The following is a 52,343-nucleotide window of genomic DNA, read 5'->3' on the forward strand; positions in this document are numbered from 1 at the left end:
GTGGAAAACGCCCTTCAGATGGAAATCCCCCTTAACGCTCAATATGTGCGGAACATCATTCTCTGCGCCCACGCCCTCCACGACCACATCGTGCACTTCTATCACCTTTCGGCCCTGGACTGGGTGGATGTGGTCTCGGCGCTCAAGGCCGACCCGGTAAAGACCGCCCGCCTGGCCCAGAGCCTCTCGGACTGGCCCGGAAACAGCGTGACCCTATTCCGGGAGGTCAAAAAGAGACTCGAGAAGTTCGTGGCCAGCGGGCAGCTCGGCCCCTTCAGCACCGGCTACTGGGGGCACCCGGCCATGAAGCTCCCGCCGGAGGTGAACCTCCTCGCCGTGGCGCACTATCTACAGGCCCTGGATTATCAGTACAAGGCCAACCAAGTGGTGGCCATTTTCGGGGGCAAGACCCCGCACATCCAGACGGTAATCGTGGGAGGAGTGGCTCTGGCCATCAATCCGGAAAACGAGGCCACCCTCAACATGGAACGCCTGGCCTGGGCCCGGGAACTCCTTCTCCGGGTCCGGGACTTCGTGCACCGGGTCTACTTTGTGGATGCGGTGGCCCTTGCGGCTCTTTATTCCGAATGGTTCAAGATCGGAGCGGGGGTGACCAATTATTTGGCCGTGCCCGACCTCCCCTTAGATACCCGGGGCACCAGGTTTGATCTGCCGGGGGGAACGATCTTTAACGGGGATCTCAACTCGGTTAAACCCATCGGTAGCTTCAACGACCCCTACTTCCGGGACAATGTGGCCGAGAGCATTACCCATTCCTGGTACGACGGGGACTGGACCCGCCACCCCTGGCAGGAGGACACCGTCCCCCGGTATACCGGCTTTGAGGAAAAGGGCAAGTACTCCTGGGCCAAGGCCCCGCGTTTTACCGGAGAGCCCATGCAGGTGGGGCCCCTGGCGCAGGTGCTGGTGGGCTACGCCCTGGGGCACAAGGAGATCAAAAAGTGGACCGACGAGGCCCTGAAGAGGATCTCGTCCATCTCCGGGAAAAGGATCACCATCAAAGATTTTCATTCCACCATGGGACGGCAGGTGGCCCGGGCCATCCGGGCCGCGGTGCTGGCGGACCTGGCCCTCAAACACCTGGACCTCCTCATGCAGAACATCGCCCACGGAAACCTCGAGATCTATCCCTACCGCAAACCCCCGACCTTCCCCAAAGGAGAGATTATGGGGTTCGGGTTTCACGAAGCCCCCCGGGGAGCGCTTTCGCACTGGGTGGTCATAGATAACGGGAAGATCAGGAACTACCAGGCGGTGGTGCCCTCCACCTGGAATGTGAGCCCCAGGTGTCAGCTGGGCAAACGCGGCCCCTACGAGGCCAGCCTCTTAGGCAATCCGGTGGCCGTGCCGGAAAAACCGCTGGAGGTCCTGCGGACCATCCACTCCTTCGATCCCTGCATCGCCTGTGCGGTGCATGTACTGGACCCGGCCCGCAGGGAGATCGTAAGGGTAAAGGCCCTTTAAAGGGGGGATAACCATGAAAAGGGAGAAGAGGCTTTACCGTCGGGTTTTCGTCTGGAGCTGGGCCCTGCGGCTTTTCCACTGGGCTTTTGCCTTATCGTGTGCGGTCCTCCTTCTCACCGGAATCTACATCCACTATCCACCCATCACCACCAAGTGGGCGGAATTCAAACCCCAGCATCTCATGGCCACGCTGCGTTACTATCACTTCGCCGCGGCCTATGTCTTTATGGCCGCTCTTGCGGTGAGGATTTACCTCCTCTTTTTCGGAAACCGCTACGAGCGGGCTACCGACTTTCTGCCCGTCAATCGCCGCAATCTGCGTTCCTTCTGGCAGTCCCTCAAGTTCTACCTGTACCTCACCGACGAACACGAATGGCGCATGGGACACACGGTGCTGGCCGGAACCATTTACTTCCTGCTGTTTCTCGCGGCCATAACGATGTCCCTTACGGGACTTTACATGCTCTATCCGGATGTCTCCTGGATCGACCGGATGGGAGTGGCCCTTTTCGGTTCCATGCAGATGGCCCGTTTTATCCACTACATCCTTCACTGGTGCTTCATCTTCTTCGTGATCGTGCACCTCTACATCGCCATCTGGAACGACTTCAAGGCGCCCGAGGCCATCATTTCCGGGGCCTTTTCCGGCTCCAAGTTCATGCCGGCCGATGTAGAGGAGGACTAGACTTTAATGAAGGGAAAGGCCCTGGTGGTAGGGGTGGGCAACCTCCTGCTGAAGGACGAGGGATTCGGGGTACATGTGGTGCGGGAGCTGGAGAACCGCTACGCCCTTCCTCCGGAGCTCGAAGTGGTGGACGGAGGCTGTCTGGGGCTTTCCCTTATAGATTACCTGCGAGACAAGGATCTGGCCGTGGTGGTGGATGTGGTGGCGGAATCGGCTCCGGCGGGGACCCTCCTCGTCTTTGACGAGGAGGGGCTGAGTCGCTTTGAGGTGCTCAGGCCGCGTTCCATGCACGATTTCGGCCTGGTGGAGGCCCTCAGGTTTGCGGAGTTTGCCGGTGTTTTTCCGCGCAAGTTGCGGGTGCTGGCGGCCGTGCCCCGGGATCTATCCCCCGGTCTGGGGCTATCCCCTCCGTTGAGGGAAGCCCTGGATCGGGCCCTGGAGTGGCTCGAAGCGGAGCTGAACCGGGAGGGAATTCCTTTGCGGAGGCGGGAGGCGTGTGCGTAGGGGTGCCCATGCGCCTTAAGGAAATCGATTATCCGGTGGGGGTGGCCGAGGCCGAGGGAGTGGAAATGCCCGTGTACCTCCACCTGATTCCCGAGGAGGAGCTGGCCCCCGGCGACTGGGTGATCGTCCATGTGGGATTCGCCATCCAGAAGATCCGTCCGGAGGAGGCCCGGGAGACCTGGAGACTCCTGCGGGAGATAGAGGAAACCGTAGGCCATGCATGAGGCCGGTCTTGCGGCGGCGCTTGCGGAGGAGCTCCTGGAAATCGCACGGCGGGAGGGGGGACGGATCCTGAGATTTTCGGTGGAAATAGGGGCCCTTTCCGGGGTGGACCCCGAGGCCTTTCGGCTGGCCTACGAGGCCCTGCGGGAGACGGTGGAGGAGTTGAGGGAGACCGAGATGCAGCTGGTGTTGGTGCCGGGACGCTTCCGGTGTCAGCGATGTGGAAGGGAGTTCGAGGGGGATTACTTTGCCGTGTGTCCGGGATGCGGAGACCCGGGCAAGAGCGTTCTTTCCGGTGAGGAATTGCTGTTGAGGGAGGTGGAACTGGATGTGTGAGACCTGCGGCTGCGGGGAGCGTACCCTGCGCCTCGAGGTTTCCCGGGAGCTACTTGCCGGGAACGAGGAAGCAGCCCGGCGTAACCGGGAGTGGTTTGAGCGTCTGGGGGTACGGGTGATCAATCTGGTGGGGTCTCCCGGTGCCGGCAAGACCTCCCTCATCGAGGCCACGGTGCACGCCCTTTCGGGCCGGAGGATGGCCGTCATCGAGGGTGATCCGGAGACGCGGCGCGACGCCGAAAGGCTTTCCAGGCTGGGATTGCCGGTGGCGGCGGTGACCACGGGGGGAATATGCCACCTCGACGCCCGAATGGTGCACCGGGCCTTTCACGATCTCGTGGAGCACTCCCCGGAGCTGGTCTTCATCGAAAATGTGGGCAACCTCCTGTGTCCCGCCGACTTTCATCTGGGCGAACACCTCACCGTGGTGGTGCTCTCGGTCACCGAGGGAGAGGACAAACCGGAAAAGTATCCTCAGGCCTTCCGGCGGGCCCGGGCCCTGGTCCTTACCAAGATAGATCTCCTGCCCTATCTGGATGTGGATCCGGACCGAATCGTCGAACTCGCCCGAAGGATAAACCCGACCCTGGAGGTCTTCCCCCTTTCGGCCAGAACGGGTGAGGGGCTTGCGGCCTGGGTGAGGTTTGTCTCTTCCCTCCTATGAAGACCCTTCGCCTCCTGGTGCGAGGCCGGGTCCAGGGAGTGGGGTTTCGTCCCTTTCTGGTCCGGCTCGCGGAGGAAAGCGGCGTTTCCGGCCAGGCCCGGAATGTGCCCGAAGGGGTGGAGATCCTGGTTTCCGGGCCTCCCGGGGCGCTTTCGGATTTCCTGCGGGAGCTGCTGGCCCGAAGGCCTCCCCTCTCCCGCATCCGGGCCCTATCGGTACGGGCCCTTCCCCCGCAATCCTTCTCCGGGTTTGCCATTGCGGATAGTACCTCCGGCCCCCCCAGCACCCTCGTCCCCCCGGATGTGGCCACCTGTGCGGCGTGTCTTTCCGAGGTGCGCGATCCCTCCGACCGTCGCTTCGGCTACCCCTTCACCAACTGCACCGATTGCGGCCCCCGTTACACCGTGATCGAGGCCCTCCCCTACGACCGGGCCAGAACCTCCATGCGGGAATTCCCCATGTGCCCGGACTGCCTGCGGGAATATCGCAACCCCCGTTCCCGCCGTTTCCATGCCGAACCGAACGCCTGTCCGCGTTGCGGTCCGGGGCTCTGGATCTGTGATCGGCGGGGAACCCGGATTCCGGTGAGAAACCTGTGGGAATTCGTGGTCCGGACCCTGAGGGAGGGAGCGATCTGGGCGATAAAAGGCCTCGGTGGATTTCACCTGGTCTGTGACGCCGAGAACGAACGGGTGGTAAGGCTTCTCCGCAGGCGCAAGCGGCGGCCGACGAAACCCTTTGCGGTTATGGTGCGGGATCTCGAGACGGCCGGAGGGATTGCCGAGCTTTCTCCGGCGGAGACGGAGGTCCTGAGTTCCCCCGAGGCCCCCATCGTGCTGGCCCGAAAGGCCCGGCCTTTTCCCCTGGCCGAGGCCGTGGCTCCGGGACTTGAGTGGGTGGGGATCATGCTTCCTTACACTCCCCTCCATCACCTCCTCCTTTCCGCCTGGCCCGGGAAGGCCCTGGTCATGACCAGCGGCAATCTTTCCGAGGAACCCCTCTGTTTCGAAAACGATGAGGCTCTGCGAAGGCTATCGGAACTGGCGGACTTCTTTCTTTTTCACGACCGCCGGATCGTCAATCCGGTGGACGACTCGGTGGTGCGCTTCTGCGATTCAAGACGCATCCTTATTCGCCGGGCCCGGGGTTTTGTCCCGGAACCCCTGGAACTCCCCCGGGAAAGAACCGGCCTCCTGGGGGTGGGGGCCCTTCTCAAGAACACCTTTACCCTTACCCGGGGTGGTGAAGCCTTCCCCGGTCCGCATCTGGGAGACCTGGAAGCGCTGGCCACCCTGGAACTCTTACGGCGCACGCTCAGTCGTTATCAGGCCCTTCTTTCCGTGGAACCGGAGGTTCTGATCTCCGATCTCCATCCCGACTATCTCTCGTCGCGGTTTGCCGAGGACACGGCGTCCCGAAAAGGCCTGGCTCTCCTGAAGCTTCAGCACCACGCCGCCCACGCCTACGCCGCCCTGGGAGGCCGGGCCGGGGGGAAGGCTCTGGCCCTGGTGCTTGACGGCGCGGGGCTGGGGGCGGATGGGACCATCTGGGGCGGGGAGATCCTTTTCCTGGAAGGGCAGAGGTACCGCCGGGTGGGGGGTATCTCCCCCTTCCCCCTTCCCGGAGGGGAGGCCGCCGAGAGGGAACCCTGGCGGGTGGCCCTGGCCCTCCTTTCCGGAATTTTCGGCCCCGGGGAGGCCGTAAGAAGACTCCGGGCCCTGGCTCCGGATCTTCCGATGGAGGCCGTGGAATTGGTGGCCCTCCAGACGGAAAGGGGCCTTAACACCCCCCTCACCTCCAGCGCCGGAAGGCTCTTTGAGGCCGCGGCCGTGCTCCTGGGGCTCGGTCTGCGAAACGGCTACGAGGGAGAACTGGCCTTAAGGCTCGAAGGGCTGGCCTCGGAGATACCGGAGGAAGAATCCGGAGGTTCCGTGTCGCCGGATACCGAAAATGGCCGCATCCGGGGAACAGCCCTTATCGAGGCGGTGCTCAGGGACCTCGAGGCCGGAGTCCCCCGGAACCTGATAGCCTTCCGCTTTCACCGGAGGCTTGCCGCGGCCCTGCTGGAGACGGTGAACACCTGGGTCGAAAGGCTGGGGGTGAGGGAAGTGGCCCTTTCCGGAGGATGTTTTCAGAACGCCCTTCTCCTTAAGATGGTCGCGGAGGGACTTGAGGCCCGGGGGCTCGAGCCGATCTTTTCCGAATCGGTACCCCCGAACGACGGAGGGATCTCCTACGGTCAGGTGGTCTGGGCCAGTCTAGTCCAGGCGTTCCAGGGCCTCGGCCCATAGGTCGTAGGTAAAAGCACGGATAAAACGCACCCGTACCAGATCGCCGGGTTCCACCGGGATTCCCTTTACCACCACGGTGTGCCCGTCCACCTCCGGGGCCTGGAAACCGGCGTGGCCCACGGGCCGCCCCCGCGCGTCGTATCCGGTAACCAGCACTACATCCTCGCTTCCCACCCGCCTTTGGAGGTTTTCGCGGGAGATCTCCCGCTGGAGGGCCATAACCCGGTGCCGCCGCCTTGCCGCCTCGCGGTAGGGCACCCGGGGCTTAAACCGTGCGGCCGGGGTACCCTCCTCGGGGTAAAAGACGAAGGCTCCCAGGTGGTCGAACCGGGCCTCGGAAAGGAAGCGAAGCAGGGCCTCGAACTCCTCCTCGCCCTCCCCCGGGAAACCCACGATGACCGAAGTGCGTAGGCCGATTTCCGGACGGGCCTTACGGAACCGTCTCATAAGCTCGAGGAGCTCCTCGGATCGGTAAGGTCGACGCATTCTTTTTAAGATCTCGGGGTGGGCGTGCTGCACGGGGAGGTCCGCGTAGGGGGCCAGGCGGGACTCCTCCGCAAAGAGCTCAAGAAGTTCCGGGGTTATCCCTTCGGGATATAGATAGAGGAGGCGTAGCCTAAAGGAACCGGGCACTTCCGAAAGAAGGCGCTTTATGAGCCCTGGAAGCGTTCTTTCTCTCCGGTCAAGGCCGTAGGCGGAGACATCCTGTCCCACCAGGACGATCTCGCGCACCCCTTGAGAGACGAGCCGCCGGGCCTCCGCAAGTATGTCTTTCTCGGGGCGGCTTCGCAGGGGACCTCTTATGCGCGGTATGGAACAAAAAGAGCAGGCGTGTCGGCAACCCTCGGTGACCTTGAGGTAGGCGTAGAAGGGGCTTTCCGTTAGCACCCGTTCGATGGTCTCGGGGCCTCGAGGTTTGAGCACCAATGGCCGGGAGTCCTCCAGGAACACCTCCGGTTGTCTGAAGGCCTCGATTCCGCAGAGGATGTCCGCTTCGGGAAGGGCCTCCCGCACCTTCTCCCGGTAGCGGGCCACCAGACAGCCCACCACGGCGAGCCTTTGCCCCGGTCTTTTCCCCTCGGCGAGTTCCAGCACGGTGTCAATGGATTCCCGCACCGCGGGCCGGATGAAGGCGCAGGTGTTCACCAGAAGGAGGTCCGCCTCCTCCGGGGAAAGGACCGGCTCGGCTCCGAGTTCCACAAGCCGGGCCAGGAGTTTTTCGGTGTCGGTGCGGTTTTTGGGGCAGCCCAGACTTACGGCGTAGACCTTCAAGCCGGACTCCCGTTAACCGGAGACCCCGGGCCGGGCCTCCCGGACCTCCCGCACGCGGTTATTCTCGTCCACATGTACCAGGCGCACCCGAAAGTTCGGAAGGTCCTCCTCCGGGACCCAGGCGTAGGCCACGATAATGATCTCGTCGCCTATCTCGCCCTGCCGGGCCGCGGCGCCGTTGAGCACCACCTCCCCGGAACCCCGTTCCCCCTCGATCACATAGGTCTCGAACCGGGCCCCGTTGGCCAGGTTGTAGACCCAGACCGCCTCGAAGGGAGAAAACCCCGCGGCCTCGAGAAGCTCGGGATCCAGCGTGAGACTTCCCTCGTAGTAAAGTTCCTTTCCGGTAACCCGAACCCGATGGATCTTCCCTTTAAGAAACCGACGCAGCACGGCCTTCCCCCCATCAGGATTCCAGAACGATGTTGTCTATGAGTCGGGCCTTTCCCACAAAGACCGCAAGGGCGAGAAGCGTTCTTCCCTCGAGCCGGGACTTTTCCTCCAGGGTTTCCGGATCACGAAACTCGATGTAATCAATCCGGGTATAAGGGTGCCGGCTGATGAATTCCTCGAGTTCTTTTCTTAAGCGAGCGGCCTCTCTTTCCCCCTCCGCCACGCGTCGCCGGGCCAGCTCCAGGGCCCGGAAAAGAGACCGGGCCGATTCCCTCTCTTCCGGGCGGAGATACACATTCCGGGAACTCATGGCCAGGCCATCCGGCTCGCGCACCGTGGGATGCGGTACGATCTCCACCTCCAGGTTCAGATCCCGCACCATGCGTTGGATGACCCTGAGTTGCTGGTAGTCCTTCTCCCCGAAAACGGCCAGGTGAGGCTTCACGATGTTGAAGAGCTTGAGCACCACCGTGGTCACCCCGCGAAAGTGCCCGGGACGCCGGGCACCGCAGAGGGGTTTACTGAGCTCGGTGACCTCCACATAGGTCTGAAACCCCGGGGGATACATCTCCTCCACCGAGGGTGCGAAGAGGATGTCCACCCCCTCGGCCTCCGCCAGGCGCCGATCCCGCTCCGGATCCCGCGGATAGCGTCCGTAGTCCTCCTGGGGACCGAACTGGATGGGATTCACGAACACGGAGACCACCACCACATCGGCCAGCTCCCGGGCCTTCCGCATGAGGGCCAGGTGCCCCTCATGGAAGTATCCCATGGTGGGCACGAACCCCAGCCGTTTTCCGGCCCGGCGAAGTTCCTCGGACCGGCTCTGCATCTCCTTTACGCGCCGGATGACCTCCATTCACCATTCTCCAGCCCCGACGGTTTTCCTGAACCAAGTTTAATACCTTTCGGGGAAGCTCATCAAGGATGAAGCGTTGCAGAGCGGGGTATCCTCCGGGGAAACCCTGCAGGTCCGAATAGAGCGTATCCAGGGGATCCAGTCGCCCGTTTCCGTTGAGGTCGCGGACATAGAAAAGCGGGCGTCCGTCGGAGAGGTTCGTGCCCGCTATTTCCAGGGTCCGCAAACCGTCCCTCCGGCCGGTAACGAGAATATCCAGGGAGAGGTTCATCTCCGGAAAGGAAAGGGATAGACGCCCCTGCCAGCCCTCCGGCGAGAAGACGAGCGGCACCACCTCGGCCAGGGTCTCCACCAGCGGGCGCTTCCGGTTGTAAATAAGAATGGGGGTACCCTTCCTCACGAAACGATATAGGCGTTGCATATCCGCGTTGCGGAGAGCGATGCAGCCGTGAGTCCAGTCCCGCAGGATCTTATTTCCCTCCCTCCGGACGAGCCCACCGCCGTGAAGCCCCACCGCATAACCCAGCGGCCCCCTGATGATTCGCCCGTCGCTCCAGGCCCGCAGGTACTGCGAAAAAAGGGGATCGGAAAGACGCCCCTCCCAGTGAGCCCGCAGGATGTCCTTGAGAGCGGGATAATCCAGCTCCACAAAAAGATAGTATTTGCGGGAAGGATGCTTCTCCCGAACAAAGTAAAGCCCTTCCGGGGTGGCGAAATCCCCCCGGGAGCGCTTGGGACTTTCCGCTCCCAGCCCCAGCGAACAGGGGAAAACCCCTACCATCCGTCCGTCCTCGTAAAGCCTAACCTCCCGCCGGCTTTTTTCCACCACCACATATCGACCATAGTCATTTCCAAAACAGACCACATTAAAACAGAAAAATAAAACAATAATCATGATGAAAAATAAGTTAAACGAGTATATTATGGAATAAATTGCACCAATTTCTGATTTTACGATATTAAGGTATTTGAACTTCCCTTTCATGGAACTTATATTGTAAACTACCAGTAAAAAATTACAGGGGAGGTGTCACCATGAAGAGGAAAATTATGGCTTTAGCGATGGCGATGGTCTTTGCGGCTCCCATGGGTGCTCTGGCCAAGTCCTGCAAGGGGACCATCAAGGAGTTCGACGGCAGCACCATGGTAATTGCGATCAAGGGGAAGTGTAAGGCCAAGGCCGGCCAGGAGGTGAAGGTCAAAATCAAAAAGAAGGTGGCCGTGGAGGGTTGCTAAAGGAAAGTTGAGGGGGAGCGATGCGCCGCTCCCCCTTCTCCTTCAGGAAGTGGCCATCAGTTTCTCAAACAGGCCGTAGGCCTTTCGCAGGAAGGGGTCTTCAGCGGACAGTTCCCAGAGCGGTTTCTGATTTATTTCCAGTTCGAAGACCCTTTCGCTTTCCGGAAGGTATCCCAGAAGTTTGAGGTCTTCCCGGGCGCATACCTCGCGGACATGTTTGTCCAGGGCCTCGGGAATTTCCTCGGGGGCCCGGTTCACCAGGAGCCACTTGTGGCTCACCTGGAGCTGAAGGGGTTTCACCAGGGCGGCGATACGGGCGGCGGTGAGCACCCCCCGGGAAGAGGCGTCCGAGACCACCAGGAGGTGGTCGATTTCGGTCATGTTGAGGCGGGAGAGGTGTTCCATGCCGGCCTCGTTGTCCACCACCATGTAGGCGTAACTGCGCTCCAGTTTCTGCAGGGCCTGAGAAAGAAAGGAATGGGCGGCGCAGTAGCATCCCGGCCCCTCGGGTTGTCCCATCACCAGGAGATCGTACCCCTCGGCCTCCACCAGGGCCTCGTGGACCCGCATTTCCATGAAGTCCCCCCGGGCCATGCTCTCGGGCACGCTGGTGCGCAGTTCGTTTTTGATCTCCCCCAGGGTGGTTTCCACCTCAAGCCCCAGGAGTTCGTTCAGGTTGGCGTTGGGATCCGCATCCACGGCCAGAACCGGAGTGCGTCCGGACTCCACCAGAAACCGCACCAGAAGCGCGGCGGTGGTGGTCTTTCCCGTGCCTCCCTTTCCGGCAAGAGCCACGCGGACGGCCATCATTCCCCTCCTCGGCGTTTTCGATCCAGAAAGAGTTTGTAGGTGTAGCTTTCCACCAGGGCCTGGCAGCTGGCCTCGAGGATGTCCTCCGACACCCCCACGGTGCTCCACTGATGTTCGGAATCCCGGGAGGTAATGAGGACCCGCACCCGGGCCCCGGTCCCCGGAATGCCGGGAAGGACCCGGACCTTGTAGTCCTCGAGCTTCATCTCCCGGAGCTGGGGATAGAAACGCTCCAGGGCCTTGCGGATGGCGTGATCCAGGGCGTTCACCGGGCCGTTGCCCACCGCGGCGGTGTGTTCCACCTCGCCCACCCCCGGCGGAACCCGCACCACCACGGTGGCCTCCACCAGGGGTGAGACCTCGCGCGAGGGACGGAGGTCGAGCACCCGATAACCCAGCAGTTCGAAGTATTCCCGGGGTTCTCCCAGCAGGCGATACATGAGAAGCTCCAGCGAGGCCTCCGCCGCCTCAAACTCGTATCCCTCGGCCTCGCGTTTTTTGACCTCCTCCACGATCTTCGCCACCACCGGATCCTCGGCGGAGAGCTCCAGTCCGAACTGGCGGGCCTTGTACACGATGTTACTGCGCCCGGAAAGGTCCGACACCAGGACCCGTCGGATGTTACCCACGAGCTCGGGATTGATGTGTTCGTAGGTGCGCGGGTGGCGCAGTATGGCCGAGACATGCACCCCGCCCTTGTGGGCGAAGGCACTGCGCCCCACATAGGGGAGGTGTCTGGGGTGGGGCAGGTTGGCCACCTCGAAGACGAAACGGGAGACCTCCGTGAGCCGGGAGAGGTTTTCGCCGGCGGTGCAGGTGTAGCCCATCTTGAGCACCAGGTTGGGGATGATGGAACACAGGTTGGCGTTCCCGCAGCGTTCCCCCACGCCGTTTACGGTGCCCTGCACCTGCGAGGCCCCTTCGAGCACGGCCACCAGGCTGTTCGCCACCGCGCATTCCGAATCGTTGTGGGCGTGGATGCCGAAGGAGAGGTTGCGACCCAGCCGTTTCCTGACCTCCCGGATGATCTCGGCCACCTCGTGGGGAAGCGTCCCCCCGTTGGTGTCGCACAGCACCAGCACATCGGCTCCGGCCCCGCGGGCCCGGCGGAGGGTCTCCACCGCGTAGTCCGGATCATCCTTGAAACCGTCGAAAAAGTGCTCGGCATCGTAAAAGAGCCTTTCCACATGGGGACGCAGAAACCGCACCGAGGCCTCGATGATCTCGAGATTTCGTTCCAGGGTGGTCTTGAGGGCCTCCTTCACATGTACGGTCCAGGACTTGCCGAAGATGGTGACCACCGGGGTTTTGGCCTCCAGGAGGGCCAGGAGGTTTTCGTCCAGATGGGCCTCCTTGCGGGGATGATGGGTGCTGCCGAAGGCGGCGATCCGGGCGTGTTTGAGGTGGTAGTCCCGAATCTCCTTGAAAAACCGGGCGTCCTTGGGATTGGAACCGGGCCAGCCCCCTTCTATGTAATCGATACCCAGCTCGTCGAGCTTCAGGGCCACCCGGATCTTGTCCTCCACCGAGAGGTTGAATTCCTCGGCCTGGGTGCCGTCCCTGAGGGTGGTGTCGTAGATCTCGATGCGGCGGCTCATTTTTCCTCCTGCGGTGGTTGATCCAGTCCGAAGGCCTCGTGCAGGGCCCTTACGGCCAGCTCGGTGTACTTCTCGTCAATCACGCAGGAGACCTTGATCTCCGAGGTGGAGATCATCATGATGTTCACGCCGTGCCGGGCCAGGGTCTCGAACATCCGGGAGGCCACTCCGGCGTGCGTGCGCATCCCCGCCCCCACGATGGAGACCTTGGCGATGTCCTCGGAGCTTTCCACCTTTTCGGCCCCGATCTCCCGGGCCACCTCCTCCACGATCCTCACCGCCTCCCGCAGGGTGGTGCGGGGCACGGTGAAGGTGAGATCGGCCTTCCCGTCTGGGCGACCGGTCTGGATGATCATGTCCACCAGGATGCCCCGTTCGGCGATGGGGCCGAAGATCTTGGCCGCCACCCCCGGCACATCCGGCACGCCGTAGAGGCTGATGCGGGCCTCGTTGCGATTGTAGGTAACCCCTGAAACCAGGACCTTCTCCATGTCTTCGTCCTCCTCGGTGATGATGGTCCCCGGTGCTTCGGAAAAGGTGGAGCGGACATGCACGGGGACCTTGTAGATCATGGCGAACTCCACGGCCCGGATCTCCAGCACCTTAGCCCCGGCGCTGGCCAGCTCGAGCATCTCCTCGTAGGAGATTTTTTCGATCTTGCGGGCCCGGCTCACGATCCGGGGATCCGCGGTGTAAACCCCCTCCACATCCGTGAAGATTTCGCACAGATCGGCCCTGAGCGCCGCCGCCAGGGCCACCGCGGTGGTGTCCGAACCGCCGCGTCCCAAGGTGGTGATGTCTCCGTCTTCGGTTACCCCCTGGAAGCCGGCCACCACCGCTATTTCCCCCCGGGAAAGGGCCTCCCGAAGACGATCCGTGCGGATGTCCTGGATACGGGCCCTGGTGAAAAGCCCGTCGGTGAGAATGGGGATCTGAAACCCCAGAAAGGCCCGGGCCGCGTAACCCATGCTTTTAAGCGTGATGGCCAGAAGCGAAGCGGTGACCTGCTCCCCGGTGGCCACCAGCATGTCCAGCTCCCGTGGCGAGGGCTCCGGCGTGATCTCGTGAGCCAGCGATAAAAGACGATCCGTTTCCCCGGCCATGGCCGAGACCACCACCACCAGATCGTGCCCCTCGTCCCGGGCCCGGGCCACCCTGCGGGCCACCTTCCGAATGCGCTCGAGATCCCCTACGGAGGTACCTCCGAACTTCTGCACGATGAGCATCCGCTACCCCTCCTCGCCCTTTTTCCCGGCCCATACCGGGTCTTCCCCGAAGTGGAGAAACCACCACTCCGCGGCGTCGGCCCCGCGGTCGTTGGGAGCCAGCTCGATTCGGTAATGCTCACAGTAGTCCATAAGGAGGCGATAGGCCTCGTTCAGGGCCCTCATCTTCTCGGCGTCTCCGGCCCGATCGGGATGATACCGGGCCGCAAGCCGGCGGTAGGCCCTGCGAATCTCGGCCCTGGTGGTCTCCCGGGGCAATCCCAGGAGACGCCGCGCCTCCTCGATTTTGGCCCACTTGTGGGAAAACATAGTGCAATTTAGAATAATCCTAAACTCCGAAGATTCAATCTCCTTTGATCCGGCGCGGTATCCCGGCGATACCCCCGGCACGGAAGATTATGAAGAAGGATTTCACCTTTTCGGTCCTGACTCTGGGTTGCAAGGTCAACCAGGTGGAAGGAGCCCATCTGGAGGAAAGCCTCGAACGGATGGGGGGAAGAAGGGTTCCTCCGTCCGAAGCTCCTCGCCTGGTGGTGGTAAACACCTGCGCGGTCACCGGCAAGGCCGCCTACGAAGGCCGCAAAATTCTCCGGCGGGTCCTTTCCGGATCCCCCGAGCTGGTGGTGGTTACGGGGTGTTACGCCCAGGTTTTCCCCGAGGAGGTGCTTTCCGCGGCCGAGGGACCCGTGGCCGTTTTAGGACACGCGGAGAAGTTTCGTCTCACCAAGATCCTTGAGCAATACGGCCCAGGGGCCCTGCGGCGAGAGATCCTGGTTTCCCCCCCGGAGAAGCTGAGAACCGCTCATCCGGCCCCCATTTCTCGCTTTCCCGGGCATGCCCGGGCCTTTCTCCGGGTGCAGGACGGATGCAGTCAGGGCTGCGCCTACTGCATAGTGCCCCTTTCCCGGGGGCCCTCCCGGAGCGTGCCCGAGGAGGAGATCCTCAAACAGGCCAGAGTCTTTGCCGAAGCGGGCTACCGGGAGATCGTGATCACCGGCATACACCTGGGTTTCTGGGGCCGGGACCTCACCCCTCCCCGGGATCTGGTGCACCTCCTCCGGCGTCTCGAAGGCGTGGGGAGCTTTCGGATCCGTCTTTCCTCCCTGGAGGTCACGGAGATCACGCCGGAGCTGCTTAACTGGGCGGCAGCCTCCCCTCGCTTTGCCCCGCACTTTCACCTTCCCCTTCAGAGCGGGGACGACGAAGTTCTTCGAGCCATGGGAAGGCCCTACACCGCCGGCTTCTACCGGGAGGTGCTCGCGGAACTCTTTAGACTCTTTCCCCGGGCCGCTTTCGGTGCGGATGTGCTGGTGGGGTTTCCGGGAGAGTCCGAGGAGGCCTTCCGGCGCACCTACAGGCTGATAGAGGAATCGCCCCTTACCTATCTCCATGTGTTTCCCTATTCCCCCCGTCCGGGCACCCGGGCCTACACCCTTCCCCGGGTCCCTCCGGAGGAGGTGGCCCGGAGGGCGAGGGCCCTGCGGGAACTGGCGGTGCGCAAGAAGAAGGCCTTTTACCAGGCCCAGGTGGGCCGGGTCCTTCGGGTTCTGGTGGAGGAGAAGGATCCGGAAACCGGGCTACTCAGGGGGCTCTCGGAGAACTATGTTCCGGTTTATCTTGAGGGGAGGGAGTCGCTGCGGGGGGAGATCCTCCCGGTGCGGGTGGTGCGGGTGATAGATTCCCGGGTTTATGGGGAAAGGCTCTGAAACCCAGCCACAGGTAGTGAAGCCCGGAGATCACGGTAAGGGAAGCGGTGACATAGAAGAGAGGGGAGAGCCAGGGGCGGGGCAGGGAGGCCAGCACCGCCGCGGCGGTAACCACCTGGACCGCGGTATTGGTTTTGCTGAGGCGGGTGGGGTTAATTTCCGGAGGGGTGGCAAAGAGGTGGAGCACCAGGAACCCGCTCACGATGAGGACATCGCGACTTACCACCAGCACGGCCAGAAATACGGGGAGGTACCCCTTCCAGGCGCAGAGGACATAGATGGTGTCCAGCAGGAACTTGTCGGCCAGCGGATCCATGACCGCCCCGAGGAGGGACTTCTGACCCAGCCTGCGGGCCAGAAATCCGTCGAGGGCGTCGGAAATCCCTGCCGCAAGGAAGGCCACCAGGGCCTCGGGGCGTCTTCCCGCGAGAAGAGCGATTACGATGATCGGAACGAGGAGAAGACGCAGGACGGTTATAAGATTGGGCCAGGTGAACATGGTGGTTTATACTCTAGTCTCTAACTTCCGGACAAGAAAGTGATTTCCTCATTTGTTTTATCGCTATTCCCGCAACTCCTTGCTAAAGTTCCATAAACAGAGTAAAAAAGGTTCCATGCTTCCGAATCGCCAGGGAAAGTTCGGACCGTTTGGGGGACGCTTCGTACCCGAGACCCTCATGCCGGCTTTGAGAGAACTGGAGGAAGCCTACCGGAAATTCAAAAGAGAACCTTCCTTTCGCCGGGAACTCTTCTGGTACCTTCGAGAATACGCTGGTCGTCCCACTCCCCTTTATCCCGCCCGTCGTCTTTCCGAGGCTCTAGGGGGGCACCTGAAAATATACTTAAAACGCGAGGATCTTTTACACACCGGGGCGCACAAGATAAACAACACACTGGGACAGGTTCTGCTTGCCAAACGAATGGGCAAACGCCGTGTCATTGCGGAAACCGGTGCCGGGCAACATGGAGTGGCTACCGCCACCGCAGCGGCCCTTCTGGGCTTGGAATGCGTGGTTTACATGGGAGCAAAGGATACCGTCCGTCAGGCCATGAATGTCTTCAGGATGGAACTCCTGGGGGCCAGGGTAATTCCGGTGGAGTCCGGCACTCAGACCCTTAAAGACGCCATAAACGAAGCCATCAGGGACTGGGTCACCAATGTGGGAACTACTTTTTATGTGATCGGTTCGGTGGTGGGACCTCATCCCTATCCCATGATGGTGCGGGACTTTCAGAGTATAATCGGGCGTGAAACCCGCCGGCAGATTTTAAGGCTCGAGGGCCGTCTTCCGGACCTGGTGATTGCCTGCGTGGGGGGCGGTTCAAACGCCATGGGGATATTCTATCCTTTTGTGAGGGATCAGGTGGTCAAGCTGGTGGGAGTGGAGGCCGCGGGGGAGGGTCTTGATTCGGACCGGCACTCCGCCACCCTCAGCGTAGGAGAACCGGGGGTGCTTCATGGGATGATGACCTATCTTCTTCAGGATCGGGTGGGCCAGATCAAAGGAGCGCACTCTATTGCTCCCGGGCTCGATTATCCCGGAGTGGGTCCGGAGCACGCCTTTCTCAAGGAGACCGGACGGGCGGAGTATGTGGCCGTGGACGACGAGGAGGCCTTATCCGCCTTCAGACTTCTCTCGGAAACCGAAGGGATTATTCCGGCCCTGGAAAGCGCTCACGCGGTGGCCTACCTGGTGAAGATAGCCAATCGTCTTCCCCGGGATACCATTGTGGTGATAAACCTGTCCGGTCGGGGAGACAAGGATGTGGCTGCCGTGCGGGACTATCTATCCTCCGGGAAAAAATGAAAGGCGCGGAACGAGTCCGGAAAGCCATTGAGGAAGCCAACCGGCGGGGTCGGGCGGCGCTTATACCCTATCTGTGTGCCTGGGATCCGGATCTCGCCACCACCGAGGCTGCCCTCTGGGCAGTGGCCGAGGCCGGGGCGAGCGTGGTGGAACTGGGATTCCCCTTTTCGGATCCCCTGGCCGACGGTCCCACTATCCAGGCCGCTACCCAGAGAGCCCTGAGACACCATCCCACCCTAGAGGCATTCCTCGAGTTTGTGTCCGGTCTTTACGAGCGGGGGTACCCGCTTCCCATAGTAGTCATGGGGTACTACAATCCCTTTTTCCGTTTCGGGATTTCGCGTTTTGCCCGGGAGGCCCGCAGGGCCGGGCTCTGCGGGGCCATCATACCGGATCTCTCACTTGAGGAGGCCCGTCCCTGGCTCCGGGAAGCCCGCCGGCAGGGCCTGGCCAGCATCATGCTCGCCGCCCCCACCACGCCCACTCAAAGGCTGGAAAAGCTTGCTCGCGCATCCTCCGGATTCCTTTATTATGTCTCCGTAACCGGAATAACCGGAACCCGGGATCGGCTACCCGAAGACCTGGCTCTGCGGCTCGATCTCTGCCGTGAGGTCTCTCCGGTACCGGTGGCGGTGGGCTTCGGCATTTCTCGTCCGGAACAGGTTCAAATGCTTGCCCCGCACGCGGAAGCCATTGTGGTGGGAAGCGCTCTGGTCAAAATAATGGAGTCCGAGGGACGCAGGGCTCCGACTTCGCTGGAAAAATTCGTTCGAAAACTGGTAGCGGCCACGAAAAGACCATGAGGGTCCTTCAGGTAAAAACGGCACCTCCCTACGAGATTCTCATAGGTGGGGGAATCCTCGCCGACCTACCGGAGGATCTCCCCCGGGTGCTTGAGACGCGGAGACTAGCCCTCATTACCGATGACACGGTGAGGGACTTTGTGGCCGAGGATCTGTCCCGCCTTCTTTCCGAAGGGGGCTTTGGCACGGAGGTCTTTTCCTTTTCTCCCGGAGAGACCTCCAAACGAATGGAGACCGTGGTGGACCTGGCCCGCCGGATGATTCGAGCCGGATTCGATAGAAAATGTGCGGTGATGGCGGTGGGTGGAGGTGTGGTGGGAGATGTGGCGGGGTTTCTGGCCTCCATCTATCTCCGCGGAATACCCTATGTCCAGGTGCCTACCACCCTCCTTGCCCAGGTGGACAGTTCCGTGGGAGGCAAGACCGGTGTGGATCTTCCGGAAGGCAAAAACCTCCTGGGCACCTTTTATCAGCCCCGCAGGGTTTACATAGATTACGGAGTGCTTTCCACACTTCCCCGGGAGCACTTTCGTAACGGACTTGCAGAGGTGGTTAAATACGGTTGCATTGCCAGTCGCAGTCTCTTCGAATACCTCGAAAAAAACATCTCCCGTCTATTTCTTTACGATCCCGAAATACTTGAAGAAATCATTTACGAAAGCTGCCGAATTAAGGCCGAGGTAGTCTCCCGGGACGAACGGGAATCCGGTCTTCGTCGAGTACTCAACTTTGGGCACACCCTGGGGCATGCGCTCGAGGCGGCTTTGAACTATAAAATTCTTCACGGGGAAGCGGTGGCCGTGGGAATGGTGGCAGCGGCGCGGCTCTCGGAAACCCTGGGGGTGGCCAGGGAAGCCGTCTCGGAGAGGCTGGAAGCGTTGCTTACGATCCTGGGTCTTCCGGTGCGTCTTCCGCGGGGAATTTCCCCGGATAATTTGCTCGTTTTTCTTTCAGCGGACAAAAAGGTCTGGCACGGCAAACTTACCATGGTTCTTCTCAAAAGCCTGGGGGAATTCGTCTTCTACGAAAATCCCCCCGTGGAAGCACTGGAAAAAGTCCTCAGGGAATTGCTTCCGGAGGATGATTAATGAGAGAAATCCTCTTCACCAAGATGCAGGCTTCGGGGAACGACTTTATTCTAATTGAGAACTTTGAGGGAGCCATTTCTCCGAAGGAAGCCCCGGAGTTGGCCCGCAAACTGTGCCGACGCAGGATCTCGGTGGGAGCCGATGGTCTGATTTTGATAGAGCCTCCGAGGAATCCGCGGAACGCCTTTTCCTGGCGTTTTTTTAATGCCGATGGTACCGAGGCGGAAATGTGCGGAAACGGAGGGCGCTGCGCGGCAAGATTTGTCGTGGAGGAGGGGCTTTCCGGACCGGAGCTCACCTTCGAGACCCCGGCCGGGGAGATCCGGGCCGAGGTACGGGGAAAGCGGGTCAAGGTGGCTCTCACTCCCCCGCGGGATCTTCGCCTCAATCTTTCCCTTCCCCTAGGGGACAATACTTTTTCCCTCCATTTTATAAACACCGGGGTCCCTCATGCGGTGATCTTTGTGAAGGATCTGGAGGAAATTCCGGTAGAAGACCTGGGCCGCCGGATTCGTTTTCACGAACACTTTGCCCCGGCCGGAGTCAATGTGAATTTCGTTCGGATCCTCTCCCGGACGGAAATTGCTGTACGCACTTACGAGCGAGGCGTGGAGGGAGAAACGCTCGCCTGCGGTACCGGAGCCTCAGCCGCAGCTTATATAGCGGTAAAACTGGGACTGGTCGAGGTACCGGTCTCTGTTATCACCCGGAGCGGAGAAACCCTTCGTATTCATCTTGAGGAAAACCGGATCTTTCTGGAAGGGGACACTCATAAGGTGTATCGAGGCTATCTCTATTCGGAAGCCCTTTCGGACTGAGTTCCTCGGTGCTAGAATAGCTCTTAAATACCAGAGGAGGATTTTTGGATGTTAAAGCGTCTGATCGGTTGTTTTGTTTTGTTGATTCTGTTTTCTTTTCCCGTGCGGGCGGAGAAATCCCCGGTCATTGCGAAAGTGGGACCTTACACCCTCACCCGGGACGATTTCCAGAAAGAGCTCGAAAACAATGCTCAACTGAAGGCCCTTCTGACCCTCAAACCGGACATGAAGAAAGTACTGGTGGAGCGCTGGGTGGAGGTTACTCTTCTGGGGCTGGCCGGGAGGGATGCCGGGCTTGAAAAAGACCCGGCGGTCCGGAAGGAAATCGAGGAACAGACCCGCATGATCCTCGCCCGTCACTATTACGAAAAAAGGATCCTGCAGGGCCTAAAGGTTTCGGAAAAGGAGGCTCAGGAATATTATCTTTCCCATCGCAAGGATTACAGGATTCCGGAGAGGATTAAGGCCCGACACATCCTGATCCGGATCCCGGAAGGGGGCGACAAAAAAGCCGAAGAGGAGGCCCTTTCCCGGGCTCGAGAGATTCGCAAAAAACTCCTTTCCGGAGCAGACTTTGCCGAGCTGGCCCGCCGATACTCCGAGGATCCCGGAACCAAGGATCGCGGCGGGGATCTGGGGACCTTTTCTCGGGGTCAGATGATTCCCGAGTTCGAAGAAGCGGTTTTCAGGCTAAAGGTGGGGCAGATCAGTTCCCCTATTCGGACCCGCTTCGGCTATCACATAGTCCAGGTGGAGGCGAAAATTCCCGCGCAGATTCCTCCTTATGCCAGGATCAAAAAACGGGTGATTCAGGATCTCCTGGAGGTTAAAAAGGAGAAGAGACTTTCGGCCCTTCTAATGGAACTCAAAAAGAAATATTCGGTGGAGGTGCATCCGGAGAATCTGCCGTGATACCGGATTTTTTGCTGGCTGAGCTACCGGAATCGATGATCCGGGTGCTGCGAGACAATCCTGAAGGTTATGTAATCTTTCTCGACATCGAAACCGAGGGCCTCTCCCGGGAAAGAAATGGCATCACGGTACTGGGTACCATGGCCAGGGGACGCTATCGGGCCTTTGTGGCCGGGTTCAATCTGGAAAAGGGAGCCGAATTCCTTGCGGCCTATCCTGTATGGGTAACCTTCGGAGGGACCCGATTTGACCTCCCTTTTCTCCGGGCCCGTTTTCCGGCGCTTCCCCCTCCGCTACTGCATATAGATCTGGAACACCTCTACCGCCGTCTGGGGTATCGAGGAGGGCTCAAGAAACTGGAAGAACGCTTCGGACTGGTTCGGAATACCCGGGGACTTACGGGATACGACGCGGTAAAGTTGTGGCAGAGGTGGAAACGGGAGCGGGATCGTGCGGCCCTGCGGCGTCTCCTGCTCTACAACCGGGAGGATGTGACTAACCTGAAGCCCCTTCTTGAGAGGGCTGGCCGCATGCTGAAGGGTTTTACCGAAAGAAATCTCCGAAGCAGGGGGGGCGCGATTGCCGGATAAGGATATCCAGCGTCTTGCGATAACGGAGAAATTCCTTCGGTATGCCGCGGATCTAAGTGAGACCCTCCCCTCCAGCGCCGTTCTGGTGTATGCCGATGTGTTTCCGGGCGGAGAGGGACTATCCCAATTTCTGGAACATGTACAGAGGCACCGCCTCATTCTGGTCACCAGGGAGAAAGATTTTCAGCCCCCTCTGGGAACGGAGGTCATTGAGGTCCCGGAGATAAAACTAACCCGTCTGGGACAGATCAAGGTGGCTGTACTCATCGGAGTGGCCCGGGGGCTCTTTACTCATGAGGACTTACTGATCTGCCTCTCCGGGGTGGCCGAAAGCGGACACCTTGATAGTCTTTTTATCCTGGATCTCGAGAGTGAATTTGAAATCTTTGCCGTCTCACAGCTGGAAGATCTGAAGGAAATCGTAAAACCAGAGGTTTTCCAGCGCGTACTTTCCCTGGCCATTGTGCTGGCTACGCAGGGGCGGGAAGGGAAACCGGTAGGAACCTGTTTTATTCTGGGGGATACCGATCAGGTGCTCCAACACTGTGATCAGATGGTGATAAACCCCTTTCGTGGCTACTCGGAAAATGAACGCAACATCCTGGATCCTCGACTCGAAGAAACAGTCAAGGAATTCGCCCTTCTGGATGGAGCTTTCGTCATACGGGGTGACGGAGTGGTGGAAAGCGCGGGAAGCTATATTCGCACGGGGGTAGTGAGCGCAGATATTCCGAGCGGTCTCGGGGCTAGACATCGTTCCGCCGCGGCCATAACCGCTCTTACCCGGGCAGTAGCCATTACGGTGAGCGAATCCACCGGGACGGTAACCGTCTTTCGCAACGGTAAAATCGTGATGGAAATCGAGAAACCCCATCCCCTGGGACCGGATACCGAATGGCGTCGGGCCTTCTACGCCGGCCCTCGAGCCCCTTCGGAATGGCCTCATGAACCGAAACTAGTCAAAGGAGGTTAGTATCAATGTTTAGAGAAATCAGGACCCTGATCCTCTCAACCCTGGTCGTCTTCCTGGTGGCGAGCCTGCCGGCTTCTGCCTCCCCCGGACTCTGGGACAGTCTCTTCCGGGTCAAAAAGGTGGAACCTCACCGGAACACCCCTCCTCCCTCTCCGGCCTCTCCCCGGGATCTCGCCGTGGCCCAGGCCCTTTCCAGGGCCTTTGCCGCAGTAGTCAAAAAGGCCGGTCCGGCGGTGGTCTTCATAGAAGTGGAAAAGACCGTGGTGCGTAAAGAACCCCTTCCCTTCCCCTTCGGGCCATTTCCCTTCGACTTTTTCGGGAACGACTTCATGCATCGTTTCTTTCCTCAGATACCCCGCAAATTCAAACAAAGAGGAGCCGGCTCGGGATTTATCGTGAGTCCGGACGGACTTATTTTCACCAACAATCATGTGGTGGAGGGAGCGGACAGGGTTATTGTAAAACTCGCTGATGGGCGCACCTTCAGGGGAAAGGTGGTGGGGCGCGATCCTCAATCGGATGTGGCGGTCCTCAAGATCAAGGGACACGACCTGCCCACCGTCCCTCTGGGAGATTCGGACAAGATCCAGGTGGGGGAATGGGTTATCGCCATCGGAAATCCGTTCGGCCTGAGCCATACGGTAACCGTAGGGGTGGTCAGTGCCAAGGGACGCAGCGGGCTGGGCATAACTGATTACGAAGACTTTATTCAGACCGACGCGGCTATAAACCCGGGGAATTCGGGAGGCCCTCTCCTCAATCTCCGGGGGGAAGTTATCGGCATGAATACGGCCATCTTTACCCGTTCCGGAGGATACATGGGCATCGGATTCGCCATCCCCATAAATATCGTAAAGCTGGTAGCGGAACAGCTGGTCAAACAGGGGAAGGTGATCCGGGGCTGGCTGGGGGTGGTGATTCAGGATCTTACTCCGGCTCTGGCTCAGGAGTTCGGTCTGGAAAGCACGGAGGGAGCCCTGGTGGCACAAGTGATGAAGGGATCCCCTGCGGACAGAGGCGGACTCAGGCAGGGTGATGTGATCGTACGCTACAACGGCAAACCGGTCAAAAATTCCTCCGAGCTTCGCACCTTTGTGGGGCTCACCCATCCCGGAACCACGGTCACCCTGGGAATAATCCGGGAAGGTAAACCTATGGAACTCCGTATCACCATCGGAGAATATCCCAAGAAAATGGAAATGTCCGCTATTGCTCCGGAGATTCAGAAGTTCCTGGAAGAGCTGGGCTTCAGGGTCCAGGAGCTGACCCCCCAACTGGCCCAGGAACTGGGTTATAATGTGCGCAGAGGGGTGGTCATTTCCGCCGTGGCTCCGGGAAGCCCGGCTGCCTTTGCCGAGCTAAGACCGGGACTCCTCATCGAGGAAGTCAATCGTCACCGGGTAAAAAGCCTTTCGGACTTCTATGAAGCCATCAAACCTTCCCTAAAAACCGGACGGGTGCTCCTTCTGGTCAGGGATCAACACTTCCGTCGCTTCGTGGTCCTTTCCACGAGATAAGAGACAGGGGGGTGCTCCCCCCCTGTCTCCATTCCTTTTTCCTATCGCAGACCGAAATTTCTATTCGAAATTGTCACTTGATTTTTAGGCTTCTTCTTTTAATATTATAGGAAAAATAAATTAATGAAAAGAGTCATGCGGGTGATAGATTGTCGCGGGCTTCCCTGTCCGCAGCCGGTTTTGAGGACCCGCGAGGCCCTGGAGGGACTCGGGGAGGGAGATGTTCTGCAAATTCTGGTGGACAACGAGGCTGCGGTAAGGAATGTGTCCCGGTTTGCCGAAGCCCAGGGGCACAGGGTAAGGGTATTCAGGGAGGGTGAGGTTTATCGGCTGGAAATTGTCAAAAGAGGGGAAGGGCATCCGGTTTCGGAGATTTCGTGTATCCGTCCGGAGGGACTTTTGCGAGTGGTGGTTATATCTTCAGATCGCATGGGGGATGGGGATGAGGATCTGGGGCGTCGGCTTCTGATTAATTTTCTCAAAACCCTTCCGGAGGTCTCGCCACCGCCTCAGGCCCTGATCTTTTACAATCGTGGAGTCTTTCTGGTAACGGAGGGGGCTCCGGCACTTGAGGCTCTGAAGACACTGGAAGACCGCGGGGTTGAAATCATCGCCTGCTGGACCTGTCTTTCCCATTACGGTCTTGAGGACAAACTAGGGGTGGGCAGGGCCGGTAATATGTACGAAATCCTCTCCCTGCTCATGAGGGCCACGGTAATCTTACGCCCTTAAATGATTCCCTATTCTACCTCTTCCGGGATGAACTCCAGTTCCTCGATGGCCATGGGAGACGCTCGATGTACCCTTATCTTCCATCCTTTAAAGCGAAAAAGTTCCCCGGTGCGCGGGATACGGCCGGCGAGCTTCAGTACAAATCCTCCCACGGTCTCGTACTCCCCTTCGGGAATGGGAAGACCTATTTCGCGAGCCTTTTCTACTTCCATAAAAGCCTTTACCAGGAAACCCCCATGAGGAAGCCTCCGGTAGAGGACGAGATCTTTTTCCAGTTCATCCAAGAAATCGCCCAGAATTTCCTCCATGAGGTCTTCAAGAGTAACGATACCTATGGCCGCACCGTACTCGTCCACCACTACCGCATAATCCTCTCCGGTCTTTTGCATCTCGGAGAGGGCCTCGGAGGCGGGTTTAAACTCCGGAATATACTTGACCGGACGCAGATATGCAGAAAGTGGGTTTTCCGGAGGAGCGTCCAGGAGATCCTGAGCCCTTACCACTCCCACCACCCGGTAGACCCGGCTTCGAAAGATTGGAAGGCGCGAGAATCCGTAATGAGCGAATATACGCAGGGCTTCCTCCACCCGGGCGGTTTCGGGAAGGGTCTTGAGTCTCACGAGAGGCACCATCACCTGGTCCACCGTCTTTTCGGCAAACTCAAAGAGCCGCGAAAGAGCTTTTCTTTCAATGGGTTCCAGATGATCTTCGGTGGTGAGAAGGCCTCGAAGTTCTTCCCGAAGAAGAGGGGGGAGAGGCTTCTCGGAGAGCCCGAGCAGGGCGAAAGTGCGGCGGATCACCGCCGAAACAATCCAGACCAAAGGCAGAAGTATTCGCGAAATTAGGTATAGGGGTGGGGCCAGAAGCGGGGCCAGAGTCCCGGCCCGAGCCCGGGCCACATTTTTGGGAATGATCTGTCCGAAAAGAAGCATTACCGGAGGAAGGCCTAACAGAGCCAAAAAGGGGCCTTCCTCCGGAAAGATTTCCAGGAGAAACCCGGTCGTAAATACCCCGTTGGCAATTACACAGAGATTAAGGCCGAGAAGGGTGGTGGTCAGCAATCGTTCCGGTTCCCTTAGGAGATTCAACGCCATGCGGGCCCCCAGATGTCTTCGGGCAAGCATCGAGAGGCGAACCTCCCCGGCAGAAAGGATGGCAATTTCCGCAGCGGCAAAGAAAGCCTCGCCACCAAGAAGCAATAAAAAGATCAGACTAGCCAGTACCTTCACCCTCCACCCTCTCCACAATAACGGTCTCGATCCTCCGGTCGCGCAGCTCCTCCACCCGAAAACGGAATCCGTAGCCCTGGACCTCGGCCCCCTCCCGGGGCAATTCTCCGAAGAGATGTAGAACCAGACTGGCCATGGTACGAAATTCTCCAGCCGGAAGATCGGCCCCGGTTTCCCGATTGAAGTCTTCCACCTGAACCCAGCCCCGCACCCTGAAACATCCTGGACCGAGACTTTCGATGGGCGGCTTCTTGGCCTCTCTCTCCTGATAGATCTCCCCGAAAAGTTCCTCCAACACATCTTCTAATGTCACCAGACCGCTTACCTCGCCGTATTCATTCACCACCAGGGCCAGCTTAAGCCTGCGATTCTGAAATTCCTCAAGCAATCTGCGTACCCGGGTCTTTTCAGGAACGAAAAAGGCCGGACGGGTAATCTCCGAAAGTCGAACGGTCTTTTTCTGCAGACGGGTTTTGAGGAGATCCTGTACATAAAGAATACCCACTATGTGATCCAGATCCTCCTGATAGACCGGAATCTTGCGGTAAGGGGCCTCTTTAAGGCGGGAAAGAAGTTCCGGAGTAATTTCCTGGTCAGGGAGAGCCCAGATATTTTTGCGAGGAGTCATAATTACCGAAACCGGAGTTTCTTCGGTTTCAAATAGACTGAGAATGAAAAGGCGTTCCTCCCTCCGGAGCGCACCGGAATGATAGGCTTCCTCCACCAGACGTTTTATTTCCTCCTCAGCCGGAACATTACGGTGCGAAGGGACATTAACCTTCGTAAGCCGGAAAAATATCTGGGCCACCGAAAGCAGTATCATCCGGAGAGGAGCCAGCAGAATTTCTGACACCCGTAAAGGGTAAGCCACTACACAGGCCACCCGTTGTCGAAATTTGAATCCCACCACCTTGGGAAAGAGATCTCCCCAGAGGAAAAGGAGTAAACTCATGAGCGGATAGGCCAGCCATTTTCCTGCTGGACCGAAAGCCTGATAAAAAAACCAGCTGGAAAGGGCCGAGGAGAAGATATCGGCCAGTTCATTTCCCATGAGCACGGTGGTAAGGAGCTTCTGAGGTTCACGCATTAGATCGGCGGCCAGGCGGCAAGAAGCCCGCGAACTCTTGCGCAACCGGGCCAGATCCAGTCTCCCGAGGGAAAAAAGAGCCGTTTCGGAACAAGTAAAGAAGGAGGAAAGAAGAATAAATAGGGTGATGATCAGCCAGACCAACCAGGGATTCAAGTCCTTCCCTTTCCTCCTTTTTATTTATCCGGTAAAAAATAATACCATGGAAGATCGATGGGTGAGCTATCTGCTAAGCGGGGTTCTGGCCCTTATCCTCTTTGGAGCCCTGGTCCGGATCTTTCAGCCGTTTTTCAATCCTATCTTATGGGCCCTGATTCTTTCACTTTATCTTTTTCCCCTTAATCGATTTTTGCGCCGTAGACTCAAGGGCCGACGGGGACTGGCGGCCTTTCTTCTTACCCTATCGGTGGTGATCTTCATTCTCATTCCTTCCGGATTTGTGGTGACCGAGGTTACCAGACAGGCCCTTGATTTGGCGAGTTCGGCACGAATTTTTCTGGAAAAAGGCCCCGCGGGTTTGCTTCCCTCTCCGGATAAGTACCCTCGTTTCTATGCCCTCTCCCAGAAACTTATGGAAAAACTCGCTCCCTTCGAAACCCAGGTCAAACAGGTTCTTGCCGCCATGGCTTCGGGAACGGGGCAGTTTCTTCTTAATCAAGGCAAGGCCCTTTTCAAAAACACCGTACAGCTCCTTCTCCACATGATTTTTATGCTGGTGACCCTTTTTTATCTATTTCGGGATGGGGATACCTTTTTTGAGGAGGTAAAAAGACTCCTTCCCACCACGCTTGAAGAAACCGAGCGCATCACCGGGAAGATCCAGGAGGTGTTGAGGGCGGTCCTGTTCGGAGGCCTGCTTACCGGGCTGGCCCAGGGATTGGCCGCCCTTCTGATCTACCTGATCCTGGGGGTCCCCTCCGCAATATTTCTGGGGCTTCTCACCGCCGCAGCCTCCTTTGTTCCCATTGTGGGAACGGCCCTGATATGGGTACCCACCGTCATTTATCTTCTGATCAAGGGCTTCCTGATAAAGGGGATTATACTCCTGATCTACTGCGTGCTAATAGTAAGCCAGATTGATTCCCTTCTCCGCCCATTTATCGTGGGGTCCCAAACCGAGATCCACACCCTTTTTCTTTTCTTTAGTATTCTGGGAGGACTTAAGACCTTTGGAATTCTTGGAATCTTTCTGGGTCCGATAATACTTTCCCTGACCATCTCCCTGGTGGAAATTTATCGACTAAAAGTCCTGCGTGATGCCTGAATTACCCGAAACAGAGACTATTCGTCGAGACCTTGTCGCCGTGATAACCGGAAAAACAATTCAGGAGCTCAGGGTTTTAGTACCCAAACTCGCACGACCGGGGCCGGAAATTTTCTGTCTCCAGCTCAAGGGACGGAAAATCCGGGGACTTCAACGCCACGGCAAGCTTCTCCTCTTTGAACTCGGGAAAGAGGTGCTCCTGGTCCATCTCGGCATGACCGGGGCCCTGATCTTCCGCTCCTCTGAAGCTTTACCACCTTATACTCATATAGTTTTTTATCTAGATGGAGGCAAACTCTTTTATGCGGACCCGCGCCGCTTCGGATGGCTGGAAGTTCTCCCGGCGGAGGCCCTGCCAAGACATCCCTTCTACGCGTCTCTGGGCCCGGATGCTCTGAAAGTAGACTTCCTTGAGTTCGAGAAAAAGATATCCGGCCATAAGCGGCGCATAAAAGAAGTATTACTGGATCAACGGGTGCTTGCCGGGCTGGGGAACATTTATACCGATGAGGCCCTCTTCCGTGCCGGGATTCATCCCTGCAGGAGGGCAACGGGGTTAACCCCCGAGGAAAAACGGCGACTTTTTGAGGCGGTAAAGACGGTGCTCCATCGGGGCATAGAGCTTCGCGGTTGCTCGATACGCAATTATGTGGATGGTCACGGGAATCCGGGACATTTTCAAAACGAACTCCGCGTTTACGGGCGACGCGGGGAGCCCTGTTTCCGCTGCGGAACGCCCCTTCTCTATACCAGAATAGCCGGCCGGGGGACCACCTTCTGTCCCTCCTGCCAGCGTTAGCTTACGGTAAAAGAAAAAATATCGGCAAAAAATGGTGGAGGCGGCGGGAATCGAACCCGCGTCCGGAGGTGCTTCAGCCTAAACTTCTACGTGCGTAGCCCGGGTGGTCAATCTCGGCAAAGGGTGAAGACCCGGGCGCTTCCCCTTTGCCCAGCCTGCAGGATTCTCGGCCTCGGGGAGGCAGGCACTCCCCCAGGCCCAGCCCCGTAATCCGACGCCCCGGAGGCCGCCGGGGCAAACGGCGCATCCGGGACGGGCGGCTCTATTTTTTAGGCCGCCAGAGCGTAGGCATACTCGTCGGCACTTGTGTTTTCCCCACCTTTTTTACGAGGCGGTGGGGACCTCGGCACGCCGTTTAGGCCTACACACCCCCGTCGAGCCCACTTCGCCCCCAGCGTGTAAAAGAACAATCTTCCTTTTTCTAATTATAAATCTCCTGATCGGAATTGTCCAACAACGAGGGAAAGGTCACCGGATCTTGCCCTTGTAACGACGACGAAGCTCTCTCTCCTCCTCTCGACGCTTAATGGTTTCCCGGCGATCATGGAGCTTTTTACCCCGGGCTAAAGCCAGCTCCACCTTGGCCCAACCGTCCTTGAAATAGATCCGGAGAGGAATCAGGGTATAGCCCTTTTCCGCCACTTTACCGGCCAGCCTGTTGATCTCTCTCCTGTGAAGAAGTAACTTTCGGGTGCGCCGGGGATCGGAAAGGGCCGCTTCCCGGGAAAAGGGATAGGGACTGATGTGCATGTTGTACAGGAACACCTCTCCGTTCACCACCCGGGCGAAACTGTCCGCCAGATTGGCCCGCCCCAGACGCAGACTCTTCACCTCCGGACCGGTGAGCACGATACCGGCCTCATAGGTCTCCTCGATATCGTAGAGAAAGCGCGCTTTGCGATTCGTAGCTACCGTCTTTTCCATAAGCATCTCTCGGAGAGGCTGTAAGAGCCGGCGGGGGGACTCGAACCCCCGACCTGTGGATTACGAATCCACTGCTCTACCAGCTGAGCTACGCCGGCGGAAATAGCTTTAAATTATTTTAAAGCCCTACCTCTTACAAGTAAAGCCCGAATTTGAATCTATATCTTTTACCCCCCGCAGGAAATGGTGAAATCCAAATTGATCGAAACCGTAAGAGATAAACTCATGCATATTCCGCCCCGAGAACCCCAAGGATATCCTCCTCACCCTGTTAAAAAAATCTGCCTTAAACGCGAATCAGAAAACAAGCCTAGAACCGTCCTCCGCTAGTGGCTGATTGTTGTCCCCGATGGTTCGGCCGCTCTCCTTTAAAAATCAACCCCAGAAAGGAACCTCAACGATCAGGGAAGCTTCTACCCGGGAAGCCCGCCTATCATCCGTTGGAGAGGTATGTTCTCCGGGATTTAACCCCTGAATGGGGTACCGGTTATTTTCCATCCCGACCCAGGGGAGCATCAGCGGTTGAGAAATCCCGTTAAGCAAGCCTCTTGACCGATCCCTCAAACCCTCATAAGCTAGATCCTGGAAGGAGGGGAATCATGGAGATAGATGTTCAGGATCTGCGGGTACTTGAGGAGAAGATCGAGCGGCTTCTTCAGGTGCTGGGGCGGCTTAAGGCCGAAAGGGAAGAACTTTTACTGAAACTTCAGGAAAGAGAGGCCGAGGTGGCTCGGCTTAAGGAAGAGCTTAACCGCAGGGAGGAAGAAAGGAGGGCCATCAAGGAGAGGATTGGCAACCTCATAGAGAGGCTCTCCCAATTCTCCGAGGGAGGCGCTTAAGGATTGGCCGAAAGGCTTATAGAGTTTGAGTTTGCTGGCAATTGTTTTACCTTCCGGGCGGACCTCCCGGAAGAGGAAATAGAAGAAATTCTGGAGTATCTGGAGGAACGCAAGAGACGCTTGCGAGGCCGGCGACAGCTTTCGCCTTTGAAACAGGCGGTGGTGCTCCTGCTTGAGATCACCGCGGAGCTGGTGCGCATCAAGCGGGAGCACAGGCTCCTTTCGGAGAAGATTGGGAGAGAGGCGATACGCCTGAGCGAGGTGATTGAGAAGGAACTCAAATGCCTGGGGTGTGCGTGATCGGCCACAGCGCCCGCCGAGGCAACACCCGAGCCCGCGAGGGGGTCCTCTTCGCCCTGGTGCAGGCCCCGGCCCGCACAGCCGGGGAAGCCGAAGGGGCGAACGGCCCCCTATGGTAGGACCACGGTCCTCGAAGCGGGCCGGCTGACACGGCACCCCGGGTCCCTTTTTTTCGATGGTCCCCTCCTTTCCTCCCCTGCGGAAAAAATAGAGACAAGGGGGAGGTCTGATCATGGAAGTCCTGGTAACGCTACTGGCTCTGGTGGTGGGTGCGGGAGCGGGCTTTTTTGCGGCTTACCGGCTCCGCAGGAAGGAGGAATTCGAGGAAAGACGAAGGGCCGAGGAGGAGGCCCGGCTGATCCTTGAACGGGCCCGGCGCGAGGCCGAGACCATCACTCAGGAGGCCCGGATCCGGGCCAAGGAGGAGGTGCTCAAGCGCAAGGAGGAACTCGAGGCGGAGTTCGTCCGACGAAAGGAGGCCCTGGAGGCGGAGCACCGCGGGAAACTGAAGGAGATCGAGGAAAAGTCGGCCCGGATCGCCGAAAAGGAAAAGGAGCTCAGTCGCAAAGAGGGCGAGCTCAAGCGTCTCGAGGAGGATCTGCGGGCCAAGCTGGCCGAGGTCCAGAAGACCCGGGAGGACCTGGAGAAGCGCCAGGCGGAGATCAAGAGTCTCATCGAAGAGGAGAAGAGGCGTCTCGAGGAGGTGGCCCGCATGAGCGAGGAGGAGGCCCGGGAGCTTCTGCTTTCCCGGGTGGAGGAGGAGGCCCGGGAGGAGGCCGCCCGGGTGCTCATGCGCGTCGAGTCCGAGACCAAGGAGGAGGCCAAACGCAGGGCCCAGGAGATCCTGGCCCTGGCCATCTCCCGCTGCGCCGCGGAGTTCGTCACCGAAAAGACGGTCTCGGTGGTGCCGTTGCCGAGCGACGAGATGAAGGGACGCATCATCGGTCGGGAGGGACGCAACATCCGGGCCTTTGAGGCCGCCACCGGGGTAACCGTCCTCATCGACGACACCCCCGAGGTGGTGGTGCTGTCCTGCTTCAATCCCATCCGGCGGGAGATCGCCCGGCTGGCCCTGGAGCGTCTGGTGGCGGACGGACGCATCCATCCCGCGCGAATTGAAGAGGTGGTCAAAAAGGTGGAAGAGGAGATGGAGACCACCATCAAGGAGACCGGAGAGAAGGCCGCCTTTGATGTGGGGGTTTACGGGCTTCACCCCGAATTGATCAAACTCCTCGGAAAACTCAAGTACCGCACCAGCTACACCCAGAATGTGCTGCAACATTCCATAGAGGTGGCCTTCATCTGTGGGGTTATGGCCGGGGAGCTGGGGCTGGATGTGAAGAAGGCCAAGCGGGCGGGGTTGCTACACGACATCGGTAAGGCCGTGGATTTCGAGCAGGAGGGGCCCCACGCCCTCATCGGGGCGGATCTGGCCCGCAAGTACGGGGAGGACGAGGAGATCGTGAACGCCATAGCCGCCCACCACGAGGATGTGCCGGCTCAGTCGGTGCTGGCCATTCTGGTGCAGGCCGCCGACGCCGTTTCCGGAGCCCGCCCCGGGGCCCGGCGTGAGCTTCTCGAAACCTACATCAAACGCCTCCAGGATCTGGAAAACATCGCCTACTCCTTTAACGGGGTGCAAAAGGCCTACGCCATTCAGGCCGGCCGTGAGGTGCGGGTCATCGTGGACAGCGGCAAGGTCTCCGACGAGGAGGCGGTGTTGCTCGCCCGGGACATCGCCCGTAAGATCGAAGAGGAGATGAAGTTCCCCGGGGTGATCAAGGTCACGGTGGTGCGCGAGACCCGAGCGGTGGAGTACGCCAAATGAGGGTGCTTTTCCTGGGCGATGTGGTGGGCAATCCCGGACGCCGGGCCCTGCGGGTCTTTCTTCCGGAGCTCGTGCGGGAGTACCGTCCGGACTTCGTACTGGCCAATGCGGAAAACGCCGCCGGCGGCTACGGCCTCACGGAAAAGATCGCCGAGGAGCTTTTCGGGCTGGGCCTGGACCTGCTTACCAGCGGAAACCATGTGTGGAAGAGGGAGTTTCTGCCCTACCTGGCGCGGACGAACAGGGTGTTGAGGCCGGCCAACTATCCGGAAGGGGCTCCGGGACGGGGTGCGGTCGTGCTTGAGAAAGAGGGCCGAAGGCTCGCGGTGGTGAACCTGGAGGGGCGGGTCTTCATGCGGGCCCTTCTCTGTCCCTTTCGCACCGGGCGGGAGCTGGCTCGCAGGCTCAGGACTGAGACGCCCTGCATCCTGGTGGACTTTCACGCCGAGGCCACCTCGGAAAAGATCGCCCTCTCCTGGTATCTCGACGGAGAGGTCTCCGCTCTCCTCGGCACGCACACCCATGTCCAGACCGCCGACGAAAGGATCCTTCCCGGGGGCACGGCCTATCTCTCGGATGTGGGCATGTGCGGCCTGCGCGACGGGGTGATCGGGATGAACCGGGAACAGGCCCTGGAGATGTACCTCACCCAGGTGCCGAGGAAGCTCGAGGTGCCCAAAAAGGGACCGGTGAAGGTGGAAGGGGTCTTTCTGGAGCTGGAGGATTCCTCCGGTCGCGCCCTTCACATAGAACGCTTCCGCAGGGAAGAATGTTAGTCCTGGTCCCCACGGAGCTCGAGGCCGATCCCTTGCGGGGGCTTCCGCTGGAGATCGCGGTGGTGGGAATGGGACCGGTGGAGGCGGGTCTTTCGGCCCTGGAGGTTCTTCGGGAAAGACGCCCTCCGGTGGCCTTTCTCACGGGACTTGCCGGGGCCTATCCCGGGACGGATCTCGCGCCCGGGGACCTGGTGCTGGCCACGGAGGAGGTCTTCGGTGACCTCGCCCTCTGTTTCCCCGAAGGGGTGCGTCCCATGGGGCGTCACCTTCCCCTGTCAGAAAGAATATCCCTGCGCTCTCCGTGGCTGGAGCGGACCCTGGCCCTCCTCGAGGAGGGAGGGGGCGGAGCCCGGGTGGGGCCACTGGTGACGGTGTGCTGCGCCACGAGGGATCCGGCGCGGGCGCTGGAACTGGCCCGCCGGCACGAGGCTCTTGCCGAAAACATGGAAGGATTTGCCGTGGCGGAGGCGGCCCGGCGCACCGGGGTCGCCCTGGTGGAATTGCGGATCATAAGCAATCTCCTGGAGGCACCGGAGGCCCCCTGGGAAATCGAGAGGGCCCTTGACCGGCTCAGGGAGGTGTTCGGTTGGCTAAGCCAGCACTTCGCCTAGCCGTTTCCCCCTGTCCCAACGATACCTACCTCTTCGGCCCCCTGGCCCTGGGTTGGGTCTCCCTCCCCTTTCCGGTGGAGTTCGTCTTTGAGGACATCGAGACCCTGAACCGCATGGCTCTCACCGACCCTCCGGAGTTGATTAAGCTATCCTTTGCCATGTTGCCGGAGGTGGCCCATCGCTACGAGGTCTTTCCGGTGGGGGCGGCCCTCGGCCGGGGCTGTGGCCCCCTGCTGGTGGCCCATCCCTCGGTGTCTCCGGAGGAAATCCCTTCCCTCCCGGTGGCCCTCCCCGGGGAACACACCACGGCGCACCTCCTCTTTCGCCTAGCCTTTCCCGAGGCCTCTCACCGGGTCTTTATCCCCTATCACGAGATCCTCCCGGCCCTTGCGGAAGGACGGTTCGCCGCCGGGGTCATCATACACGAGGGGCGTTTCGTCTATGCCCGGTACGGGCTGAAACTGGTTCTGGATCTGGGCCGATGGTGGGAGGAGAAAACCGGACTCCCCATCCCCCTGGGGGGGATCTTCGTGCGCAGGGATCTCCCCCGGGAGGTGGGCCGTGCCCTCCTTTCCGCCCTGCGCCGATCCCTTGACCTGGCCCGGGAACGCTTCGAGGATCTCCTCCCCTTCATTCGTCACCACGCCCGGGAACTCGCCCGGGAGGTCATCGAGGCGCACATCCGCACCTATGTTAACGAATATACCCGGAATCTCGGGGAGGAGGGGCGGCGGGCCCTGGTGGAACTCATCCGTCGGGCCGGGACCTCCTCCCCGGAAAACCTCTTCTGGGAGGCTTAGAAGATGAGTCTCTGGTCTCTGGTGGTAAACATCGGTCCGGTGGGGAAGCTAACCCTAGGTATTCTCTTTTTCCTTTCGGTGCTGACCTGGGCGGTGATCCTGGCCAAGTGGTGGGGCATGCGCCGGGCCCGGAGGGACCTTTCCGTACTCGAGGAGGCGTTTTACCGGGAGGAAACCTCGCGCCACCTTTCCGGCCTGCTGGAGAAGCTCCCCGGAGGGCTTCTGAAGGAGATCCTGCGGGACTACCTGCGGGTTTACGGCCGCCTGCGCCGGGACTTCCCCTGCCCGGAGGAAGTGGCCCTGCGGGCGCTCTGGTTTTCCGGAATAAAGGCCGCGCTCCTTTCCGAATGGGAAAGGATCCGCGAGGAACGAACCCGGGATTTTCCCGCCTATCTGGGATTTCTCGCCACGGTGGGCAACACCGCCCCCTTCATCGGTCTTTTCGGCACGGTCTGGGGGATCATGGCCGCCTTCCACCGGATAGGGCTCAAGGGAAGCGCGAGTCTGGCCACCGTGGCCCCGGGTATAGCCGAGGCCCTGATTGCCACCGCCATGGGACTCTTTGCCGCCGTCCCCGCGGTGGTGGCCTACAACTACTTCACCCGGGCGGGAGAGGCCTTCCTGGAAGACCTCTCCCGGCTGGAGAAGAGACTGCTCGCCACCTGCGAGCGCGACCTCCTTTCCCAGGCCCTAGGCCAGTCCCTGGGCCAGTAGGTTGAGGTCCAGCGGGCGGGCGGCCAGCTCCCGATCGATGTGAAAGAGCCCCTGGGGGGAATCCTTCACCAGCTTCATCTGGTTGACCAGGCGGCCGAAGGAATCCTCCTCCTCCACCTGTTCGGAAACGAACCACTGCAGGAAGATCTCCGTGGCGTGATCCCCCTCCTCCTTGGCGAAACTCATGAGGTCGTTGATCCGGCGGGTGACCTCCCGCTCGTGATTGAGACCGTACTCCAGGCAGGCCAGAGGCGAGTCCCACTCCTCCGGCGGCTTGGGTATTTCCTGGAGTCGCACCCGTCCGCCTCTCTCGTTCACGAACTTGTAGAACTTCATGGCGTGCATGAGCTCCTCGGCGGTCTGCGCCTTCATCCAGTGGGCAAACCCCTCGAGCCCCAGGTCCTCAAAATAGGCGGACATGGAGAGGTAGAGGTAAGCGGAGTAGATCTCCCACTTGATCTGTTCGTTAAGGGCGGCTTCCATTTTTTCCGAAAGCATGCCTTTACCTCCTCACTTTTTATAAAGCTTATGGCATGTTTTCTTGGAAAGGGCAATCCTTTCCAGCAACACTTCACGGAAGTGCCGGGGGATTAATCCATGGGAATCAGATTCAGCTAGATCCCCTGAAGGCCCGGTCGCGAGGAGGAAGGGGTAAAGGACCTAGTCAACCCTCCCTTAAAGTCTCCTCCAGGATGGTCAAAAAGGCGTCTATTTCGCGATAGGCCACGGTAAGGGGAGGGGTAAGGCGCAGGGCGTCGGGTTTGGGGGCAGTGGTGAGGACGCGGCGCTCGAAGAGGGCCTGCATCAGGGAGGAAGCGGGGATCCGGGTCTCCAGGGCCAGGAGGAGTCCCAGCCCTCGCACTCCCTTCAACTTTTCCGGGAACCTCTCACAGAGCTGAAGGAGTCCCTTACGCAGGGCCTCTCCCTTGAGCCGCACTTCGGCCAGGAAGTCGGGGGAGGAGACCCGCCTGAGGACGGCCAGGGCCGCGGCGCACGCCACCGGATTTCCCCCGAAGGTGGAGGCGTGGGAGCCCGGAGAGAGGGCCTCCATCACCTCTTCCCGGGCCAGCATGGCTCCCAGGGGAAGGCCCCCGGCCAGGCCCTTGGCCAGACACATTATGTCCGGCTCCACCCCGAAATGCTCGTAGGCAAAGAGCTTGCCGGTGCGACCCACCCCGGTCTGAATCTCGTCAAAAATAAGGAGGGCCCCCCGGGCGTCGCAGACCCGACGGGCCTCCTCCACGAACTCCCGGGAAAGGGGGATGACCCCGCCTTCTCCCAGAACTGGCTCCAGGATCACGGCACAGGTCCGCTCGTCCACGACCTCTCTCAGGGCTTCGAGATCGTCGGGAGGCACATGCACGAATTCCGGAACCAGCGGCTCAAAACCCTCCCAGTAAACCGGTTGCCCCGTGGCCGAAAGAGCCCCGTAGGTGCGACCGTGAAAGGAGTTCTCCAGGGCCACGATCCGGGTCTTCTCCGGGCCGTGTTTCAGGTAAGCGTAACGCCGGGCGAGCTTTAAGGCCGCCTCCACGGCCTCGGCCCCGGAGTTACAGAAGAAAACCCGTTCGGCAAAGGAATTTTCCACCAGGATCTGCGCCAGCCGCGCCTGGGGCTCGGTCCAGTAGAGATTCGAGACATGAAGGAGCTTTTCGACCTGATCCCTTACGGCGGAGACCACCTCCTCCGGACAGTGCCCCAGGGCACAGACCGCAATCCCGGCGCAAAAATCGAGATACTCACGCCCCTCCTCGTCCCAGAGCCGGGTGCCCTGCCCCCGCACGAAGGCCACCGGAAAACGCCGGTAGTTTCCCGCAAGGTAAGTTTCCCCGAGATCCCTTATTATTCCCATTCGTAAAAAAACCTCCTGAAAAAAATCTGAAATATGTTATACTATTTGAGGATGGAAAGGAAGGGTATCCGGCAATTGAGCGTCCTTTTCAAGATCCTGGGGGACGAAAATCGTCTCCGCATCCTTCACGAGTTGCGCGAAAAGGAGGCTTCCGTTGGGGAGCTGGTAAACCGCCTGGAAATATCGCAACCCCTGGTCTCCCATCATCTACGGGAGCTGAAACTGGCCGGTCTGGTCACCAGCCGCAAATCGGGGCCTTATGTGTTTTACCGGTTGAGTAAACCCCGGGTCTTTGACCTCTTTGCCCTGGCCCAATCCCTCGTGGGGGAGAATCCATGAAACCCGAACTCAAGGAATGCCTAACCGGTCTTTCCCTGGAGGAGATGCAGGAGGTGATCTTTTTTCTCCTTCCCCAGATCTATGCGCTTCTCGACGAGGAGGCTCAACAGAAGTTTTTTCTGAAACTATTCAAAGGTGAAGAGGGACGCGTTCCCTCCATGGTCTATTACTGACTGGCCAAGTGTTTTGACGCGGGCGTGGACCCGCGTTCGGTCTGTCAGGGTATGATTTCTAGGATGGGAGAGGCCGAGAGCCTTCCCGGGGAGGTCCCGGAGAGTCTCAAACTCCTCTTTGAGGAGTGGCTGGACGAGCTCACCGAAGAGGCCCGTCGAGCCCTGGCCCGGAATCCCCGGCTTTCTACCGAGGAGCTCGCCCGGTCCCTCCACCTGCCGCCTGAAGGAGTTAAGTATATCCTGACCCGACTGGAGCACCGTTAACTCAAGGAATCACCGCCGCCCCACCCTTCGGGAAACCCTTCCTGTTAGCTTGACTTTCTGATAAAAATATGTTTATGTATTTATACAAAAACACAGAGGGAGGTGGAGGCCATGAAACTGGGGATCGTTATTACCACCAGGGACCCCGAAAAGGCTTGGAACGCCGTGCGGCTGGCCAACTTTGCCCTGAGGGCCGGGGACGAGGTCAGAGTCTTTCTGATGGGAGAAGGGGTGGAGGCCCCCGAGGTGGATCAGCCCCCATTCAGGGTCAGGGAGCAGTTGGAAGAGTTCCTGGCGGGAGGGGGTGAGATCCTGGCCTGCGGCACCTGTTTGAAGTTGCGGGAAAGGGAAGCAGGGGAACTCTGTCCCCTCTCCACGCTAAAGGACCTCTACGAGGTGATAAGGGATTCGGATCGCGTCGTGACCTTTTAATACTTCTGCGTAAAGGAGGACGCCCATGAAATTCCGAAAAGTTCCGGTGATCCTTTTAGGACTTTTCCTGATTCTCGGAGCGTGGATGGGAAATTCCCGCGCCGGGGAGGGCCGAAAACTGCTTCTGGTCATCACCACCGACGAGGTGGAAACCGTCTGGCAGGCTCTGAGGCTGGCCAATTTCGCCCTCTCTCAGGGAGACGAGGTGCGGATCTATCTTACCGGCAAGGGGGTGAAGACGGTAACCCTGGGCAACGAACCCCTGGATGTGGCCCGTAAGCTCGAAACTTTCCTGGACGACGGCGGTGAGGTGTACGGCTGAAAGAAGGCCCTACGGATGCACGGCGTGCATTCCGACAAAGTCACTCCCGCGGGCCGTAAGGCCTTTTACCAGATGATCCGGGAGAGCGACAAGGTCCTGGTTTACTAAAAGAATTTGGCTGGGGGGCTAGGATTCGAACCTAGACCGGTGGGTCCAGAGCCCACTGTCCTGCCGATTAGACGACCCCCCAGCCGCCAGATTCCAAATATAGCCTATTCTTCCCCCAGGTCAAGGGCCTTCAGGTGCAGGGCCAGGAAGGGTTCGGGGGGCTTTTCCATCTCCCGGGCCAGCGACACCGCAAGCCCCAGGACCTTCCTGAGTCCGGAAAGATCCATCCGGTCAAAGAGAAGCTCGAGCCTCCCCTCCGGAGAAAGGGAAAAGGTGCCGGAGTAGCCTCCCACGGTCACCGGAAGGCTCTCCCCCGGGTGGGGGAAGATCACCTCCCCGGAAAAGTCGGCCTCGAAGTCCCCAGGATGCTCCAGCTCGAAGGTTACCTCCTCAAGACAGGGAGAAAGCCTGGCCTGGTAGCGAAGCTGGTTCAGCAGGGCCTCGGGGTGAGGGATTCGATAGCGGCCCCCGTTCTCGAAAACCGTGAGGAATTCGGTGGGTTTGAGACGCCGGCGCGAGGTGGGATAAGGCAGAATCTCCGAAAGGGCCCTGAGGGTCTCCTCCGAGACCCTGACCTGACGGAACTCCACCAGCCCCGCCTCCGCAATGGCTTCCTTCCAGAAACGATCCCGCTCAAAGTCCCGGCTCTCGTAATCGTATTCGTAATAGACCGCCTTTATCCCCGCCGAGGCGATGAGTTTCAAGCACACATAACAGGGGGCCAGCGTGCAGTATAGCTCCGCCCCCTCCACGGAGATACCGAAGCGGGCGGCCTGAGCGATGGCGTTGGCCTCGGCGTGGGTGGCCCGGCAAAAGTTGTACTTGTCTATGTCCGGGATGCCTTTTTCCCGGCGAAAGCAGTATCCCGGCCCCCGATCCGTACAGTGCCAGGCCCCGGGCATGGGACCGTTGTAACCCGTGGCCAGGATCCTCCGGTCCTTTACGATTATCGCCCCTGAGGGACGGGAATTGCACCCGGAACGCAGGGCCACCATCTTGGCCAGCAGCATGAAGTATTCCGGCCAGGGGGGGCGACTCATTCCAGAAGACGGGGATAGACCGGAAATTCGGCGCAAAGCTCCGCCACCTTTCCCCGGATCTCCCGGAGAAGGCTTTCGTTTCCCGGATTTTTGAGGACGGCCGCCATCCATTCGCCGATCTTTTCCATCTCCGGCTCCCGCATGCCCCGGGTGGTCACCGCCGGCGTCCCGATCCGGATACCGCTGGTAACCCGGGGAGGTCGGGGATCAAAGGGAATGGCGTTCTTGTTCACCGTGATCCCGGCCCGGGAAAGTAACTCCTCCGCCTCGGCCCCGGTAATCCCCTGAGGGGTGAGGTCCACCAGGAGAAGATGGTTGTCCGTGCCACCCGAGACCAGGCGGAATCCCTCGGCGGAAAGCACCTCCGCCAGTCTCCTGGCGTTAGCCACCACCTGCTGCTGATAGGTCTTGAACTCGGGCGAAAGGGCCTCCTTGAAGCACACCGCCTTGGCCGCAATGATGTTCATGTGCGGTCCGCCCTGGATGCCCGGAAAAACGGTCTTGTCGATAAGCCTGGCGTATCTTTCCCGGGCCAGGATAAAACCTCCCCGGGGGCCGCGCAGGGTTTTGTGAGTGGTGGAGGTCACGAAGTCCGCAAAGGGTACGGGCGAGGGATGGATTCCCGCGGCCACCAGCCCGGCGATGTGAGCCATGTCCACCATCAGGTAAGCCCCCACCTCCCGGGCAATCCGGGAGAAGGCCTCGAAATCGATCACCCGTGGATAGGCACTGGCCCCGGCCACGATCATCCGGGGACGATGCTCCAGGGCCAGCCTGCGGACCTCCTCGTAATCTATGGTCTCGGTGTCGCGGGAAACCCCGTAGTGTATGATGCGGTAAAACCTTCCGGAAAAGTTCACCGGGGCCCCGTGGGAGAGGTGTCCCCCGTGCGCCAGGTTCATGGAAAGAATGGTGTCCCCGGGCTCGAGCACCGCGAAGTAAACGGCCATGTTGGCCTGGGTGCCGGAGTGGGGCTGCACATTGGCGTACTCGGCGCCGAAGAGCATCTTGAGGCGCTCCCGGGCCAGTTCCTCCACCCGATCCACATGTTCGCAACCGCCGTAATAACGGGCCCGGGGATAACCCTCCGCGTACTTGTTCATGAGAGGTGACCCCTCGGCCTCCATCACCGCCCGGGAGGCCAGGTTTTCCGAGGCAATCATCTCCAGGCCCGCGGACAGTCTCTCCGCTTCGGCCCGGATCGTGTGCCAGATCTCCGGATCGACCTCTTTCAGGTGTTCATACATTTTTAAGACTCCGTGCGTATTCCTCGATGAGTTCCAGTCGTCGGGCGTGTCGCCCTCCCTCAAAAGGGGTTTCCAGGAAGATCCTTACTATCTCCAGGGCCAGGGCCTCTCCGATCACGCGTCCGCCCATGGTAAGCACATTGGCGTCGTTGTGAAGACGGCACATGCGCGCCGTATAACAGTCGTGGCATAGAGCCGCACGGATCCCCGGAAACCGGTTGGCCAGAATGGTCATCCCCAGGCCGGTGCCGCAGATGAATATCCCCCTTTCGGCCTCTCCGGAAAGGAGTTTCTTGAGCCCTTTGGCCCCGAAAACCGGATAGTCCACCGACTCACAGTTCGAACAGCCCACATCCAGGACCTCGTGCCCGCTGTCCCGAAGAAAGGCCTTGATGCGTTCCTTGAGGTTGAAGCCGGCGTGATCGGAGGCCAGAACGATCCTCATAGGCCTTATTCCTCGCACTTTTTGAAGACCAGAACGGCGTTGGTTCCCCCGAAGCCGAAGGCGTTGGTCATGGCCACCCGCACGGTCATCTTCCGGGCCTCGTTGGGCACATAATCCAGGTCGCAGTCCGGATCGGGCTCTTCGTAATTGATGGTGGGGGGGACCAGATCCTCGGCCACCGCCTTAACCGTGAACACCGCCTCGAGCCCCCCGGCCCCACCGAGAAGGTGCCCGGTCATGGACTTGGTAGAGGAGACGGCCAGCCGATAGGCGTGCTCCCCGAATACCTTCTTGATGGCCCTGGTCTCGGCGGCGTCGTTGAGCGGCGTGCTGGTGCCGTGGGCATTTATGTAGTCCACCTCCTCGGGCCGGAGTCCCGCATCGGCAAGGGCCATTTCCATGCAGCGCACCGCCCCTTCCCCCTCCGGATGGGGAGCGGTCATGTGATGGGCGTCGGCGGTGAGTCCGTAGCCCGCAAGTTCGGCATAGATCCGGGCTCCGCGCTGCTTAGCGTGTTCCAGGGCCTCCAGCACCAGAATACCGCACCCCTCCGCCATAACGAAACCGTCGCGCCGGGCGTCAAAGGGACGGCTCGCCCGTTCCGGTTCGTCGTTCCGGGTGGAAAGGGCCTTCATCACCGCGAATCCGCTTACCGAAAGAGGGGTGATCAGACTTTCCGTGCCCCCGCAGATCATTATGTCGGCGATTCCCTCCCTGATGAGACGAAAGGCCTCGCCGATGGCGTGATTGCCCGCGGCGCAGGCCGTGCACACCGCCGTGTTGGGCCCCCTGGCCCCGAAAAGGATGGCCACCTGACCCGCGGCCATGTTGGGAATGACCATGGGGATGAAAAAGGGCGTCACCCTTCGCCAGCCCCGCTCCCGCAGCACCAAGGTGTACTGCTCCACCACTCCCATGCCGCCCATCCCCACGCCGATAACCACCCCGGCCCGCGGACCCAGGTCCGTTTTCGGGAGCCCGGCGTCGGCCAGAGCCATACGAGCGGCCGCAATGGCATACTGAATGAATACATCCACCCTGGAGACCAGCTTTTTGTCCATGAACTCCTCGGGGCGGAACCCCTTAACCTCCCCGGCAATGCGCACCGGAAGTCCCGAGGCGTCAAACTTGGTAATGGGGCCGATCCCCGATTCCCCGGAAACGGCCTTTCTCCAGCTTTCCTCCACTCCGATCCCCAGCGGGGATATGGCCCCGAGACCGGTAACCACCACCCGTCTTTTCATGTACGAGTCTCCTGACTAGGCTTCCTTGACCCGTTCCTTTACATAATTTAACACATCCCCCACCGTGCGCAGTTTCTCGGCCTCCTCGTCGGAAATCTCCATGCCGAACTCCTCCTCCATGGCCATCACCAGCTCCACCAGATCCAGAGAATCGGCCCCCAGATCGTCCACGAAGGAGGCCTCAGGCTTCACCTGATCCTCGGATACATTCAATTTCTCCGCGATGATCTTGATCACCTTCTCCTCTACGGACATGGGTCACCTCCTTTTCCATGAGAAACTTGGCTTGCTTTTAGCCTATATTTTCAAAATTTCAAGTCTATCGGGCTTCCCGCTTTATCCTTTCTCGCATCCCGGAAAACCCGCCGCCGAACCTTTAAGAATAACCGGAGGAACTCTGGATTTTTCGCTCACCAGAGGCCTCCGTTCACATGGAGGACCGTGCCGGTGATGTAGGAGGCCTTTTCCGAGGCCAGAAAGACCACAGCGTGGGCCACCTCTTCCGGGGTTCCGGCCCGGCCCATGGGCACCCGGGAGAGCAAGGCCTCACGGGCCTTTTCCGGAAGGGCCGCGGTCATGTCGGTCTCGATGAAACCGGGGGCCACCACATTCACGGTGATTCCCCGTCGGGCCACCTCCAGGGCCAGCGACCGGGAAAACCCCACCAGCCCGGCCTTGGAGGCCGCGTAGTTGGTCTGGCCGGGATTGCCGGAAAAGGCCACCACCGAGGAGATGTTTACGATCCGTCCCCAGCGCCGTTTCATCATTCCGGGAAGCACGGCTCTGGTGACCAGAAAGGCCCCCCTGAGGTTCACGGAAAGGACCCGTTCCCAGTCCTCCTCCTTCATGCGCGCAAGAAGCCCGTCCCGGGTGATCCCGGCGTTGTTTACCAGTATCTCGATCCCTCCCAGGGCCTCCTCCACCTCTTTAATCCCGCGGGAGACCTCCTCCGGGTCCGAGACATCGAATTTCACCGGAATCGCCTGTCCCCCCAGCTCCTCGATGGCTTTCACCACCTCCCGGGCCGCCTCCTCGGAGGCGGCGTAGTTCACCGCCACCCTGGCTCCGGCCCGGGCCAATTCCACCGCCACCGCCCGGCCTATACCCCGGGAAGCTCCGGTCACCAGGGCCACCCTGTCCTTAAGTTCCATGGTTGCCCTCCTTGATTCCCCTGATCCTCCGAATGAGAAGGGGGAGTATCCTGGTGGCATCCCCCACCACGGCGATGTCCGCCCGCTTCATAAGCGGAGCTTCCGGATCGGTGTTCACCGCCACCACCACCTCCGCTCCCTCGATTCCCACCGTGTGCTGAAGGGCTCCGGAGATTCCGAAACCGAGGTAAAGTTTGGGAGACACGGTCTCCCCCGAAACCCCGATCATGTGGTCCTCGGAGATCCACCCCAGGTGACAGACCGGTCGCGTGGCTCCCACCGCCGCCCCGAGGAGCTCGGCCAGTTCGAAGAGCCTGGCGAAGTTTTCCCGGTTCTGAAGGCCTCTTCCCCCGGCCACCACCACCCGGGCCCCGGAAAGGGGACTTTCCTTTCTCGGAAGGCGGCGCCGGGCTTTCCGCCGGATAGCGCTTCTCGGTACCGCCGAAAGCTTCACCTCCTCCACCAGGCCCCGGGGTTCGGCCACGGGTTCGGCCCTGGGAAAGACCCCGGGGCGCACGGTGGCCATCTGCGGCCTGGTTCGGGAGACGATCCGGGCCATCACATTCTCGCCGAAGGAGGGCCGGATCTGCACCAGACGGCCCTCCTCGTCCACCTCAAAGTCGGTGCAGTGAGCCGTGAGCCCCAGTTCCAGAAGTCCGGCCAGCCGCGGGGCCAGGGCCTGCCCCTCCGCGGTGGCGCCGAAAAGAAAAACCGCGGGAGTCCTCTCCCTTACGGCCTCGGCGAGCACGGCGGCGTAAACATCGTCGCGAAAGTAGGAAAGCTCCGGGTGAACCAGACACAGCACCTCGTCCACCCCGTAGGCCAGAAGGGTCTCCGCCTGTTCGCGCCGATCCTCGGCCCCCAGTACCACCACCGTCACCCTCTCCCCCAGCCGGGGAGCCAGCCTGCGGGCCACGGAGAGAAGCTCGTACACCACCGGATGGAAATCCTCCTCCTGCCACTGACCGTAAATCCAGAATCCACCCATAGCGACCTCCTAAATGAGTCCCCGGCTCGCCAGAAGGGACACCAGTTCCTCAACCACCTCTTCGGGTTCTCCCGAAAGCACCACCCGTTCCTTTTCGTAGGAGGGAGCGAAGACCCCGAGCACCCGGGTGGGAGAACCGGAGAGCCCCAGTTTTTCCGGATCACACCGGAGATCCTCCGCGGAAAGGACCCGGGGTTCGAGATTTCTCCCCCCAAGGAGTCTTTTAAGGGAGGGCGGTCGGGGCTGGTTCGCTTCCGGTTCCACGGTGAGGACCGCCGGACCGCTCCATTCGAGGTCCTCCTCAAAACCGTCGGTGATCCGCGTGGCCACCCAGCGTTCACCCTCCCGGCGCAAATCCCGGATCTGGACGATGCTCGGGACCCCGAGCCAGGCCCCGGTTTCCGGCCCCACCTGGGCGGTCTCTCCGTCTATGGAGGCCTTCCCCATGAGCACCAGGTCGAAGGGCTCGAGCCTGAGGATGGCCCGGGAAAGGATGTAGCTGGTGGCCAGGGTGTCCGAGCCGGCAAAGGCCCGGTCCGAAAGAAGGACCATCTCGTCCGCTCCCAGGGCGTAGGCCTCCCGGAGGAGGGGGGCCGCATTCGGAGGGCCCATCATCAGGGCGGTCACCTTCCCCCCGTGTTTTTCCTTAAGTTGAACCGCCATCTCCAGGGCGTAGAGATCCGGAGGGTTCAGCAACAGTTCCGCGCTTTCCCTCTTGAGAGTCTGGGTTTCGGGATCCACCTTGACGGTTCCCGGTTTGGGTACGGGCTTCATACACACTATGAGATGCATGGTTCCCCCTAATCCCTGTAGTGTTTAAGCAGTTCTCTGGCGATTACATTGCGCTGGATCTCGTTGGTGCCCTCGTAAATCTGGAGGCACTTGGCGTCCCGCATGAGCTTTTCCGCCCCGTAGTCGCGCATGTAGCCGTAGCCTCCCATCATTTGCACCGCCCGTTCGGTCACCCACATGGCCACATCGGTGGCGAAGGCCTTGGCCATGGCCGAGGGGCCGGAGATTTCCCTGATCCCGGCGTCGATGTTGCGGGCGGTCTGATAAACCAGGGAGCGGGCCGCCTCGATGCGGGCGGCCATCTCGGCAAAGGTGTGACTTACGGCCTGAAAGTGATAGACCGGCTGACCGAACTGAACCCGATGCCGGGCATGCCTCAGGGCCAGTTCCATGGCTCCCTGTGCCAGTCCCACGGCCTGAGCCCCCACCCCCACCCGGGCGTAATCCAGGGTCCTGAGGGCCACGATGTAGCCGAATCCCTCCTTGCCCAGCAGTCTCTCCCTAGGAATCCGGCAATTGGTGAAAAAGAGCTCCGTGGTAACCGAGGCCCGAAGCCCCATCTTCTTTTCCTTCCGGCCCACCGCAAAACCGGGATCTCCCTTCTCCACGATGAAGGCACTGGCTCCGCGGGTGCCCTTTCGGGGATCCGTGAGGGCGATCACGATGTAGATGTCGGCGATACCCCCGTTGGTGATCCACTGTTTGATCCCGTTGAGCACATAGTAATCTCCGTCCCGTTCGGCCCTGGTCTGAATGGCCGCGGCGTCGCTTCCGGCCTGGGGTTCCGTAAGGGCAAAGGCACAGAGCTTGCGCCCCCGGGCCACCTCCGGAAGATACCGCTCCTTCTGGGCCTTGGAACCGAAAAGAAGAATGGGGTAGGCCCCCAGAAAGCTTGCCGCGTAGGTGGTGGCCACCCCGGGACAGTATCTGGAGAGGTGCTCCATGGCCAGACAGAGCCGAAAACTGCCCCACCCCAGACCCCCGTATTCCTCGGGAATAATGAGTCCGAAGAGATCGGCTTTGGCCAGGGCCTCGATGGGGCGGGGATCGTAGATTTCCTCCTCGTCCCAGCGGAGGGCGAAGGGAGCGATGTAGTCGCGCCCGATGCGATCGATCAGGTCCACCAGGATCTTTTCCTCCTCCGAGAGAAAATAAGAAAGCATATCGGCCTCCTCTTGCGAACCTGCGCCTTAATACCATATAAGAAATTATGGACTTTTTGAAGATCACCTTCCCCGTTTCCGGAGTGGAAACCTGGGTCTTTCTACCACCTCTAATCACCTTTTTTCTCGCCTTTTTTGGGGTCATGGGGGGAATAACCGGAGCCTTTTTGCTTCTTCCCGTTCAATTTTCCATCCTGCATTATACCTCTCCCGGGGTCTCGGCCACCAACCTCTTATACAACCTGTTTACCATCCCTCCGGCCTTATGGCGTTACTGGAAGGAGGATCGATTAAATGTACCGCTGAGTTTGATCATGATCGGCGGTGTGGTGCCCGGAATGTTCCTGGGCTACCTCCTGCGGATTCATTTTCTGGCCTCGCCGAAGAGATTCCGCTTCCTGGTGGGGTTCGTTCTTCTCTACCTGTCTTTCAGGGTCTTTCGAAGTCTGGGCCGGCGGGGGTCGCCTCTTGCCTCGGGGAATTCTTTCAGGGTGGAGATCGTCTCTGCGGGATGGAGGCATATCTATTTCCGTTTTGGCGGAAGGGAATACGGAATATCCGTACCCCTGGTGGCCACGGTAAGTACGGTAGTGGGGATTGTAGGAGGGGCTTACGGGATCGGCGGAGGGGCCATCCTGGCCCCCTTCCTGGTTTCCATCCTGGGTCTTCCCGTACACGCGGTATCCGGGACCACCCTGGCCACCACCCTGACGGCCTCTATTTTCGGCATCGTGTTTTACACTTTTGGCCCCGGAGCCGGGGCGGCTACCCGTCCCGACCCCCTACTGGCCGCTCTTTTTGGAGCGGGGGGTCTCCTGGGGGCTTACTGGGGCGCCAGGTTGCAAAAACGCATTCCGGAACGCCCCATTAAGTGGGGACTCTTTTTTGCCACGGCGGCGGCCTCCCTCAAATATCTGGTAGGCTACTTTATTTTCCACCGTTAAGGGTTTAAAATTGGGGATTGGCTGCCGGGTCCTGCGCGACGGATCCCGGTGAACCCCGCCAGGCCCGAAAGGGAGCAACGGTAGCCGGGCTCTCCGGGTGCCGCAGGGGTGCCCGGCAGCCGTGGAGCGGAAGCGCCAGGGGCCTGGTGGCCCCCCCGGGCTTCAAACCCGGTGCGCCGTCGGAAACGGCGGCGGGTGGGTTCGATTCCCATGCGCTTCCGCCATTTTTGATATGATTTTGCGAGAAAATTGGAGAAATCGTGAGATCGATATGGGCACCACTTGGGCACCAGACGGGCCCCGTGGGCACCGTCACTCAGGGTAATTTTGTATAAACCTTCATTAAAGCCCGAAACATCTTTCCGTGGTTGGGATAACGCAGGTGCAAAAGCTCATGCACGATAACATAAGTCCGGAAGTCCTCCGGTTGAGAGAGAAGATCATAAGAGAAAGTGAGTCTTCCCTTGCTTGAACAGCTGGCCCACTTCCTGCGCATCCTGCGCACATGAATCTCTTTCGGAGAAACTCCCACCTTTTCAGCCCAGCGACGAACCTCTTTTTTGAATTCGGCAATGTCCATCATGCCCCAATAACCCTGAGAGACTTTATGATCTTTTCCTTGGTAAGTTCCGCAGCCCTGCGGGCATCAAGGCCGCCCTCTTTGATCAAAATTCGATTGAGTTCGATCTTGAGCTTCCGTTCCTGTTCTTCGCTGGTCTGCCAGTGCGGATATCTTTCAAAGGCTTCCACGGTGCTTCTTGCCACCCTCTCAGCATCCTTGATTTCGGGCTTGAGAAGCCAGTAAATAGCAAAAATCTCTTTCCTCATGCCTTTTTCGGCCATCTCGGCCCGGGCCTGGTTGATCTCCTCAATGATCTTTTTCAGCTCTTCAAGAATTTCTTCGGCGCTTTTCAGTCTCTCGCGAAATTGTCTGGCCAGGGCTTCGGCCTTCTCCCCAATAGAGACCAAAAAGGGGTTGATTTTGACCTCTTTAGAAATGAGATTTTCAATGCTGCGTAAAAGGTTGAATACCTTCAAGGTAAGGCCTTAAGAAAGCATCCGGGGAAAGGATTTCGTAAAGGTTGGAGAGTTCCCGGTAAAACTCGTAAAACTCATGCCTTGGGGCGTCCGCAAGAAAATACTGCAGCACCGCTTCCACGGCCTTGTCCGGAGGTTCCCTGGAAACGAGCGAAAGATATTCCGCAGCCGGCCCTTCCATAAGTTCCCGGAAACGCTCCTTAAGTTTTTCTATGTCTTCCACCACGCCTTCGATGTCGCCTGAGTCAAAGGCCAGGGCCTTTTTGAGGTTGTCGAATATGCCCACAAAGTCGATGATGAGGCCGCAGGGTTTGGCCCGGCCCGCCTCATCCTCATAAGGTCGGTTCACGCGGGCGATGGCCTGAAGAAGCACATGGTCCCGCATGGGTTTGTCAAGATACATGGCGTAAAGGATGGGGGCGTCGAAGCCGGTGAGAAGCTTGTTGGTCACTATGAGGATCTTGGGGAGCTTCTCCGGGTCGCGAAAGGCCTTCCGCAGTCGCTTTTCTTCCTCTTCCGCAAGGTGATATTTCTTGAGATGCGGAGGGTCGTTGTGAAAGGGGCTGAAGACCACCGCCGAGTATTCCGGCGGCAACAACCTGTCCAGGGCCTCCTTGTAGAAGGTGCAGGCCTCTCGATCCACCGCTACGAGGAAAGCCTTGTATCCCAGCGGCTCCACATAATTCCGAAAATGGTCCACCACATAGCGGGCCACCTTTTCCACCCGCTCCGGGCTTTTGAGCATGTTCTTTAGGGTAACCGCCTTATCAAGTATCCTGTCGAGCACCTCCGGGTCGCTCACTCCTTCGGCCTCGGAAAGCGAAAGGAACTCCCGGTCGAGCACCTCTTTGTCCGGCTTGAGTTCCCCGGGAGCGATGCTGTAGTGGAGCTTTACGGTGGTGCCGTCCTCGATGGATTCGGCAATGCCGTATTTGTCGAGGTAGCCGTAAGGGGAGTCGTCAATGCCGAAGGTGATGAAGGTGCCCTTGCCGTGGGCGGATTTGTCAATGGGGGTGCCGGTAAAGCCGAAGAAAGTGGCGTTCGGAAGGGCTCCCATGAGATAATTTCCGAGTTTTCCGCCGGTGGTGCGGTGGGCCTCATCCACCAGCACGAAGATGTTCCGCCTAGTGTTTATGGCCTCGGGCATCCCTTCAAACTTCTGAATGGTGGAGACGATAAGCCCTCGGTGGTCGCTCGCCAGAAGCTCCTGAAGGTGTCTTTTGGATTTCGCAACCTCAACTTTCAAGCCCACCGAGGCCAGATTCCCGAAAAGCTGCTGTTCGAGTTCGTTTCGGTCAACCAGCATGATTACGGTGGGGTTCTCAAAGAGCGGGTTTTCCAGGATGAGTTTGGCCGAAACGATCATGGTGTAGGTTTTGCCGCTTCCCTGGGTGTGCCAGATGAGGCCGCGGTGTTTCTTTGAGTCCTCCGCCCGGGAAAGAATTTTCCGCACCGCCCGTATCTGATGCGGCCTCAAAACCACCTTTTTAAGCTCCTCATCCCGGCGAGTGAAAAGGATGTAATAAAGAAGAATCTCTACGATGTGTCTCCGGTCAAAAAAGGCCTTAACCTGGATCTCAAAGTCGGCGTCTTTCGTCTCGGTGCGCCAGTTGAGAAGGGCCTTGCCGGAAAGGTTCCAGGTCGCGGCGTAGTAAAAGCGAATGATATGCGTCAGGGTGTAGACCTGAAGCAGGGTCAGGGCCTCGGGAGTTTCCCGGTGGTAGCGGCGCACCTGATCCAGGGCCTCACCTATGCCTTCGATCTTGTGCGCGGCCTTGGTCTCCACAAAGAGAACCGGGAAACCGTTTATGAGAAAGACCACATCATAACGGTTCCGGTGGTAATCGTTGGAAAAAGCCCACTCGTCGGTCACATGAAAGGTGTTGCGGGCGAGATTGTCTTCGTCCACAAAGCGAACATTCCGTTCCCGTCTCTCCTGGGGAACGAAAACGGTCTTGAGTCTCTTGAAATACTCCCAGGCGACAAGGTTCCCCTCGATGCCCGGCGGAAGCTTTTCAAGCTTCTTTACGAGGTTGTCGGCGTAATGGGGTTCAAAGAAGCCGTTGTTGAGTTTTACCAATTGCTCGCAAAAGATCTCGCTGAAGATAAGCCCGCGCTCTCCCCCGCGGAGCCTCAGGGCCTCTTTCGGCGGAACATATTCCCAGCCGACCTCTCCGGCGTATCTTATGAGAGCGTCCTGGACGGCCTTTCTTTCCGAGCCTAAAGGCATTGAGTTTAATCCTTAATAAACTACGAACATTTGCGCTTCAATTTCTCGTCAAAGGTTAAAATTTTTCCTTTTTGTTTTCGAGCTTTTATGCACAGAAAACAATCAAGCAAACTGAGCCCTTTAGATTCAAGAAATAAGTTGAAAGCTTCGAGCAACAGACTCTTATCTCGGTTGAGCACACCTTTGTAAAGCAGGAGATCTTTCAGCGCTTCCGCGGCTTCTCCAGTGGGAATACCGTAGGTCTTGGTAAGCACATAAAAGGTCTCTAAGAAAACTTCCGAGAGGATAACGGCTTTTTGACGGCCTTGTTTTAAAGCTTCAAAGAAAGGGCGAATTTCCTGGTATTGTTCCTCAACATCGGCCAGAAGGTAACGCAAAAGGACATTGGTGTCAGGGAATATTACGGTACTCATCCGCTACTTTTTGCCAGGCGATCTCGCGCTCTTTCTCATGGGAAAGGGGCTTCTTGACATATTTTTTGAATATTCCGCCCACATCCCTAACTGGTTCAAGGACGATCTTCCCTTCTATCACTCTGAAGCGCACCACATTCGTACCTAGAAGCTCCCGTATCTTTTTGGGAATGGTAACCTGCCCTTTGGAAGTGATCTTTACCAGCGCTTCCATGCCTTACTCCGAATTGAAATTCTTACTTTTAATTTTAACCCTTATCTTACCCGTCATCAAATGGTGGAGCATGGTTTTGAAAAAGGCCTGAAGGGCCTCTTTCTTTTTCTCTTCAACCTCAATTTTGTCGTCCACGGCCTTGAGGATCTGGGCGATTTTTTGCTGAATGGGGAGTGGGGGGAGGGGGATAGAAAAATTAGCAAGTCGGCTTCGAGATAAATTAGGAATCGTCGTTTTATTTTCAA

Annotated in this window: 62 protein-coding genes, 3 tRNA genes, 2 other RNA genes and 1 pseudogene (1 of these 68 only partly in view); 36 read left to right on the plus strand and 32 right to left on the minus strand. The window is 59.3% G+C overall.

The window, feature by feature from the left end; genetic code table 11:
* The 7 genes in view from K3767_RS10635 to hypF are tightly spaced (at most 13 nt apart) and all read left to right on the plus strand, a layout consistent with a single transcriptional unit that may run on beyond the window.
* Window positions 1–1,485 carry the 3' portion of a nickel-dependent hydrogenase large subunit gene (locus tag K3767_RS10635; protein ID WP_221173559.1) on the plus strand. The gene continues 228 nt to the left of window position 1, outside the view, so only the last 1,485 of its 1,713 coding nucleotides appear in the window; the start codon falls outside the window, past its left edge; the stop codon is at window positions 1,483–1,485.
* 13 nt (window positions 1,486–1,498) lie between these two features.
* Window positions 1,499–2,170: a Ni/Fe-hydrogenase, b-type cytochrome subunit gene (gene cybH, locus K3767_RS10640; protein ID WP_221173560.1), complete on the plus strand. Its 672-nt coding sequence runs from the start codon at window positions 1,499–1,501 to the stop codon at window positions 2,168–2,170.
* A gap of 6 nt (window positions 2,171–2,176) precedes the next feature.
* Complete coding sequence (locus tag K3767_RS10645; protein ID WP_221173561.1) at window positions 2,177–2,674, plus strand: hydrogenase maturation protease; 498 nt, start codon at window positions 2,177–2,179, stop codon at window positions 2,672–2,674.
* Complete coding sequence (locus K3767_RS10650; RefSeq protein WP_221173562.1) at window positions 2,665–2,898, plus strand: HypC/HybG/HupF family hydrogenase formation chaperone; 234 nt, start codon at window positions 2,665–2,667, stop codon at window positions 2,896–2,898. The genes K3767_RS10645 and K3767_RS10650 overlap by 10 nt, the downstream gene beginning before the upstream one ends.
* Window positions 2,891–3,232, plus strand: a complete 342-nt coding sequence (locus tag K3767_RS10655) for a hydrogenase maturation nickel metallochaperone HypA (protein WP_221173563.1) — start codon at window positions 2,891–2,893, stop codon at window positions 3,230–3,232. The genes K3767_RS10650 and K3767_RS10655 overlap by 8 nt, the downstream gene beginning before the upstream one ends.
* Window positions 3,225–3,896 (plus strand): hydrogenase nickel incorporation protein HypB, encoded by a 672-nt coding sequence (gene hypB / locus K3767_RS10660; protein WP_221173564.1) that lies wholly within the window; start codon window positions 3,225–3,227, stop codon window positions 3,894–3,896. The genes K3767_RS10655 and hypB overlap by 8 nt, the downstream gene beginning before the upstream one ends.
* Entirely contained in the window at window positions 3,893–6,187 is a 2,295-nt protein-coding gene (gene hypF / locus K3767_RS10665) for a carbamoyltransferase HypF (RefSeq protein ID WP_221173565.1), read from the plus strand. Before hypB ends, hypF begins: the two co-directional genes overlap by 4 nt.
* Here hypF and rimO read toward each other — a convergent pair.
* Genes rimO through K3767_RS10685 form a run of 4 tightly spaced genes read right to left on the minus strand, consistent with a single transcriptional unit; the run spans window position 6,155 to window position 9,606 of the window.
* Window positions 6,155–7,459, minus strand: coding sequence for a 30S ribosomal protein S12 methylthiotransferase RimO (gene rimO / locus K3767_RS10670; RefSeq protein ID WP_221173566.1), 1,305 nt, complete (start codon window positions 7,457–7,459; stop codon window positions 6,155–6,157). The genes hypF and rimO overlap by 33 nt on opposite strands.
* Before the next feature lie 12 nt (window positions 7,460–7,471).
* Window positions 7,472–7,852 (minus strand): aspartate 1-decarboxylase, encoded by a 381-nt coding sequence (panD, locus tag K3767_RS10675; protein WP_221173567.1) that lies wholly within the window; start codon window positions 7,850–7,852, stop codon window positions 7,472–7,474.
* 13 nt (window positions 7,853–7,865) lie between these two features.
* Window positions 7,866–8,711, minus strand: coding sequence for a pantoate--beta-alanine ligase (gene panC / locus K3767_RS10680; protein WP_221173568.1), 846 nt, complete (start codon window positions 8,709–8,711; stop codon window positions 7,866–7,868).
* A complete protein-coding gene (locus tag K3767_RS10685; RefSeq protein WP_221173569.1) occupies window positions 8,608–9,606 on the minus strand; it encodes a murein L,D-transpeptidase family protein in 999 nt (332 codons plus the stop codon). Before K3767_RS10685 ends, panC begins: the two co-directional genes overlap by 104 nt.
* A gap of 140 nt (window positions 9,607–9,746) precedes the next feature.
* Between K3767_RS10685 and K3767_RS10690 the strand changes: the two genes are divergently transcribed.
* Window positions 9,747–9,947 (plus strand): hypothetical protein, encoded by a 201-nt coding sequence (locus K3767_RS10690; RefSeq protein ID WP_221173570.1) that lies wholly within the window; start codon window positions 9,747–9,749, stop codon window positions 9,945–9,947.
* A gap of 42 nt (window positions 9,948–9,989) precedes the next feature.
* Here the strand turns inward: K3767_RS10690 and K3767_RS10695 are convergent, their stop codons facing one another.
* The 4 genes from K3767_RS10695 to K3767_RS10710 are packed head-to-tail and all read right to left on the minus strand — an operon-like array spanning window position 9,990 to window position 13,890.
* Window positions 9,990–10,754: an AAA family ATPase gene (locus K3767_RS10695; protein WP_221173571.1), complete on the minus strand. Its 765-nt coding sequence runs from the start codon at window positions 10,752–10,754 to the stop codon at window positions 9,990–9,992.
* On the minus strand, window positions 10,754–12,355 hold the full coding sequence (gene cimA / locus K3767_RS10700; RefSeq protein ID WP_221173572.1) for a citramalate synthase: 1,602 nt from the start codon (window positions 12,353–12,355) through the stop codon (window positions 10,754–10,756). The genes K3767_RS10695 and cimA overlap by 1 nt, the downstream gene beginning before the upstream one ends.
* Window positions 12,352–13,581 (minus strand): aspartate kinase, encoded by a 1,230-nt coding sequence (locus tag K3767_RS10705; protein WP_221173573.1) that lies wholly within the window; start codon window positions 13,579–13,581, stop codon window positions 12,352–12,354. Before K3767_RS10705 ends, cimA begins: the two co-directional genes overlap by 4 nt.
* A 3-nt stretch (window positions 13,582–13,584) precedes the next feature.
* Window positions 13,585–13,890, minus strand: coding sequence for a DnaJ domain-containing protein (locus K3767_RS10710; RefSeq protein WP_221173574.1), 306 nt, complete (start codon window positions 13,888–13,890; stop codon window positions 13,585–13,587).
* An 89-nt stretch (window positions 13,891–13,979) separates the two neighbouring features.
* Between K3767_RS10710 and mtaB the strand changes: the two are divergent.
* Window positions 13,980–15,212, plus strand: a pseudogene (mtaB, locus tag K3767_RS10715) (tRNA (N(6)-L-threonylcarbamoyladenosine(37)-C(2))-methylthiotransferase MtaB); the annotation flags it as partial.
* Here the strand turns inward: mtaB and K3767_RS12315 are convergent.
* Window positions 15,163–15,786 (minus strand): CDP-alcohol phosphatidyltransferase family protein, encoded by a 624-nt coding sequence (locus K3767_RS12315; RefSeq protein WP_370630459.1) that lies wholly within the window; start codon window positions 15,784–15,786, stop codon window positions 15,163–15,165. The pseudogene mtaB and the gene K3767_RS12315 sit on opposite strands and share 50 nt — an antisense overlap.
* Before the next feature lie 115 nt (window positions 15,787–15,901).
* On the opposite strand from K3767_RS12315, the gene trpB reads away from it, so the two are divergent.
* From trpB to yedF, 9 genes are all read left to right on the plus strand, one after another.
* Window positions 15,902–17,095, plus strand: a complete 1,194-nt coding sequence (gene trpB, locus K3767_RS10720; protein ID WP_221173576.1) for a tryptophan synthase subunit beta — start codon at window positions 15,902–15,904, stop codon at window positions 17,093–17,095.
* A complete protein-coding gene (gene trpA / locus K3767_RS10725; protein ID WP_221173577.1) occupies window positions 17,092–17,898 on the plus strand; it encodes a tryptophan synthase subunit alpha in 807 nt (268 codons plus the stop codon). Before trpB ends, trpA begins: the two co-directional genes overlap by 4 nt.
* Window positions 17,895–18,986 carry a 3-dehydroquinate synthase gene (gene aroB, locus K3767_RS10730; RefSeq protein ID WP_221173578.1) on the plus strand — a complete coding sequence of 364 codons (1,092 nt, stop codon included), beginning with the start codon at window positions 17,895–17,897 and terminating at the stop codon, window positions 18,984–18,986. Before trpA ends, aroB begins: the two co-directional genes overlap by 4 nt.
* Before the next feature lie 8 nt (window positions 18,987–18,994).
* The gene (gene dapF, locus K3767_RS10735; protein ID WP_370630461.1) at window positions 18,995–19,804 is read left to right on the plus strand and encodes a diaminopimelate epimerase; all 810 of its coding nucleotides are present in this window, start codon (window positions 18,995–18,997) and stop codon (window positions 19,802–19,804) included.
* Between the two features lie 48 nt (window positions 19,805–19,852).
* Window positions 19,853–20,716 carry a peptidylprolyl isomerase gene (locus tag K3767_RS10740; RefSeq protein WP_221173580.1) on the plus strand — a complete coding sequence of 288 codons (864 nt, stop codon included), beginning with the start codon at window positions 19,853–19,855 and terminating at the stop codon, window positions 20,714–20,716.
* Window positions 20,713–21,306, plus strand: coding sequence for a ribonuclease H-like domain-containing protein (locus K3767_RS10745; protein ID WP_221173581.1), 594 nt, complete (start codon window positions 20,713–20,715; stop codon window positions 21,304–21,306). The genes K3767_RS10740 and K3767_RS10745 overlap by 4 nt, the downstream gene beginning before the upstream one ends.
* The gene (locus K3767_RS10750) at window positions 21,296–22,279 is read left to right on the plus strand and encodes a diadenylate cyclase (protein WP_221173582.1); all 984 of its coding nucleotides are present in this window, start codon (window positions 21,296–21,298) and stop codon (window positions 22,277–22,279) included. Before K3767_RS10745 ends, K3767_RS10750 begins: the two co-directional genes overlap by 11 nt.
* A 5-nt stretch (window positions 22,280–22,284) precedes the next feature.
* The gene (locus K3767_RS10755; protein WP_221173583.1) at window positions 22,285–23,796 is read left to right on the plus strand and encodes a DegQ family serine endoprotease; all 1,512 of its coding nucleotides are present in this window, start codon (window positions 22,285–22,287) and stop codon (window positions 23,794–23,796) included.
* Between the two features lie 123 nt (window positions 23,797–23,919).
* Window positions 23,920–24,528, plus strand: coding sequence for a sulfurtransferase-like selenium metabolism protein YedF (yedF, locus tag K3767_RS10760; protein WP_255592400.1), 609 nt, complete (start codon window positions 23,920–23,922; stop codon window positions 24,526–24,528).
* Between the two features lie 8 nt (window positions 24,529–24,536).
* Here the strand turns inward: yedF and K3767_RS10765 are convergent, their stop codons facing one another.
* The gene (locus K3767_RS10765) at window positions 24,537–25,757 is read right to left on the minus strand and encodes a hemolysin family protein (RefSeq protein ID WP_221173584.1); all 1,221 of its coding nucleotides are present in this window, start codon (window positions 25,755–25,757) and stop codon (window positions 24,537–24,539) included.
* Window positions 25,741–27,000, minus strand: a complete 1,260-nt coding sequence (locus tag K3767_RS10770; protein WP_221173585.1) for a hemolysin family protein — start codon at window positions 26,998–27,000, stop codon at window positions 25,741–25,743. The genes K3767_RS10765 and K3767_RS10770 overlap by 17 nt, the downstream gene beginning before the upstream one ends.
* Window positions 27,001–27,061: 61 nt before the next feature.
* Between K3767_RS10770 and K3767_RS10775 the strand changes: the two genes are divergently transcribed.
* Together K3767_RS10775 and mutM are read left to right on the plus strand one after the other, a co-directional pair.
* Window positions 27,062–28,108, plus strand: coding sequence for an AI-2E family transporter (locus tag K3767_RS10775; RefSeq protein ID WP_221173586.1), 1,047 nt, complete (start codon window positions 27,062–27,064; stop codon window positions 28,106–28,108).
* Window positions 28,101–28,907: a bifunctional DNA-formamidopyrimidine glycosylase/DNA-(apurinic or apyrimidinic site) lyase gene (mutM, locus tag K3767_RS10780; RefSeq protein ID WP_221173587.1), complete on the plus strand. Its 807-nt coding sequence runs from the start codon at window positions 28,101–28,103 to the stop codon at window positions 28,905–28,907. The genes K3767_RS10775 and mutM overlap by 8 nt, the downstream gene beginning before the upstream one ends.
* A gap of 32 nt (window positions 28,908–28,939) precedes the next feature.
* On the opposite strand, the gene ssrA is transcribed toward mutM, so the two are convergent.
* From ssrA to K3767_RS10795, 3 genes are all read right to left on the minus strand, one after another.
* Window positions 28,940–29,300: a transfer-messenger RNA gene (ssrA, locus tag K3767_RS10785) on the minus strand.
* 75 nt (window positions 29,301–29,375) lie between these two features.
* Window positions 29,376–29,831 carry an SsrA-binding protein SmpB gene (gene smpB, locus K3767_RS10790; protein ID WP_221173588.1) on the minus strand — a complete coding sequence of 152 codons (456 nt, stop codon included), beginning with the start codon at window positions 29,829–29,831 and terminating at the stop codon, window positions 29,376–29,378.
* A gap of 25 nt (window positions 29,832–29,856) precedes the next feature.
* Window positions 29,857–29,929, minus strand: a tRNA-Thr gene (locus K3767_RS10795).
* 501 nt (window positions 29,930–30,430) lie between these two features.
* On the opposite strand from K3767_RS10795, the gene zapB reads away from it, so the two are divergent.
* The 8 genes from zapB to K3767_RS10835 all read left to right on the plus strand — a co-directional run bounded on the left by zapB (window position 30,431) and on the right by K3767_RS10835 (window position 35,699).
* On the plus strand, window positions 30,431–30,670 hold the full coding sequence (gene zapB / locus K3767_RS10800) for a cell division protein ZapB (RefSeq protein ID WP_221173589.1): 240 nt from the start codon (window positions 30,431–30,433) through the stop codon (window positions 30,668–30,670).
* Between the two features lie 3 nt (window positions 30,671–30,673).
* A complete protein-coding gene (gene zapA, locus K3767_RS10805) occupies window positions 30,674–30,970 on the plus strand; it encodes a cell division protein ZapA (RefSeq protein ID WP_221173590.1) in 297 nt (98 codons plus the stop codon).
* Complete coding sequence (locus K3767_RS10810) at window positions 30,952–31,089, plus strand: hypothetical protein (RefSeq protein WP_221173591.1); 138 nt, start codon at window positions 30,952–30,954, stop codon at window positions 31,087–31,089. The genes zapA and K3767_RS10810 overlap by 19 nt, the downstream gene beginning before the upstream one ends.
* 113 nt (window positions 31,090–31,202) lie before the next feature.
* Window positions 31,203–32,798: a ribonuclease Y gene (gene rny / locus K3767_RS10815; RefSeq protein ID WP_221173592.1), complete on the plus strand. Its 1,596-nt coding sequence runs from the start codon at window positions 31,203–31,205 to the stop codon at window positions 32,796–32,798.
* Window positions 32,795–33,574 carry a TIGR00282 family metallophosphoesterase gene (locus K3767_RS10820; RefSeq protein ID WP_221173593.1) on the plus strand — a complete coding sequence of 260 codons (780 nt, stop codon included), beginning with the start codon at window positions 32,795–32,797 and terminating at the stop codon, window positions 33,572–33,574. The genes rny and K3767_RS10820 overlap by 4 nt, the downstream gene beginning before the upstream one ends.
* Window positions 33,568–34,185 (plus strand): futalosine hydrolase, encoded by a 618-nt coding sequence (mqnB, locus tag K3767_RS10825; RefSeq protein ID WP_221173594.1) that lies wholly within the window; start codon window positions 33,568–33,570, stop codon window positions 34,183–34,185. Before K3767_RS10820 ends, mqnB begins: the two co-directional genes overlap by 7 nt.
* Window positions 34,161–34,985, plus strand: a complete 825-nt coding sequence (locus K3767_RS10830; protein WP_221173595.1) for a 1,4-dihydroxy-6-naphthoate synthase — start codon at window positions 34,161–34,163, stop codon at window positions 34,983–34,985. The genes mqnB and K3767_RS10830 overlap by 25 nt, the downstream gene beginning before the upstream one ends.
* Window positions 34,986–34,988: 3 nt before the next feature.
* Window positions 34,989–35,699, plus strand: coding sequence for a MotA/TolQ/ExbB proton channel family protein (locus tag K3767_RS10835; RefSeq protein ID WP_221173596.1), 711 nt, complete (start codon window positions 34,989–34,991; stop codon window positions 35,697–35,699).
* On the opposite strand, the gene K3767_RS10840 is transcribed toward K3767_RS10835, so the two are convergent.
* Window positions 35,676–36,197, minus strand: a complete 522-nt coding sequence (locus K3767_RS10840; RefSeq protein WP_221173597.1) for a ferritin — start codon at window positions 36,195–36,197, stop codon at window positions 35,676–35,678. The genes K3767_RS10835 and K3767_RS10840 overlap by 24 nt on opposite strands.
* A 166-nt stretch (window positions 36,198–36,363) precedes the next feature.
* On the minus strand, window positions 36,364–37,551 hold the full coding sequence (locus tag K3767_RS10845; RefSeq protein ID WP_221173598.1) for an aspartate aminotransferase family protein: 1,188 nt from the start codon (window positions 37,549–37,551) through the stop codon (window positions 36,364–36,366).
* A 51-nt stretch (window positions 37,552–37,602) separates the two neighbouring features.
* Here K3767_RS10845 and K3767_RS10850 point away from each other — a divergent pair, with 51 nt between their 5' ends.
* From K3767_RS10850 to K3767_RS10870, 5 genes are all read left to right on the plus strand, one after another.
* Window positions 37,603–37,890, plus strand: coding sequence for a helix-turn-helix transcriptional regulator (locus K3767_RS10850; RefSeq protein ID WP_221173599.1), 288 nt, complete (start codon window positions 37,603–37,605; stop codon window positions 37,888–37,890).
* A complete protein-coding gene (locus K3767_RS10855) occupies window positions 37,887–38,063 on the plus strand; it encodes a hypothetical protein (RefSeq protein WP_221173600.1) in 177 nt (58 codons plus the stop codon). Before K3767_RS10850 ends, K3767_RS10855 begins: the two co-directional genes overlap by 4 nt.
* A gap of 63 nt (window positions 38,064–38,126) precedes the next feature.
* Entirely contained in the window at window positions 38,127–38,327 is a 201-nt protein-coding gene (locus tag K3767_RS10860; protein ID WP_221173601.1) for a winged helix-turn-helix domain-containing protein, read from the plus strand.
* A gap of 111 nt (window positions 38,328–38,438) precedes the next feature.
* Window positions 38,439–38,759, plus strand: a complete 321-nt coding sequence (locus tag K3767_RS10865) for a DsrE family protein (protein WP_221173602.1) — start codon at window positions 38,439–38,441, stop codon at window positions 38,757–38,759.
* A 25-nt stretch (window positions 38,760–38,784) separates the two neighbouring features.
* On the plus strand, window positions 38,785–39,081 hold the full coding sequence (locus K3767_RS10870; RefSeq protein WP_221173603.1) for a hypothetical protein: 297 nt from the start codon (window positions 38,785–38,787) through the stop codon (window positions 39,079–39,081).
* A 115-nt stretch (window positions 39,082–39,196) separates the two neighbouring features.
* Here the strand turns inward: K3767_RS10870 and K3767_RS10875 are convergent.
* The 10 genes from K3767_RS10875 to K3767_RS10920 all read right to left on the minus strand — a co-directional run bounded on the left by K3767_RS10875 (window position 39,197) and on the right by K3767_RS10920 (window position 47,259).
* A tRNA-Gln gene (locus K3767_RS10875) sits at window positions 39,197–39,271 on the minus strand.
* A gap of 22 nt (window positions 39,272–39,293) precedes the next feature.
* Window positions 39,294–40,265: a deaminase gene (locus K3767_RS12165; RefSeq protein WP_255592401.1), complete on the minus strand. Its 972-nt coding sequence runs from the start codon at window positions 40,263–40,265 to the stop codon at window positions 39,294–39,296.
* Window positions 40,226–41,476, minus strand: a complete 1,251-nt coding sequence (glyA, locus tag K3767_RS10885; protein WP_221173604.1) for a serine hydroxymethyltransferase — start codon at window positions 41,474–41,476, stop codon at window positions 40,226–40,228. Before glyA ends, K3767_RS12165 begins: the two co-directional genes overlap by 40 nt.
* On the minus strand, window positions 41,469–41,921 hold the full coding sequence (gene rpiB / locus K3767_RS10890) for a ribose 5-phosphate isomerase B (RefSeq protein WP_221173605.1): 453 nt from the start codon (window positions 41,919–41,921) through the stop codon (window positions 41,469–41,471). Before rpiB ends, glyA begins: the two co-directional genes overlap by 8 nt.
* A gap of 5 nt (window positions 41,922–41,926) precedes the next feature.
* Entirely contained in the window at window positions 41,927–43,165 is a 1,239-nt protein-coding gene (gene fabF, locus K3767_RS10895; protein ID WP_221173606.1) for a beta-ketoacyl-ACP synthase II, read from the minus strand.
* Between the two features lie 15 nt (window positions 43,166–43,180).
* Window positions 43,181–43,420 carry an acyl carrier protein gene (acpP, locus tag K3767_RS10900; protein WP_221173607.1) on the minus strand — a complete coding sequence of 80 codons (240 nt, stop codon included), beginning with the start codon at window positions 43,418–43,420 and terminating at the stop codon, window positions 43,181–43,183.
* A 155-nt stretch (window positions 43,421–43,575) separates the two neighbouring features.
* Window positions 43,576–44,316, minus strand: a complete 741-nt coding sequence (fabG, locus tag K3767_RS10905; protein WP_221173608.1) for a 3-oxoacyl-[acyl-carrier-protein] reductase — start codon at window positions 44,314–44,316, stop codon at window positions 43,576–43,578.
* Window positions 44,306–45,304, minus strand: coding sequence for an electron transfer flavoprotein subunit alpha/FixB family protein (locus K3767_RS10910; RefSeq protein ID WP_221173609.1), 999 nt, complete (start codon window positions 45,302–45,304; stop codon window positions 44,306–44,308). The genes fabG and K3767_RS10910 overlap by 11 nt, the downstream gene beginning before the upstream one ends.
* A 9-nt stretch (window positions 45,305–45,313) precedes the next feature.
* Window positions 45,314–46,096, minus strand: a complete 783-nt coding sequence (locus K3767_RS10915) for an electron transfer flavoprotein subunit beta/FixA family protein (protein WP_221173610.1) — start codon at window positions 46,094–46,096, stop codon at window positions 45,314–45,316.
* Window positions 46,097–46,104: 8 nt separating this feature from the next.
* Window positions 46,105–47,259 (minus strand): acyl-CoA dehydrogenase family protein, encoded by a 1,155-nt coding sequence (locus K3767_RS10920; protein ID WP_221173611.1) that lies wholly within the window; start codon window positions 47,257–47,259, stop codon window positions 46,105–46,107.
* Window positions 47,260–47,306: 47 nt separating this feature from the next.
* Between K3767_RS10920 and K3767_RS10925 the strand changes: the two genes are divergently transcribed.
* From K3767_RS10925 to K3767_RS10935, 3 genes are all read left to right on the plus strand, one after another.
* Window positions 47,307–48,203: a sulfite exporter TauE/SafE family protein gene (locus K3767_RS10925; protein WP_221173612.1), complete on the plus strand. Its 897-nt coding sequence runs from the start codon at window positions 47,307–47,309 to the stop codon at window positions 48,201–48,203.
* Between the two features lie 22 nt (window positions 48,204–48,225).
* Window positions 48,226–48,324, plus strand: an RNA gene (ffs, locus tag K3767_RS10930) — signal recognition particle sRNA small type.
* A gap of 7 nt (window positions 48,325–48,331) precedes the next feature.
* Window positions 48,332–48,427 (plus strand) — tRNA-Sec (locus K3767_RS10935).
* Between the two features lie 92 nt (window positions 48,428–48,519).
* Here the strand turns inward: K3767_RS10935 and K3767_RS10940 are convergent.
* The 6 genes from K3767_RS10940 to K3767_RS10965 form a co-directional block, all read right to left on the minus strand.
* Window positions 48,520–48,786 carry a M48 family metallopeptidase gene (locus K3767_RS10940; RefSeq protein ID WP_221173613.1) on the minus strand — a complete coding sequence of 89 codons (267 nt, stop codon included), beginning with the start codon at window positions 48,784–48,786 and terminating at the stop codon, window positions 48,520–48,522.
* A complete protein-coding gene (locus tag K3767_RS10945) occupies window positions 48,783–49,241 on the minus strand; it encodes a hypothetical protein (protein ID WP_221173614.1) in 459 nt (152 codons plus the stop codon). Before K3767_RS10945 ends, K3767_RS10940 begins: the two co-directional genes overlap by 4 nt.
* A complete protein-coding gene (locus K3767_RS10950; protein WP_221173615.1) occupies window positions 49,210–51,471 on the minus strand; it encodes a type I restriction endonuclease subunit R in 2,262 nt (753 codons plus the stop codon). The genes K3767_RS10945 and K3767_RS10950 overlap by 32 nt, the downstream gene beginning before the upstream one ends.
* 20 nt (window positions 51,472–51,491) lie before the next feature.
* Complete coding sequence (locus tag K3767_RS10955; RefSeq protein ID WP_221173616.1) at window positions 51,492–51,884, minus strand: PIN domain-containing protein; 393 nt, start codon at window positions 51,882–51,884, stop codon at window positions 51,492–51,494.
* Window positions 51,862–52,098 (minus strand): AbrB/MazE/SpoVT family DNA-binding domain-containing protein, encoded by a 237-nt coding sequence (locus tag K3767_RS10960; RefSeq protein WP_221173617.1) that lies wholly within the window; start codon window positions 52,096–52,098, stop codon window positions 51,862–51,864. Before K3767_RS10960 ends, K3767_RS10955 begins: the two co-directional genes overlap by 23 nt.
* A gap of 3 nt (window positions 52,099–52,101) precedes the next feature.
* Window positions 52,102–52,343 (minus strand): restriction endonuclease subunit S (locus K3767_RS10965; RefSeq protein WP_221173618.1); only part of this gene is annotated, 242 nt, incomplete at its 5' end.

The sequence above is a fragment of the Thermosulfurimonas sp. F29 genome (assembly GCF_019688735.1).
Lineage (GTDB): Bacteria > Desulfobacterota > Thermodesulfobacteria > Thermodesulfobacteriales > Thermodesulfobacteriaceae > Thermosulfurimonas_A.

What these genes read in the sequence shown, in the direction of transcription:
- K3767_RS10855 (WP_221173600.1), top strand. Translation starts at nt 37,887, where the DNA reads ATGAAACCCGAACTCAAGGAATGCCTAACCGGTCTTTCCCTGGAGGAG.
- acpP (WP_221173607.1), bottom strand. Translation starts at nt 43,420, where the DNA reads ATGTCCGTAGAGGAGAAGGTGATCAAGATCATCGCGGAGAAATTGAAT.
- trpB (WP_221173576.1), top strand. Translation starts at nt 15,902, where the DNA reads ATGCTTCCGAATCGCCAGGGAAAGTTCGGACCGTTTGGGGGACGCTTC.
- K3767_RS10820 (WP_221173593.1), top strand. Translation starts at nt 32,795, where the DNA reads ATGAGGGTGCTTTTCCTGGGCGATGTGGTGGGCAATCCCGGACGCCGG.
- hypB (WP_221173564.1), top strand. Translation starts at nt 3,225, where the DNA reads ATGTGTGAGACCTGCGGCTGCGGGGAGCGTACCCTGCGCCTCGAGGTT.
- K3767_RS12315 (WP_370630459.1), bottom strand. Translation starts at nt 15,786, where the DNA reads ATGTTCACCTGGCCCAATCTTATAACCGTCCTGCGTCTTCTCCTCGTT.
- K3767_RS10755 (WP_221173583.1), top strand. Translation starts at nt 22,285, where the DNA reads ATGTTTAGAGAAATCAGGACCCTGATCCTCTCAACCCTGGTCGTCTTC.
- K3767_RS10955 (WP_221173616.1), bottom strand. Translation starts at nt 51,884, where the DNA reads ATGAGTACCGTAATATTCCCTGACACCAATGTCCTTTTGCGTTACCTT.
- glyA (WP_221173604.1), bottom strand. Translation starts at nt 41,476, where the DNA reads ATGTATGAACACCTGAAAGAGGTCGATCCGGAGATCTGGCACACGATC.
- K3767_RS10685 (WP_221173569.1), bottom strand. Translation starts at nt 9,606, where the DNA reads ATGATTATTGTTTTATTTTTCTGTTTTAATGTGGTCTGTTTTGGAAAT.
- K3767_RS10910 (WP_221173609.1), bottom strand. Translation starts at nt 45,304, where the DNA reads ATGGGTGGATTCTGGATTTACGGTCAGTGGCAGGAGGAGGATTTCCAT.
- K3767_RS10695 (WP_221173571.1), bottom strand. Translation starts at nt 10,754, where the DNA reads ATGGCCGTCCGCGTGGCTCTTGCCGGAAAGGGAGGCACGGGAAAGACC.
- hypF (WP_221173565.1), top strand. Translation starts at nt 3,893, where the DNA reads ATGAAGACCCTTCGCCTCCTGGTGCGAGGCCGGGTCCAGGGAGTGGGG.
- K3767_RS10840 (WP_221173597.1), bottom strand. Translation starts at nt 36,197, where the DNA reads ATGCTTTCGGAAAAAATGGAAGCCGCCCTTAACGAACAGATCAAGTGG.
- K3767_RS10705 (WP_221173573.1), bottom strand. Translation starts at nt 13,581, where the DNA reads ATGCTCATCGTGCAGAAGTTCGGAGGTACCTCCGTAGGGGATCTCGAG.
- K3767_RS10920 (WP_221173611.1), bottom strand. Translation starts at nt 47,259, where the DNA reads ATGCTTTCTTATTTTCTCTCGGAGGAGGAAAAGATCCTGGTGGACCTG.
- K3767_RS10810 (WP_221173591.1), top strand. Translation starts at nt 30,952, where the DNA reads ATGCCTGGGGTGTGCGTGATCGGCCACAGCGCCCGCCGAGGCAACACC.
- K3767_RS10710 (WP_221173574.1), bottom strand. Translation starts at nt 13,890, where the DNA reads ATGTTTTCCCACAAGTGGGCCAAAATCGAGGAGGCGCGGCGTCTCCTG.
- K3767_RS10860 (WP_221173601.1), top strand. Translation starts at nt 38,127, where the DNA reads ATGGGAGAGGCCGAGAGCCTTCCCGGGGAGGTCCCGGAGAGTCTCAAA.
- panC (WP_221173568.1), bottom strand. Translation starts at nt 8,711, where the DNA reads ATGGAGGTCATCCGGCGCGTAAAGGAGATGCAGAGCCGGTCCGAGGAA.
- K3767_RS10655 (WP_221173563.1), top strand. Translation starts at nt 2,891, where the DNA reads ATGCATGAGGCCGGTCTTGCGGCGGCGCTTGCGGAGGAGCTCCTGGAA.
- rny (WP_221173592.1), top strand. Translation starts at nt 31,203, where the DNA reads ATGGAAGTCCTGGTAACGCTACTGGCTCTGGTGGTGGGTGCGGGAGCG.
- K3767_RS10870 (WP_221173603.1), top strand. Translation starts at nt 38,785, where the DNA reads ATGAAATTCCGAAAAGTTCCGGTGATCCTTTTAGGACTTTTCCTGATT.
- K3767_RS10690 (WP_221173570.1), top strand. Translation starts at nt 9,747, where the DNA reads ATGAAGAGGAAAATTATGGCTTTAGCGATGGCGATGGTCTTTGCGGCT.
- K3767_RS10645 (WP_221173561.1), top strand. Translation starts at nt 2,177, where the DNA reads ATGAAGGGAAAGGCCCTGGTGGTAGGGGTGGGCAACCTCCTGCTGAAG.
- K3767_RS10940 (WP_221173613.1), bottom strand. Translation starts at nt 48,786, where the DNA reads ATGATGGACATTGCCGAATTCAAAAAAGAGGTTCGTCGCTGGGCTGAA.
- cimA (WP_221173572.1), bottom strand. Translation starts at nt 12,355, where the DNA reads ATGAGCCGCCGCATCGAGATCTACGACACCACCCTCAGGGACGGCACC.
- K3767_RS10925 (WP_221173612.1), top strand. Translation starts at nt 47,307, where the DNA reads ATGGACTTTTTGAAGATCACCTTCCCCGTTTCCGGAGTGGAAACCTGG.
- K3767_RS10960 (WP_221173617.1), bottom strand. Translation starts at nt 52,098, where the DNA reads ATGGAAGCGCTGGTAAAGATCACTTCCAAAGGGCAGGTTACCATTCCC.
- K3767_RS10850 (WP_221173599.1), top strand. Translation starts at nt 37,603, where the DNA reads ATGGAAAGGAAGGGTATCCGGCAATTGAGCGTCCTTTTCAAGATCCTG.
- trpA (WP_221173577.1), top strand. Translation starts at nt 17,092, where the DNA reads ATGAAAGGCGCGGAACGAGTCCGGAAAGCCATTGAGGAAGCCAACCGG.
- smpB (WP_221173588.1), bottom strand. Translation starts at nt 29,831, where the DNA reads ATGGAAAAGACGGTAGCTACGAATCGCAAAGCGCGCTTTCTCTACGAT.
- K3767_RS10865 (WP_221173602.1), top strand. Translation starts at nt 38,439, where the DNA reads ATGAAACTGGGGATCGTTATTACCACCAGGGACCCCGAAAAGGCTTGG.
- K3767_RS10950 (WP_221173615.1), bottom strand. Translation starts at nt 51,471, where the DNA reads ATGCCTTTAGGCTCGGAAAGAAAGGCCGTCCAGGACGCTCTCATAAGA.
- rpiB (WP_221173605.1), bottom strand. Translation starts at nt 41,921, where the DNA reads ATGAGGATCGTTCTGGCCTCCGATCACGCCGGCTTCAACCTCAAGGAA.
- fabG (WP_221173608.1), bottom strand. Translation starts at nt 44,316, where the DNA reads ATGGAACTTAAGGACAGGGTGGCCCTGGTGACCGGAGCTTCCCGGGGT.
- K3767_RS10740 (WP_221173580.1), top strand. Translation starts at nt 19,853, where the DNA reads ATGTTAAAGCGTCTGATCGGTTGTTTTGTTTTGTTGATTCTGTTTTCT.
- K3767_RS10835 (WP_221173596.1), top strand. Translation starts at nt 34,989, where the DNA reads ATGAGTCTCTGGTCTCTGGTGGTAAACATCGGTCCGGTGGGGAAGCTA.
- cybH (WP_221173560.1), top strand. Translation starts at nt 1,499, where the DNA reads ATGAAAAGGGAGAAGAGGCTTTACCGTCGGGTTTTCGTCTGGAGCTGG.
- K3767_RS10845 (WP_221173598.1), bottom strand. Translation starts at nt 37,551, where the DNA reads ATGGGAATAATAAGGGATCTCGGGGAAACTTACCTTGCGGGAAACTAC.
- fabF (WP_221173606.1), bottom strand. Translation starts at nt 43,165, where the DNA reads ATGAAAAGACGGGTGGTGGTTACCGGTCTCGGGGCCATATCCCCGCTG.
- yedF (WP_255592400.1), top strand. Translation starts at nt 23,920, where the DNA reads ATGAAAAGAGTCATGCGGGTGATAGATTGTCGCGGGCTTCCCTGTCCG.
- K3767_RS10915 (WP_221173610.1), bottom strand. Translation starts at nt 46,096, where the DNA reads ATGCATCTCATAGTGTGTATGAAGCCCGTACCCAAACCGGGAACCGTC.
- aroB (WP_221173578.1), top strand. Translation starts at nt 17,895, where the DNA reads ATGAGGGTCCTTCAGGTAAAAACGGCACCTCCCTACGAGATTCTCATA.
- mqnB (WP_221173594.1), top strand. Translation starts at nt 33,568, where the DNA reads ATGTTAGTCCTGGTCCCCACGGAGCTCGAGGCCGATCCCTTGCGGGGG.
- zapB (WP_221173589.1), top strand. Translation starts at nt 30,431, where the DNA reads ATGGAGATAGATGTTCAGGATCTGCGGGTACTTGAGGAGAAGATCGAG.
- mutM (WP_221173587.1), top strand. Translation starts at nt 28,101, where the DNA reads ATGCCTGAATTACCCGAAACAGAGACTATTCGTCGAGACCTTGTCGCC.